Genomic DNA, 57,671 nt, shown 5'->3' on the forward strand with positions numbered 1-57,671 from the left:
TCCAAGCGATGTCATCGCCGACTGTCTCAACTTTCCAGCCCGGGATTGTAGGAATAAGCATTGCGAGGTTTGTTTTTCCACAAGCAGATGGGAATGCGCCAGTAACGTATTTAACTTCGCCCTGTGGGTTTGTAAGTTTTAGGATAAGCATGTGTTCAGCAAGCCAGCCTTCTTCGCGTGCGATTACAGTTGCAATACGGAGTGCGAAACATTTCTTTCCAAGAAGAGCGTTTCCACCGTATCCAGAACCGTAAGACCAGATAAGGCGTTCTTCTGGGAACTGGCTGATGTATTTGTGTTCAACATCTGCGCAAGGCCAAACACCGTTGTCTTTTTCGCCGTTGTTGAGCGGTTTTCCGACTGAGTGAAGACATGGAACAAAGTCTCCGTCTGTGCCGAAGTATTCCCAAACTTTCTCGCCGGCGCGTGTCATGATGTCCATATTAAGAACAACGTATTCAGAATCCGTAAGTTCGATTCCGTATTTTGCAATCGGTGAGCCAAGAGGTCCCATGCAGAACGGAATAACATACATTGTTCTTCCGTGCATACATCCTGTGTAAAGACCTTTCATTGTAGCCTTGAGCTCTTTAGGATCAATCCAGTGGTTTGTAGGACCTGCATCCTCTTCCTTTACAGAAGAAATGAATGTGCGTGACTCAACACGTGCGACATCACTAGGAAGCGAACGGAAAAGGAAGCTGTTTGGCTTTTTTGTAAGCGGAGTTGCAAGGCCTGCATCAACGCATTTTTTCATAAGGCGGTCATATTCGGCTGTAGAACCATCGCAAACAACAACATTGTCCGGCTCACACATCTTAACACATTCTTCAATCCATGCCTTGATTTTGGCATGCTTGATGTCATTAACTGTCATTCGATTACTCCTATGCTTAGAGTCAGAATTGAAATAGCTTGAAGCCTTCTGATTCCATATAGAATAAATATACTTTTTTTTCTGATGATTTTCAATAGACGATGTAAAAAGAAGTTCATATCAATCTTGCAAAATCTATAATTTTTTCTTATCAATTAAATTTAGGCAAAAGCAATATTTAAAAATAAAAAAGGCAGCGTAAAACTGCCTTGAATCTAAAAAAAAACAACTTTGACCCTCGCGGGGTTCGAACTCGCTACCTACAGCTTAGGAGGCTGTCGCTCTATCCATAGTGAGCTAGGGGGTCATGGTATTCCAAAGGAAAGAAAAACAATCCTTTGGAAACATAAATTTTATTTGTCTTTTGCTCTTTCTACAAATGAACCGTCTCTTGTGTCGATTACAATTTTATCATCCGTGTTGCAGAACAAAGGAACTCTTACTTCCATTCCTGTATCAAGAGTTGCAGGCTTCAAAGATTTTCCAGAAGTATCTCCCTTAATTCCTGGCTCGCAATATGTGATTACACGGACAACATTGATAGGAAGTTTTACGCCAACTGGTTTTCCTTCATAATATGTGATTGTAACATCGTAGTCATCATCCGGAGAAATGTATCCAGCGTTGTCTCCAAGGTCTTCCTTTGAAAGCATAACATCTTCGTAAGTTTCCTGATCCATAAAGTGAAAATCATCACCGTCGATATAAGAAAGCTTTACATTTTTTTCTACAAGGTCAACATCGTCAAATTTTTCACCAGCGTCAAGACCCAAATCCTGAGTTCCGCCTGTAACAATATTTTTTACACGAAGCTTTACTGTAATTCCCTGGCGTCCAGCTTTCTGGCCAAGCATTTTCTGAACAATAAAAGGAGAGCCTTCAAACATAAAAGCTGTTCCAACTTTAATTTCGTTTGTTGATAACATAATAAACTTCCTTGATTATAAACTTGCTACTCGATTATATATGAACTGAAATAAAATTGCAACATTTCAAAATGCAGGCAAAATAAATTTACTTCAGCGCGGAATTTTTGCTTCAAGAAAGCTCAAAAGATTTTCCGCAAGATTTCCGTTCTTTAAAATTTCATTGGAAAACTTTTTAAATTCCAGTTTCAATTTTTCTGAATTTTTCAACAAAGAAAGAATTTCATTTTTCATTTCCAAATTTATTTCTTCAATTTCAGACGGAAGTTTTTTTTCTTCAAGAATTTCCAAAGCTTCCGGACAGCAACTGGCTTTAAAATTTCGATTGTACAAAAAAGAAAATTTTTCAATCTGCGGAATTTTTATTCTTTTCAAAAACGCATTCAACTTTACAATGTGAAATTCATCTTCCTGCGGATAAATATTCCATACAAACGGATTTCCCAAAAGACAGCAACGGCTAAACGAATCCTCTCCGCGCACAAAGGAAAAATCCATAAGCGACAAAAAAGCATCCCAAACTTCCTGTTGCATAAACGGAAGCAAAATAAAATCAACGCTAAATTTTTCAAAGGAATTTTTTGCCGAATCAGATCCAGCTCCAGGCGCAATAAAAACAAGAACTTTTTTTAAAAGAGAAAATTCTTTTATCGCAGAAGCCAAAAAATCAAAATTCTTTGGATAGGAAAAAACAAAAATTTTAAATGAAGCAGAAAAATCTTCTGAAAGAATTTTTTTATCAAGATTTTGTTTTGCAAGATTCAAGGCATATTTTTTTTCAGAAAGACAGCACATAAAATTTTTATCCAGAATCAAGCCGCCAGTTTTTTTTGTAAAGCCAGGCATGAAATTTATTTTTTTAATTTTTGCAGAACGCGTGCCGCTTTTTAATAGATGAAAATCATCAGCCCAAGATTCAGCTGTCAAATATTCAATGTTCACAATCTGAACATTCAAATTAAACTGCGGAAAAAATAAAATTTCTTCAAGCCATTCCGGGCGTCCGCACTGAAAACATTCCAAAATAAATTCCGGCGGATTTCTTGAAAATTCTTTTTTGCAAAGTTCATTGTCGTTCCAGTCAAAAATTTTCCATCCGCAGAATTCCTGGAACGACTTTGCCGAATCTATGCCATTTGAAATTTTTGCAAAGGAATCAAGGTTACTTACAACAAGGCGAATTTCAAGATTTTTTTTCAACTCAGAAAGAGCGCGGCACAAACGAAAAACAACTCCGATGTCGCCAAAATTATCAACGACTCTGCACAAAACTGTAATTTCCATAGAAAAATATTCTATCAAATTTTTTTACTTTGCGGCATTTTTTTTATTTTTTCCATAATAAAGTTTTTAATTCTTAAATTTTTTATTTGGAGTAAATATGAGAATTTTTTGTTTTTCACCTTTTGGATACGAAGGAAATCTTGTTACAGTTGAAGTTGATTTACGCCGCGGAATTCCTGCTGTTGATATAGTCGGACTTGCAGACAATGCAGTAAAAGAATCGCGGGAAAGAATGAAAAGTGCAATTATAAATTCCGGACTTTTATTTCCGCCTGAACGAGTTCTTATAAGCCTTTCTCCTGCTGACTTGAAAAAAGAGGGAGCCGGTTTTGACCTTGCAATTGCTCTTGCAGTTTTGTCAGCAAAAGAAGAATCTGAAAATGAAAACTCAGCATTTCAAACAGAACCAATTCTTGTGATTGGCGAACTTGAATTAAATGGAAACATACGGCCAGTGAAAGCAATCCATGCGGCGGCGGCAACAGCTTATGCAAGCGGAATAAGATACTGCATTGTTCCTGCTGCAAATGCAGAAGAAGCAAAAGAAATCCGCACAATGAAAATTTTTGGCGCAGAAAATTTAACAGAAGCTTTTAACGCCTTAAAAAATCCTGAATCATTTTCTGATTACAAAAGTTCGCATATTGAAGAGAAAAATGGAAGCACAATAAAAGACGCTGTTGAAATAAATGGAATTCTTTTTCCGCCAGAAGAATTTGAGTTTAAAGAAATTTGTGGACAACACGAACTTGTAAGAGGCTTGCAAATTGCAGCGGCTGGAAAACACAATCTGCTTGCGTTCGGACCTCCGGGCTGTGGCAAAACACTTTCATTGCAAAGATTTCCTGCGCTAGTTCCGTTGCTTACAAAAGAAGAAAGTCAAAGTGTAACTCGGATTTATTCGATTGCAGGAATTCTTCAAGCCGGAACAAGAATAATAAAAAAAGCTCCGTTCAGGCAACCTCACCAGACATCTACAATAGAAGGAATGTGCGGAGGAGGAATTCATTGCAGCCCAGGCGAAATTTCACTTGCGCATAATGGAACTCTTTTTTTAGACGAAGCCGCGGAATTTAGAACATCAGTCCTTCAGATTTTAAGAGTCCCTCTTGAAACAGGAAGCATAACTTTAAGCAGAGCCGGACGCTCCACAATTTTCCCATCAAATTTTCAACTTTTAATGTCAATGAATCCGTGCCCATGCGGAAATTACGGTTCAAAAGAAAAACTTTGCCTATGCTCTGCCAGATCAGTTGAGCAATACTGGAAAAAAATTTCAGCGCCGCTTTTAGACAGAATCGACTTAAGCATTCAAGTTGAAAAAGTTTCAATAGAAAGCTCAAATTCAGCACAAGGCATTTCAACATCAGAACTACGCAAAGAAATCGCTTCTGCAATAAAAACTCAGCGCAAACGTGGAAAAAGAAATTCAAGGCTTTCTCCATCGGAAATAAAAGAGTTTTGCCAAATGGATTCAGATGCAAAAAAAATTTTAGATGAAGCAACTGAAGCTCATGAGTTTTCACCAAGATCTGTTTCGAGCTGCATAAAAATTGCAAGGACAATTTCAGATATGAAAGAAGAAAATATAATCGGGAAAAATTCAATGGAAGAAGCTGTAAAATTTAAAAAGCCAGCAGGTGCAATGAATCTTTTGACATAAAAAAAAAGACCGAAAAGAATTCGGCCTAAAAATACCGGCTCAGAGACTTGAACTCTGACACGCTCGCGCGCAAAAGATTTTGAGTCTTTCGTGTCTACCATTCCACCAAGCCGGCAAGTAATAGTTAATATATCAAAAAATAAAAATAAAATCAAGAGGAAGTTTTAAAACTAATCTAGGTTTTGCAACTCTCTCAGGCAGAAAAAAAATGGAGGTTTTATTTTTGGAATCATTCTTGTATAATCATTTGTATGAATCTATAAAAAACATTTCATTTCAATTCGCATTGCAAAACTCATTATTTTTTCAGGAACCATCTATGAATTACACATTATTCGACAGAACACCAGAAGATATTTTAAAATCAGTTTTTGGCTATGAATCATTTAGACCGATGCAAAGAAAAATAATTCAAAATGTTTTGGACGGACGCGACACACTTGCAATCATGCCAACTGGAGGCGGAAAATCTTTATGCTATGAAATTCCAGCCCTAATTCTTCCAGGAATCACAGTCGTTGTTTCGCCATTAATTGCTTTAATGCAAGATCAAGTAGCGCAACTTGAATCCTATGGAATTTCTGCTGTCTGTTTAAATTCGTCTCTTGAAAGAAACTATTACCAAAAATGCTGCGAAAAAATTTTGTCAGGAAAAATCAAGCTTCTTTATGTTTCGCCGGAAGGATTGAATTCAGGCAGAATGATAAGACTGCTTCAAGAATCAAAAAGTTCTGTTGACTGCATTGCAATTGACGAGGCTCACTGCATAAGCGAATGGGGACACGATTTCCGTCCGGACTACATGGAAATAACTCATATAAGAAATCAGTTTCCAAAATCAGTTTTTCTTGCGCTCACAGCGACTGCAACAAAACAAGTTCAAGTTGACATTATAAAAAATCTTCGGATGGAAAATCCTGAAATATTTATGGCAAGTTTCAACAGACCAAATCTTTTTCTTCAAGTAATAAAAAAAGACAAGCCAATAGAACAAGTTTTAAATTTCATAGAAAATCATCCAAATCAAAGCGGAATAATTTATTGCTTTTCAAGAAAACAAGTTGATTTAGTTGCACAAGAATTGCATATAAATGGAATAAAAGCATTGAGCTATCATGCAGGGCTTGACGATGCGCAAAGAGCAAAAAATCAGCAGGCTTTTATTTCAGACAAAGCCGACATTATGGTTGCCACGGTTGCTTTTGGAATGGGAATTAATAAACCTGACGTTCGTTTTGTAATTCACTTTGATATGCCAAAATCAGTAGAGCAATATTATCAGGAAATCGGACGGGCTGGACGAGATGGATTAAAATCCGAAGCTTTGCTTTTATACAGCGCAGGAGATATTCACAAAATCAGATATTTTTTCAAGGATAACTTTGATTCTGCTAAATCAGAAAATCTTTTGCAAGGAATGATAAACTACTGCGAAAATTCTGTTTGCAGACGGCAAGCTCTTTTATCTTACTTTGGGGAAAGCTATTCCGATTCAAGACAAGACTGTGTTTCTTTAGAAAATTGCTGTGATATATGCGCATCAAAAAAAATAAATTATAATCGACCTCGTGCAATTCTACATAAAAAAATTCAAAGTTTTCCAAAGCCTTCAAAAAAACCTATGGGTGAACTTTTTGTTTCTGACACTTTAGAAAACAATGAAAAAATTTTACCAGAAAAACTTCGTGTGTGGAGAAAAAAGGCAGCGGAAGAATTAAATGTTCCGCCTTATGTTATTTTTGGAGATAAAACACTTTTTGACATTGCACAAAAGAAACCTTCAAATATAAAAGAACTTACAAACTGCTACGGAATAGGAGAAATAAAAGCTGAAAAATTTGGATACTTCATCTTAAAAATAATAAAAGAAAATACTCAATAATTTTTAAGATTGCTCTAAAATTCGTTTTGCTTTTTTTGCATTTGCATTTTTCTTTTTTGCGCCAAACTGATAGCCTTTAGGTTTTTCTTTTTCTTCTGGCAAAACTTCCTCTTCTGCGTCTTTTGCAATTTCTTCAACGGCGGCTTTTACACTTGAGTATCTTCCTTTTGCCCAAATATCAAGACCAGTGCCTTGAGTTGCAACATCATCGCTTGCAATATATTCCGCGCAAATATCGGCGAATTCAGAACGATCATATTTTGCAAATTCTTTTCCCAATGCATAACGCAAATTTTTCTGAATATCGCTTTTCAGTGCTGAACGGGCAAGCTCTATAACTTCTTTTGTTCCCGCATGATTATACTCCAGCAATGCCGCAGAAACTTTTGCTTTTGCAGCATCACCAATTTTCTTGTCTTTTAAAACACTTATTAAATAATCATTTCCCTCAGAAGTATTTAAATCTGCAATCACAGAATAGCACTTTTCCTTTACTTGCTTCTGCTCATCTTTATCTTTGCATCTAAAAATCAAAAAAGGAACAGCATTGTTAATTCTATTTTTTCCGACTGCGGAAACTGCTTCGAGCCTAACTTTATACTGAGAATCACGCAACGCCTGCGTAATTAAATCTGAAGATTTTTTATCATTGAAATATGAAATTCCTTTTATAACATAAGTTCGAAGATTCGGGTCATTCGATTCAAATAGCTCCACAAGAATATCTTCCGACTCAGGCTTTTCCATTGCGCCAATCGCTTCTGCAGCGTACATTCTAACAAAAGTATTTTCGTTTTCGTCTTTTGCAATTTCTGAAATTTTCTGCCAAGTTTCAACAGCCTTAATTCTTCCAAGAACACGCATCAGGGCTTGTCGCTGAGAAACATTCAAATCATCGCGGTCAAGATAATCAGCAAGAAAAAGCGCCTCTTCTCTTCCGCCAGTCTCACCTAACGCAGAAAGTGCTCCAGTAAAATACGCGTCCTCTTCTTTGTCAACCAAATCAACAAGGCCTGGATTGGCATCTTTTATATCAGCTTCAGAAATATATTTAAAGCATTTTTCAACAATTGAATTTTTTTCATCGTAAGGATCGTTTATGATTTCGACCGCATAAGAAGCAAGACATGGATCTTTTAACTTTGTGAAATACTCAAGAATTTTTTCTTTTACAGCAACGCTTTTTGTTTCTTGAAATAAATCATAAATTCCATCAACAAAACGATTGTCTTGATTTTTTGTAAGTTCATCAATCAACTCTGTAATCTGACCTTCAAGTCCGTATTTTAAAATGTCATTGCAGTTTTTTTCATAATTTTTGGAACGGTCAATATAATTTTTTGAAGTGTCATGCTTTTTCGGGCGGGCATCTGCCGGGTGAATTTTTTCTCTTGTATATTTGAATTTTATACTTTCTGAAGGCTGACTCCCAGAAATTGCATCGTAATTTTCAGTTTCTCTCTCATCTGGAATTTTTGAAGCTGCATTTTCAGGCAGAGAAGCATCCGGAATTTCTGGAGCTGAATTTTGCAAAGTTTCTTCTGAAACAGTTTCATCTAGCGCAGAACTTTGAGTTTGAGAATTTTCAGATTCAGACAAAACATTTTCAATAACTTCTGGCGCAGAAGATTCTTGTGACCAAGCAAAAGCAAAAATCAATGAAACAGCAGCAATTAAAAATTTTCTCTTCATTTTTTCTCCGGACAAGTCGTTTTAATTATCGGCATCAAAGTTCATTTGAATGAAAATTATCCAAGAATTTTTTTTTGTATTCTTCAAATTTATCATTTTCTATTGCAGAGCGAATTTCTAAAATCATATTGTGCAAAAAATAAAGATTATGATAACTTGCCAACATAGAAGAAAGAATTTCCTGTTCGCGGAAAATATGCCGCAAATACGCACGCGAATAAGTTTTGCATACTTTGCAATTGCATTCAGAATCAAGCGCGGAAAAATCACGTTCAAATCTTTTTTGCTTAATTGAAAGCATTCCTTTGTGATGAAAATAAAGTCCATGCCGGGCAATTCGCGTAGGCTGAACACAGTCAAACATATCAATTCCATTTGAAACCGCATCAAGAATATATTCAGGAGTTCCAATTCCCATAACATACTTAGGCTTGCTTTTTGAAAGAAACTGAACTGTGTATTTTAATTTTTCAACAAAAACACCAGCAGGCTCTCCAACACTTAATCCGCCAATCGCAAGACCTGGAGTTCCAAGTGAATCCACAAATTCCGCACTTTCTTTTCTAAGGTCATCAAAAAAATTTCCCTGGACAATCGGAAATAAAATTCCTTTGTAGCCATTTTCAGAATGAATTTTCCATTCTTTTATCGCACGCATAGCCCAATCAGAAGACAAGCGGAAGGCACGTTCAGCCTCGCGACGTTCAACACCATATCCAGAGCAAACATCAAGCTGCATTTGAATATCGCTGTTAAGCTTTACTTGGGTCTGAACAACATTTTCTGGAGTAAAAAAATGCTTGCTTCCATCAATTGTGCTTCTAAAGGCAACTCCTTCATTTTCAATTTTCCTAAGATTTGAAAGAGACCACACTTGAAAGCCACCAGAATCTGTAAGAAAATTTCTGTTCCATTTTGTAAATCCGTGAAGTCCGCCGGCTTCAGAAACAATGTCAGCACCGGGACGAAGATAAAGATGATATGTGTTCGCAAGAATAATTTCAAAGCCGATTTCTTCTAAATCATCTTTGGTCAAAGCCTTTACAGTTCCCTTTGTTCCAACCGGCATAAAAACCGGAGTCTGAACATCTCCGTGCGCCAAGTGAACAACTCCAGTTCTAGCGCAAGAATTTTTATCTTCATGGTGAATTTCAAAAAAATTTTTTATCATAATGTTTTGCCTCATTTTTCAATTTTTAAGTTTTAGCATATTTCAATAAAACACAGCTTATAATTATAAAAAGCACAACTGGACTCCATGCTCCAAACAAAGGCGGAATAGCTTGAAACTTTGCCATAAGCATTGTAATCATCTGAAGAACATAAAACAGAACAACCGCCGTTATGCTCATTGCAAGGCTAACAAGCAAAACATTTTTACGAGTTTTTCCGCTAAGTCCAATCGCTAAAAAAACAACAATAAAAACAACAAAAGGAAACGAATATTTTTTGTAATAAACAGATTTTTCCTCTGCACTCGGAAGTCCTGCTTTCTCAAGATGCTCTATGTATTCTCTTGCTTCTTTCGTGTTCACCTGCTCAACAGAAATTGTATTATTTCTAAAAGTTTCTGGCGGTTCCAAAAGACGTTCCTCTAATCTTTTTTCCAAATCGCAAGCTAAAAAATTTCCATCTTGAAATTTATATTCCACTGCATTTTCAAGTTTCCAAGAATTATTTTTCCAAAAAGCTTTTTGAGCATAGATAACTGCATCAGGCTTCTTGGTTTCAGTTCTAAACAAAATATAAAGTTTTGAAAGAGATTCCGCTTTATTATTGAAAAAATCCGCCTTGTAGATTATATCTCCGCCTTCCGCCATAATTACAATTTTGCTGTTGTTTAAAGATTTTTCCTTTGACAAAACCGATTCCTGCAGCTGCGTTTTTTTGAAAAATGTCGGAACAACAATATTATCCTCAAAAACAAAAAGCGCAAAACTCATTGCAACAGCAACAGCAAGCAATGGAAGTGAAAATTTAAAAAGTGAAATTCCAGATGCAAAAACCGCAAGCAATTCATTCCGAGCATAAAAATCACTAAGCATATAGGCGGTCGCAAAAAGCATTGCAATCGGAACAGCATACCAGACTGCTTTTGGAATATAATAAATAAGAATCAAAGCAACATCGTGCGTGGAAACATTTTTTGAAATATAATTCCACAGATTCATAAACAAATCTGTTAGGCAAAGAACAAGAACAAAAAACATAACTGCGCCAATAAAAACTGGAAAGAAACGTTTGAGCATGTAAAAAACAAGTTTCATTTTTTCTTGAGCCTTATATAAAGAATGATTCCTAAAATTCCTATTACAAAATTAGGAGTCCACATCATCCAAAATCCGTTGTATCCTCCGCGAATTCCAAACATCTGTCCGATTATTGTTGCTGACCAGTAAAGAACTGAAAGTATTATTCCGAATATAAGTCCAAGCGTTTGCCCGTCTTTTTTTCCGAAGATTAATGCAAGAGGAAAAGCAAGCAATGCGAAAAAAAATGATCCAAAAGGAACAGAAAATTTTTTATTACATTCAAGTATAAAAGTGTTTAATCTTTTTTTTGTTGAAGAATTTTCCTGCTTCATTTTTTTTATTCTTTTTATCAAATCCCATGATGTCATTTCACGTGGCGAAGTTCCATTGCTAGAAGAAATAATAGAATCTTCAAAAATATTCAGTCTCAGTTTTTCAGCTGAAATCGACTCATAGTTTTTCACTTCTGATTTGTCAAGACTTAAGACAACAGGACTGTTCATATCAAGCTGCATAATTACGCCCGGGGCTGAAGATTTTTTCACGTCGGAATTTTCAGCCATTATAATCCGTTGAACACCGTTTTTTTCTGAGTCAAACAAAACAATATCAGAAACATTATTTTTATTTACATTTCCAATCACCAAAGTTGAATCATTCATTCTTTTTATAGATTTCGATTCAAGCTCGATCGCAGGATTTGAGACAATAATCTGCTTGAAAAGCCGGTTGTATTTTAAAGTTCCAATCGGAAGAAAATAGTCATTCATAATAAAACTAAAAACTGAAATCAAAAGTCCCATTGCCAAAACAGATTTTAAAATCAAACTGTAACGCTGGCCGCTTGCCCGAAAAATTAAAATTTCATTGTCGGTAACAAGTCTGCCAAGGCACATTAAAAATCCAACAAGAGTCGCAAATGGCGCAGACTGTGAAATCACATTTGGCAAGCAATACAAAATCAGTTTTAAAACAGAATTTACAGGAACTCGTTTTTTTAAAATAGTTTCAGCAAGCAAAAGAATTTGATTTACAAAAAACACGACAAAGAAAAAAACAAAGCAAATTAAAAAGTAAAGCAAAAGTTCCTTTGCAATGTAACGGACTAAAATATTTGACTTTACAAAATTCAGTTTGAAAATTTTCTTTGCGAAAAAAACTTGCATTCTTACACAATTAATTTTTCTTCCAATCGAAAATCCAACTGTGTAAATTTTTCTTTGCAATTCAAATCGCTTTAGTTTTTTAAATTTTCGTTTAAAAAAAAGAAAACAAAAAGCAATCTGTTTTCTAGCAAAAACAATCGTTGAGTCTATTTCATTGTAAACAAATTCAAAAACTTTTTTTGCCAACATCAATATTAGACACCAGTGCTTCCGAAGCCTCCAGCTCCACGCAAAGTTTCAGAAATGAAATCCACTGGAATAAAATTCGCTGTTGTAACTGGAGAAATTACAATCTGGGCAATTCTATCTCCGCTGTTCACTGTAAAATCATCTTGACCAAAATTAGCAAGAATAATTTTAAGCTCGCCGCGATAATCGCTGTCAATAGTTCCAGGAGAATTTAAAACAGTAATGCCATTTTTTAAAGCAAGTCCGCTTCTTGGACGAACCTGAATTTCATAGCCAGATGGAATTTCAAAAATCAATCCAGTAGGAATCAAAGCACGCTCGCCTTTTTTTAGAACAATCGGCGCATCCAGCAAAGCACAAACATCAGCACCAGCGGAACCTTCTGTTTTATAAGCTGGCATAACAGCATTTTTTTGTGCAACAATTTTCAAATCTATTTTTTCCAACATAATATTTCCTTTTTGTGTTTTGAAGAAAGCGTAGGTCCATAAACAAGCGAAGATTTTTTTTCTTCATTTAAAAGATTTTTTATGAAACTGATTATATCATTTTTTTCAGTCGAACGTATACTATTCAAAATTTCTTCAGTTTCGTAAAGCGGAAATCCCATTGAATAAAAATTCCAAAGCCGTTGCATTAAAAACGCAGTTCTAGTTTCCCCAAGAATTTCAGAACCGCACAAACGCTCTTTTGAAATTTCAATTTCTTCATCCGAAATCTGATTTTCAACAAAGCCTGAAATTTCTTCTGAAAGTTTTTTGTAGACTTCCGTTGCTTTTGTTTTTTCACAAACAGCATAAGCACACCAAAGTCCCGCATTTTCATAAGTTGTATAAAAACTTCCAACTGAATAGCAAAGTCCGGATTTTTCACGAAGCGAAGAAAAAAGGCGGCTGCTCATAGTTTCTCCGGCGGCGGAATTAAAAATCAAAAGTGAAATGTAATCTTTAAAAGAAAGATTTGAGGAAAGCGGATACAAAGAAAAAATTTGCGTCTGATTAAATTTAGCTTTTAGAATCCGATTCTCTGTATTCCAAACAACTTTCTCTGAAAAATGAAGATGCTTAAAAAATTCCTGAGAAGGTTTGTGCTGTGGAAGTTTCTGCAAAGTTTCAACAAGAATGTCTTCAAAAATTTTTCCGCAAACAATCACAACAAGCTCGCCCTCTGTAAAATATTTTTTATACCAGTCAACCATCTGCTCCCGCGTAATCGAGTCAACGTCATCAGAAGTTCCTGTTATTGCAAGGCTAAGTTTTTGGTTCGGCCAGACACAAGAGGCAACTTCATCCATTGCAGAATCATCAGGATCATCCAAGACAGCAAGAATTTCACTTTGGACAACGCCGCGCTCTTTTTCCATTTCTTCAGGCGGAAAAGTACAATTTGAGCTCAAATCGCAAAGAGTTTCCAAAGCAGTTTTATAGTTTTCAAAATTTTCAGAAGGAACAGTGCAGTAAACGCCTACATTTTCGCGCTCGGTAAAAGCATTGAAAATTCCGCCCATTCTGTCAAAGATAAGAGATATGTCCCGGTTTGATTTTGTTTTTGTTCCTTTAAAAATCATGTGCTCGGTAAAATGGCTGATTCCATGCTCACCTTCATTTTCAAAACGGCTTCCAACTGAAAAGTAAAAGCCAAACGTTGTAACTTTTGAATTTGCAACTGGCTGAGTAATAAGCGTTATGCTATTTAAAAGATTTTGTTTTTTTGCGAGCATGAAATGATTTTAGCAAATTTCAAAAAGTTTTGCATCAGATTGAAATTTTTCAAAGACAAAAAAAATCCGCCTGCAAATTTACAGACGGATTCAATCAAACTTAAATAAACTTATTTGTTTTCAATTGCATCAATATAGCTTAAATTCAAGCGCCCCATTTTGTCAACTTCAAGCAATTTTACAGGAATAACCTGTCCTTCCTTGAGAACATCGCTTACTTTTTCAACACGATTTCTTGAAAGTTTTGAAATATGGCAAAGGCCTTCTTTTCCCGGAAGAATTTCTATAAATGCGCCAAAGTCCATAATACGTTTTACAGTTCCCTGATAAATTGTACCTGGCTCTGGATCTTCACAGATTCCCTTTATAGCGGCTTTTGCAGCATCAGTAGAAACGCCAGACTTTCCGTAAATTGTAACAGTTCCATCATCTTCAGTATTGATTGTAACATTATACTGCTGACAAAGTGCTTTTACATTTTTTCCGCCTGGTCCAATCAAAGCTCCGATTTTATCAACAGCGATTTTCATTGTTTCAATTTTTGGAGCGTAAGGGCTGATTGGCTGAGGCTTGCTGATGCATTTTTCCATTATATCAAGAATGTGATTGCGTCCGCGTTTTGCCTGCTCAAGAGCGCGTCTCATAATATCCATTGAAACACCGGCAATTTTTATATCCATCTGGAATCCTGTAATTCCATCACGGGTTCCTGCAACTTTAAAGTCCATGTCGCCAAGATGGTCTTCTTCTCCCAAAATATCAGAGAGAATTGCATATTTCTTGTACTGAGGTCCGTCTGTGATAAGTCCCATCGCAATTCCGGCAACCATTTTCTTCATAGGAACACCAGCAGCAAGCAAAGACAAACATCCGCCGCAAGTTGAAGCCTGAGAAGAAGAACCGTTAGATTCCATGATTTCAGAAACAACGCGGATTGTATAAGGAAATTCACTTCTTGAAGGAATCATTGGAGCTAAAGAACGGCGCGCAAGATTTCCATGTCCAATCTCACGGCGGCCAGTTGTAAGCTTTCCAACTTCACCAACTGAATACGGAGGGAAATTATAATGAAGAATAAAGTTTTCACTTCTGTCGCCTTCAATGTCATCGTAAACCTGCTCGTCCATTGCAGTGCCCAAAGTTGTTACAGCCAAAGACTGAGTTTCGCCACGAGTAAACAAAGCAGAACCGTGAGGACGAGGAAGAACATTTACTTCACAAGTGATAGGACGAATATCTTCTGTGCCGCGTCCGTCAATGCGAAGTCCTTTTTCAAGAATGCTTGAGCGAAGCAAATCATACTGAATGTCATCAAACAAAGTATTAAAAAGTTTCGCCTGAATTTCATCTTCAAGCTGCTCTGAATATTTTTCAGCAATCTTAGCTTTTACAGCCTTTACAGCATTTCCGCGCGCCATTTTTCCTTTCTGGAAACAAGCTTCCTGCATAAGAGGAATAGCTTCGGCTTTGATTGCATCTGCGTTTTCAAGTTTAACATCAAGCGGTGAAAGCGGAAGTTTTTCTTTTCCGGCAAGTTTTACAAGTTCCTCCTGAAGCAAGCACATATCGGTAATAAATCCCTGCGCCTTTTCCAAAGCTCCAAGCATAACCTCCTCTGAAACTTCGTTTGCGCCGCCTTCAACCATTGTAAAACCGTCTTTAGTTCCGGCAACAACAATTTCAAGCTGAATTTTTTCCATCTGCTCATAGGTCGGATTCAAAATGTACTCGCCATTCAAATATCCAACGCGAACGCCTGCAACAGGTCCATGGAAAGGAATGTCAGAAATAGAAACTGCCGCGCTCGAAGCAAGAACTGCAAGAATGTCAGGAGGATTTACGCCGTCAATAGAAACGCAAGTCGGAACAATCTGAATTTCACGGCCAAAAGATGTTTCAAAAAGAGGACGCATAGGACGGTCAATAAGACGGCTTACAAGAATTTCCTTGTCCTTTGGACGGCCTTCACGCTTTACAAATCCGCCAGGAATTTTTCCAGCAGCATAAAATTTTTCATTGTACTCAACTGTAACAGGAACAAAATCCAGTCCTTCTTTTGCTTCACTTGAAGCGCAGACAGTTGCAATCACAGCAGTTCCACCAATCTGCGCATAAACACAGCCATTCGCCTGCTTTCCAATTTTCCCTGTTTCAAGAATAAGTTCCTGATCACCAATTTTTCTGGTTACTCTTTGTATCATAAAAGTTTCCTAAATGTAGCTTTTTATGAACTTCTGATTATCCACAGATTACATCGATTCCCATTTCATAGAAATCCATATAATCGGTGGACTGACTCTTATCAGAATATTCAAAGGGAAATTCGTTCGAATCCACCTTAAAAAAACAACGGCAGTAAATTCACTTTTGAATTCAGCTGCCGTCATCATCCATTTTTTTTTGCCAAATTACTTGCGGATTCCAAGCTCTTTTATAAGAGAGCGGTAGCCTTCAAGATTTGTGCGCTTAAGATATTTCAAAAGCTTGCGGCGAGCACCAACAACTTTTAAAAGACCACGCTGTGCGCAAGTGTCTTTTGGGAAAGTTTTGCAGTGTGCTGTAAGCTCTTTAATGCGCTCTGTCATCAAAGCAATCTGAACATTTGAATTTCCAGTATCGCTTGCGTTTGCTCCAAATTTTGAAACGATTGAAGCTGTTGTTTCTTTTGTAAGTGCCATTTCTTACTCCTAATAAAAATTTTATTATTTTCAGTCCTTCGATTTTTACAGGGAATAAAAGTGGCGCTTTGTATTCCAAGCAAAATCACAACGGAATGAACTGTTTACATTTTACTGATATAGAAAGAAAAGTCAATGTTAAGCCGAGCGGAAAACTTTTCTGATAATCAGCAAAATTTTATTTCGACTGTTTTTTCTGCAATTCCAGATGTCGCAAGCGCAATTTTAATATTTTCGTTTTCAATTTCAAGAGTTGTGTGAAAAATATTTCCGTCAGAATCAAGTGCTGCAACTTTGTAAATTCCATTCTTTGGCAAAACCTGATTTTTTTCATTGCGGAATTCAAAAATTGAATTTTCATTTCCAGCTGATTTTTCTTTCAATGAAATTCCGCGGACATCCAAAGCAAACGGGCGCAAAAGCATTTTCTGCGCGCATATAAAATTTCCTGCAAGAATTTCTTTTTTTATGCGGCTTGAACTGATTTTTTCATCTTCAAAAAAAACATAATCTTGTCTGCAAAGCTCGAAGTTTTTTTCTTGTGAAATTTTTTCAAGTTCTTCCATATCAAGCAAGCCTTTGTAACCGCATTTAAAATCGCTTCCTTCAACAAGAAATTTCATTCCGCAAACTGAAATCAAAGTTTCGATAAAATCAGCACCTTCAATTTTTGAAAAATCCTGCGTAAAATCAATCACAACCGCAAAGTCAAGTCCAAGTTCCTTGAAAAATTCCAGACGCTGCTCAAGAGTAAAAATCGAACCAGTTCCGTCATTTTTTATCTGCGAAGAAAAAGTTATAATTCCTGAAACAAAATTCTTTTGAGCAACGGCAGTTTTTATAAGCGCAACATGACCTGCATGAATAGCTTCAAAACTTCCAATTGTAAGAGCGCAGCCTTTTGATTTCCATTCAATTGGAAAATTCAAACTGCAAAATTCATTCCAAGAAAAAACTTTGAATTCTTTTTTTTCTGGCGGAACAACAAAACCGTAAGAAAGTTTTGCGTCTTTGTTCTTGCAGATTATTCCGGCAAAAGCCCCAGACGAATAAAAAACAGCAATTTCATTTTCAACATTTCCACAGTTTACAATGTCAAACATTTTTTGTGAAAGCGGACGTCCATTTAAATATGACTTTTCAAATTCAGGCTTTAAAATATCGCAACTGAAACCGCAAAGAGACGCCAGTTTCTGAGAAAAAAGCAAAAAGTGATTTCTAATGTCCTGAATTTTTTCAACTGAATCTTCACGGCGTTTTTTTATTTTTTGTTCAAACGGAAGATGAATTTTTTCTTTTTCCCTTTGAAAATAAAAAGCGTTTTGAATTCCGTTTTCTATTGAAAACTCTTTTAGCTCTCCAAAGCAAGCCGCATCTTTTAATTCAAACGGTCCGACTTTAGTCCGCCTCAAAGCGCATAAATGGGCACAAGTTCCAAGACTAGAGGCAATGTCTCTTGCAAGCGCGCGGATGTAAGTTCCTTTTGAGCAGACAATTTCAAGCAGCGCATAAGAACAAGAGTCATTTTCTGAAGGCTCTTTAAAATCAAGAAGTTCATTTTTGTAAACAAAAACTTGCCTGCTTTCAAGATGAATTTCGTTTCCGCCGCGAACAAGATCACTTGCGCGTTTTCCGTCAACATGAAGCGCAGAATAAACAGGCGGCACTTGAAGAACTGCTCCAGTAAATTTTTTCAGCGCAGATTCAATTTGTTCTTTAGAAGCAGCCGCGCCAGTTTTTATAACATCGCCAGTCGGATCAAGAGTGTCAGTTTCTTTTCCGAAGCAGACAACAGCCTGATAAGTTTTTGTAAATGAAGTTATATGAGGAACAAGATGCGTAAGATTTCCAGACAAAACAACGAGCAAGCCTTCAGCAAAAGAATCCAAAGTTCCCGTATGCCCGACTTTTTCAGTTTTCAAGGCATGCTTTATGCTCCAAAGAGAAGAAAAACTTGTAATTCCCGGAGTCTTTGCATAGAGCATAACCCCGGAAACTTTATTCTTGGTCTTCTCTGGCATCTTGCTCATTCTGGCTGATTTCAATTTGCCTAGATTCATTTTCCAGCGCGTTAAGTTTTTGAACCATTTTATAGCCTTCTTTCATGCTGAAATCTGCTACAAAAGTAAGTTTTGGAAATCTATAGATTGAAACTTTTTTTGCAATTGTAGACTGGATAAATCCAGCCGCGCTCTGCAAGCCTTTTACTCCGCGCTCAACAGAAGCATCATCCAAAAAAGACGAAACATAGACTTTCGCACATGACAAATCTTTTACAACTTCCACGCGGTTAATTGTAAGAAATTCATTCACACGCGGATCTTTTACTTCGTGGCGCATTATAAGATTGGCAATTTCTTCCCTAAGCTGGTTTCCCAGCCTGTTCATTCTATACTGTCCCATTACAAATCCTTTTATTCAGCAGAATCCTCACTAGCGGCATTTTTCTTTTCTGCTTCTGCTTGTTCATCTGCCAAAGTTTTTCCGAGCTTGCGTTTAACTTCGATTGTCTCAAAAGCTTCAAGCTGGTCTCCAATCTGAAGATCCTGCCAGTTTTCAATTCCGATACCGCATTCAAATCCATCTTTGACTTCCTTTGCATCGTCCTTGAATCTTTTAAGAGAAGCAATTTTTCCAGTGTAAATAACAACGCCGTCGCGGATAACATTTACGCTGCAAGTCTTTTTGATGACACCATCTGTAACGTAGCATCCGGCAATAACGCCAATCTTTGGAACTTTGAAAGTGTTGCGAACTTCCGCAGTTCCTGTTGTTTCGTCTTTTGTGTCAGGCTGAAGCATTCCTTCCATAGCCTGCTGAATTTCTTCAACACACTTGTAGATAATGTTGTACTTGCGAATTTCAACTTTTTCCTGTTCAGCCAAAACTTTTGCCTTTGGAGTCGGGCGGACATTGAATCCGATAATAATTGCATTTTCATCAGCGGCGGCCAAAGTAACATCGCTTTCATTGATTGCGCCTGCGCTTGAATGGATAACAACAAGCCTAAGTTCCTTTGTGCTGAGTTTTTCAAGAGAAGTTTTAAGGGCTTCCGCAGAACCTTGCAAATCAGCCTTGATGATAACCTTGAACTCTTTGACTTCGCTTGCTTCAATTGTTGAATACAAATTGTCGAGCGTAACTTTTTTGACAGCCTTTGCATCTTCAAAGCGTTTAAGTTCCTGACGTTTTGCGGCAAATGCGCGCGCATCTTTTTCAGTTTCTGTAACCTGAATAGGATCTCCGGCATTCGGCATAGCTTCAAGTCCAAGAACTTCCACTGGCATTGAAGGAGTCGCTTCTTGAATTTTTTGTCCGCGGTCATTGAAAATAGCACGAACACGTCCTGAATAAATTCCTGCAACCAAAGGATCACCGATGTGCAAAGTTCCGCGCTGAACAACAACAGATGCAACAACACCGCGTCCTTGGTCAGTACGGCTTTCAATAACTTTTCCTTCAGCGCGACAATCATACTGTGCCTTAAGTTCAAGAACTTCAGCCTGAATAAGAATTGCATCCAGCAAATCATCAATTCCCTGATGCTTCAATGCTGAAATATTTACATACTGAGTGTCGCCGCCCCAAGCTTCCGGAGTAAGTCCAAGCTCAGAAAGCTGTGTCATAACTTTTTCAGGATTTGCATCCGGCTTATCAATTTTGTTGACCGCAACAATAATTGGAACTTTTGCATCCTTTGCATGGTTTATAGCTTCCATTGTCTGAGGCATAACGCCATCGTCCGCCGCAACAACAAGAACAACAATATCTGTAATCTGTGCACCGCGCGCGCGCATCATTGTAAACGCTTCGTGTCCCGGTGTATCAAGGAAAGTAATTACGCCCTTCGGAGTTGAAACCTGATAGGCACCGATTTTCTGCGTAATTCCACCTGCTTCTCCAGCGGCAACATCAGCATTGCGGATTGCATCAAGAGTTTTCGTTTTTCCGTGGTCAACGTGTCCCATGACAGTAACAATCGGAGGACGAGTACGCTCACCTTCAGAGCTTCCCTTGTCGCTTTCAATAACAGTTTCATCGTAAAGACTTACAAGATGAACCTGACAATTGTATTCAGAAGCAAGAATTGTCGCCGTGTCAGAATCAATGGACTGATTGATTGTAACCATCATTCCCATTGACATAAGTTTGCCGATAATTTCGCTTGCCTTAAGATTCATTTTGCGGGCAAGATCTGAAACAGAAATTGTCTCCATGATTTCAATTTTCTCTGGAACAACACTTGCCGGAGTTGAATCATGTTTTTTGTTCTGATAAAGTTCTTCCTCGTCAAAGAAATCTTCTTTATCTTTTCTATTATAAACTTGTTTTTTACCCTTGAACTGTTTTTTAGCCGGAGCTTTGTTTCCTGCAATAGCTGAAGGATCTGCAAATCCGCCTGGACGAGGTCCGCCAAATCCTGGGCGCCCTGCTCCACCAGCAAACCCGCCTGGCCCGCGATTAAAGCCACCTGGACCACGGTTAAATCCACCAGGCTGTCCGTTGTTTCTGTTGAATCCGCCTGGCCCGCGATTGAAGCCTCCGCCAGTTCCATTTCTATTGAAACCGCCTGGACCACGGTTAAATCCGCCAGGTTGCCCGTTGTTTCTGTTGAATCCGCCATTTGGATTTCCGCGGAAAGAACCGTTGCGGTTTCCAAAATTTGATCCCTGCGGATTGCTACGGTTAAAATTATTTTGTCTTTCGCGGTTTTGGTAGCTTTCTCTAGCTTGACTTCCAGTGAATCCGCCATCTCTGCGGCCGCTTCCATTATTTGAATAACGGCTTCTTCCGCCGCTCAAATTTCCTGCCTTAACATTAGGGCGAACATTAGGAAATTCCAAAGTCTGAACCTGAGGCTTTGCAGTTTGGGCAACAGGAGCAACTGGCTTCTTATCTTCCGCTGAAATAGCCTTTTCCTGGGAAACAGGAACTTCAGTTTTTGCATCCTCAGATTTAACAGATGAATCAGGAGTCTTTTTAGACACTACGTGAATTCTTTTTTTCTGTTCTTGTTTTGCCGCCTCTGCAGAAGGAGCTTTTCTTTTTATAACAATCTTCCGCTTTGGACTGGCTTCCCCTGCAGGATGAGAGTCCTGTACATGCTTATTTAAAACTACGCCTGTCTTTTTCTCTGATTCATCTGCCATACTGTATCCTATTACCTCTTACTCTTCTTCAAATGAGAATTCAACACCGCATTTCGGACATCTTGTCATATCCGGTGTAATTTTTTCACCGCATTCAGGACAGAAATATTCTTCTTCTGAAGTTTCCTCTGCCGAATCTGCTGTCTGCTGCGGCTCTTCCTCATCTTCAAATTCAACGTTTTCATTTATAATTGAATAGACTTCATCTAGCTGTTCTTTTGTTACACCGTCAAGTCCATTCAACGCTCCGCTTTCATAAGACGAAACGAAAACTTCTATATCATCATATCCGGCTTCCTTAAGAATTTCAGCAACACGCTGGTCAACACCAGGAAGCTGCGCAACTGTAAGAATTTCCTCATACGATTCGTTTTCTGAACCGCCAAAGAGTTCTTCCGCCGCTCTTCTTGTGTCATTTTCAACAAGATCTTCATCTGTAACCATAGCTTCGGTTTTTACATCGATTGACCAGTTGCAAAGACGGTTTGCGAGGCGAACGTTCAAACCTTGTTTTCCAATCGCAATAGAAAAGTTCTCGTCAGAAACAACAGCAAGCGCCTCTCTTTTTTCAGCATCTTTAATTACAACATGCTTTACTTCGGCAGGCGAAAGCGCATTTTTTATAAACACATGAGGATCTTCATCATAGCGCAAAACATCGATTTTTTCGCCTTCAAGTTCACGGATTACATTCTGAATACGAACACCTTTCAAGCCAACGCAAGCGCCAACAGGATCCACATCGATTTTGTTTGAAGCCACAGCAATTTTTGTTCTGTAGCCAGGCTCGCGCGAAATGCTTTTTACAGCAATCGTATTATCCTGAATTTCAGGAACTTCAAGTTCAAGAATGCTTTTTACAAAATTTTCATCTGTACGGCTAAGCACAACCTGAATTCCAGAAGGAACTTTTTTTACATCCTTTACCAAAGCCCTGATTCTGTCGTTCTTTTCATAAACTTCACGAGGACTCTGATATTTTACAGGAAGCACGCCTTCAACTTTTCCAAGCTCAACATAAATATTTCCTTTATGCTCGCGCTGGTAATATCCAATTATAATCTGTCCGATTTTTTCCTTGTATTCATCAAGAAGCTTTTTACTAGAATTTTCATTCAAATCCTTGTGAGCTTCCTGTTTTCCAACGGAAACTGCGCCGCGCTCAAAATCGCGTTTTGGATCAAGCGGAATATCAAGAGTATCATGAATCACAGCTTCTGGAGCAAGTTTCTGCGCTTCTTCAAGTTCAATTTCAATAACAGGATCATAAACGCCGTCAACAACAGTTTTGCGCGCATAGACATTCACATCCGACATATCATCTGCAAATTTTACAATGCAGTTGTCATAGCCTTTTCCAAATGATTTTTGATACGCCGCAAGAATCATTCTCTCTATAGTCTGCCTGATTGAAGATTCATCAATTCCTTTTTCTGCAGAAAGTGCACGGATTGCATCTGCCATTTCTGACATAACAAAGCCCCCTTATAAATGTAAAAATTTTGCTTTAGCAATATCAGCATAGGCAACAGACTTTTCGCCGCCGCCTTCTATTTCCAATGTAACTTGATTTTTATCTGAAGATTTTATTTTTCCGCAAACCCAGTCATTTATATTTTTATCCCAGACGCGGACTTCTCTTCCTGTAAAAATTTCAAACTCAGCCGCATTTCTTAAAGTGCGTTCAATTCCCGGCGAACACATTTCCATAGAAATATCGTCTTCATTTTTCCCAAGGATTTTAACCATTTCTGAAAACAATGCGCGGTGCGCTTTTGCGCAATCTGAAACACCAATGTCTTTTTGGGAATCCGCCGAAGATATTACAGCAGAAATATTAACCTTGCCATTCTGCGGAACAACATGAAGCTCCACGAGCTTAAAACCTTCCGCAGACATCACAGCGGAACATTCATTAAAATACGGAATATTCTCGAAAGAACTATACTCCAAGTCAAACCTCTAAAAAAACACGCTTAATAAAAAGCATTTCAGACTAAAAAAAAAGAGCCTTTTTTGTGGCTCAATTTTTCAAGGATAATCAAAATGTACAAGGATAGTATCATTTTAAAACAACATTGTCAATAAACAAAAACGCATTCTACAAAAACTTCTCAAATATATTATTTTTCATTTGAAGATAAATATGATAAAATAATCCGATGAATGAAATTGAAATCAAAGCGCACGTTTACAAAAAAGATGAGCTTATAAAAAAATTAAATTCTTTCGCTGAATTCAAGCAGGAAGTTTTTCGCGACGACACTTACTATGAAAGTCCGCTGAATCCAAAAGTCAAAATTAGAATCAGAAAAGAAAAACGCGGAAAAAAAATTCGAAGCATCCTCACTTACAAGCGGAAAGAAATAAAGAGCGCATCCGAGAATTCCAGCACAGAATTAAATGAAGAACTTGAAACTGAAATTTTATCTTCCGAACCGCTGGAGCAATTTTTCTGCGACGCAGGATTAAAAGCCGCACTAAAAAAACACAAGGAAGTCATGGACTGGGAACTGGAACTTCCTGTTTCAATTGAAAATACAAATCTTAAGGCGACTCTTGAACTTTGCAATGTTCCGCCGCTCGGCTACTTTCTTGAAATTGAAATTCTTTCACCATCAAAAAAAGATGAAGATGTAAAAAAAGTTCAGCAAATTTTATTTGAACTTCTTGAAAAATGCGGAATCGAAAAATCCTGCATAGAAGAAAAATATTATTCAGAACTTCTTTTGCAAATTAAAAAAAACGATTAAATTATAAAGAACAAATAAAATATTGATAATAGAGGGAATTTATGTTTGAGCGTATTTCTTACAAAAAACAGGCATGCGAGCAACTGAAAGGAAAAATGAAAACTCCAATAATTGCGTTTGCGATAACAGCGGCAATTACAGCAATAGCGGCAGGAATTCCGCAGGAAAACCTAGATGGAACAACCGGGCTTATTTTATTTTTGCTAATCAGTTTTATAAACAGCGTTTTCTTTTTTGCATTTTTAAGAATTTTCATTCAGATTTACAATACAAAAGCAAAAGCTGAATTTTCAGATTTTGTAAACAGTTTTTCACATTTCGTAAAAGCGTTTCTTGGATTCCTTTGGTTTTATTTATGGGTCGGACTTTGGAGCCTGCTTTTCTTAATTCCGGGAATTGTAAAAGCATTTTCATACTCGCAGATGTTTTTTGTTCTGGCGGAAAATCCAAAAATTTCAGTTTCAAAAGCCATGAACATAAGCAAGGTTCTTACCAGAAACCACAAAGGCGATTTGTTTCTTATGTCGCTAAGTTTTTTGGGCTGGGAATTTCTTTCATTGCTTACAATTTTCATTCTTCAAATTTGGGTCAAGCCTTATGAAGTAATGTCATTTACAAACGCATATTATGCGCTGAAAGAAGAAGCATTCAGAACAGGCTCGCTTACACCGGCGGACTTTGAAGCGTAAAAACAAAAAAGGGGGAAATAATGAAAATAAAATTTTCGGCAAAAAATTATTCAAAAAAAGGACTTGCGGTTTTTGCCTGCACAATTATTCTTGCAATTGCAATTTCTATATTTACCACGGCAAACTCTGCTTTGAATAATACAAAAAGTACAATTTCCGCAGTTTCAAATTCAGAAGCAAAAATAAAAGACAAGCTGCTCGGAAAAAAAGAAAACAAATTTCCGAAGAACGAATACATTGCAAAACTTTTTATAAAAGGCGTAATTTCCGAAGCAAACGATTCGTATAATCAGGAATGGATTTTATCCACAATAAAAGATTTGCAGGAAGACATGAATAACCGCGGAATTGTTCTTATAATAAATTCTCCGGGCGGCGGAGTCTATCAGGCAGACGAAGTTTTCCTTGCGCTGGAAAAATACAAAAAAGAAACAGAACGTCCAGTCTATGCGTACTTCACTTCTCTTGCAGCAAGCGGCGGATATTACGTTGGGTGTGCCGCTGACTACATAATGGCAAACAGAAATTCTCTCACAGGAAGTATCGGCGTTATTGCAGGCCAGTTCACGGACTTAACCGGACTAATGGAAAAATGGGGAATCAAGTCCACAACAATCCACGCAGGTCGCAACAAGCTCATGGGAAATTTCAACGAGCCAATGACGCAGGAGCAGCAGGAAATAATGCAGTCAATCGCTGATGAATGTTACGAGCAGTTCACGGATATTGTCGCAGAAAGCCGCGGACTTTCAAAAGAAGAAGTTTATAAACTTGCCGACGGAAGAATCTACACAGCAGCGCAGGCAAAAGAAGCGTCCCTCATAAATTCAATAGGAACTTTGGACGAGCTTATTGAAACTATGCAGCGAAAGGAATTCGACTTTGCAGAATATGAAACTGCAGATTTTTCGTACAAAAAAGAAGACAGCATTTACAATCTTATTATGGGAAGCGCAAAAGAATTCAAAAAAGCCTCATTGGGAATTCCTGACGCTGTAATGGAAGTTTTAGAACCGCAAATTGAATTTCCAGCATATTACTACAAATAGGAATCTTCTGAAATAACAATCCCGATTTGCTTTAACGTAAAGCCTTTCTGAATAAGAGAGGCTTTTATTTTATCCAGATCTTTTTTAAACAGCCGGCATTTTTTGTAGGCACGGCGACAAATTTCAAGCTCATCTTTTTCTGAAAAAAATTCATCAAGGGCTTTTTTTGAAGATGACCGGTCAACACCTCTGGAAGCAAGTTCAGCCACAAGCCGGATTCTTCCTTCAGCATGATCAATTGAACGGCTTCTTAGCCAAGCACCGGCAAAACGCTCATCGCTTAAATTTCCGCACTGCTCAAGATAATCCAAAGCTTTTTCTACAGCCGTTTTTTCAATTCCCTTTTTTAAAAGCTTGCGTTCAAGTCCAGCACGGCAATGCTCAGCGCGCGCAAGATATGTCATTGCAGCAAATTCTGCGCCATAAACAACCGCCGCATTCAGCAAATCCGAAGCTTCTTCATCAGAAAATTCCGCTCCAGCAAAAAGATTTTCTTCGGATAAAAGAGAAAGGTAACATGAACGCAAAAAAAATGCAGACCCAACAGAAGGTGTAATTTCGTACACTCCTGTAAAAGTCTGCTGTATTTGGCGAATAACCAATTTTAGCGTTTGCTGAACTGGAATCTGCGGCGAGCACCACGCTGACCGTATTTCTTACGCTCAACCATACGAGAATCGCGTGTAAGATAGCCGTTTGCCTTAAGAGAAGGACGTGCATCTGGATCTACCTGAGTCAAAGCACGAGAAACTCCATGCAAGCAAGCCGCTGCCTGACCATTAAGACCGCCTCCGCAAACATTGATAAGAATATCATACTTGTTTACATTTGATGTAACCAAAAGCGGCTGAATTACAAGACGAGCCTGTGATTCTGTTGCAAAATAGTCTTTTATATCTTTTCCGTTAACAACAATTTTTCCTGAACCTTCGCGCATAAAAACACGAGCAGTTGCAGTTTTTCTTCTTCCTGTACCGATAGCTAAATTCTTAATCACGATATGCTCCTATTTTAAACTTCAAGAGGTTTTGGATTCTGAGCTGCATGAGGATGCTCTGGACCTTCGTAAATCTTGAGGTTTCCGATAATTTTGCGTCCAAGGCGATTATGAGGAAGCATTCCCCAAATTGTTCTCTTCAAAGGCTCTGTAGGATGTTTTTCAATAAGAGTGTTGAATGAATAAGAGCGCAAACCACGTACATAACCTGTATAATGGCGATAAAGCATATTGTCAGCTTTTTTGCCTGTAACCTGAATTTTTTCAGCATTAACAATTACAACAAAATCACCACACATAGAGTTCGGTGTATAAGAAGCTTTGTGCTTTCCACGAAGAACAGAAGCAGCTTTTGCAGCTACACGTCCCAAAGTTTTTCCAGATGCATCGATGACATACCAGTCATTTTTTACATCTTCATTTTTAGCAAAATAAGTTTTCATGTATATACCTTTCTAAATAAAACATTACGTTTTCCACTTTGCATCTAGCTTCAAACGTTTGTAGGCAATGAGCAGTTGCCAACAATATATACGGGGTAAAAAAAGATACCATGTTTTCAGGTTTTTAGTCAATTAAATTCAAGAAATTCAACTGAAAATATTTGCGCTGAACAAGAAATTTATTTCTTTTCTATTGATTTAGCGGCATTTTCTTCTTTTTTTGCTTCTTTTTTGTCCTTTATATCAGCAAAACCTATAAAAACAGAAATGAGTCCGCAGAAAGCCGCAAAACACGGAGCAAATCCTTTCAGGAATGAAACAATGTCAGAAGTCCAGTTCAAGCCAAGACAAGAAAACACGCAAAATCCAATCAAAACAATTCCAATCAACAATGAAACCATAAAATACTCCATAATTATTTAAGCCGCTCTTGCAAAAACAAAAACGGCATTTATACAAAAATACTAATCTAGTAGTTTTCAGCTTTTACTTCAAAATAACTTTGCGGATGAGCGCAAACTGGGCAAATGTCAGGCGCTTTTTTTCCTACGCAGATATGTCCGCAGTTTGAGCATTGCCAAATAACGTCTCCGTCCTTGCTGAAAACACACTCATTTGTAACGTTATCCAAAAGCTTGCGGTAACGCTCTTCATGTGTTTTTTCTACTGCGGCGACACCTTCAAATTTCTGGGCAATATCAATAAATCCTTCTTCACGCGCTGTCTTGGCAAAAGAAGAATACATATCTGTCCACTCGTAATTTTCACCTTCCGCAGCATCCTTTAAATTTTCTGCAGTGCTTTTTATTCCGCCGTTAAGATACTTGTACCAAAGCTTGGCATGCTCCTTTTCATTTTCAGCAGTTTCCTCGAAAATTTTTGCAATCTGTACAAATCCGTCTTTGCGGGCCTTGCTTGCAAAAAATGTATACTTGTTGCGGGCCTGAGATTCACCTGCAAAAGCCGTCTTAAGATTTTCTTCAGTTTTTGAACCTTTTAATTCCATGATTTGCCTCCATTACAAACACAGCCACAAAAATAAAAATTTCCTATTTACACAAAGTATAATCAATTCTTTTAATAATTACCATTAAAACAGAAAATTTTCAGGATTTTCACATAATTCTGGACAAAACCATAAAAATCACAGTGCTTGAAAAAATGCTCACCATGGAATTTTTAAATGCAAGATGAATGACAACTGTTGCCACGGAAGCGACTAAATGCGGAATTCCAAAAGGAGAACTCAAAAAGCTTGTGTCCTTAAAGCAATAAACGACCAAAACCGCCATGATTAAAGACGGCGTATATTTTTCAATAAAACGGATTATCGCAGGCGGATTTTTTCTGCTGAAGGCAATAAACGGAAGCAAGCGAGTTCCATAAATAACTGCCCCAGAAACAAAAATAGCTGCCAAAGCCATAAGAAGGCTATAAGATTCTTTCATGCCAATTCCTCCGATTTAGAATTTGAAAGAATTTTTTCTTTTGCAAAAAATGACGGACCTCTTACCAAAAGCATCGCTCCAAGAGCCACGCAAATTGAAACCCATATTATATTTGACGAGCCAAAAACGCCAGTTTTATAAAGCACAACGGAAATTACAGCGGCAATTCCGCCAAACAAGACTGGCACACAATCCTTTGAAGATTTAAGCTGCTCAATCAAGAGAACTATAAAAAGCGAAGTCAGAGCAAAATCAACTCCAGTTAAAAATTTTCCAAGCCCGTAGCGGTCCATAACAGTATAAGCCACAGCGCCAATAAGACTTCCCAAGCACCAGTAGCTTTGATCCAGCGCGGAAACAATCGCATAAAATGAAATTTTATTTACTCGAGGCGGAACTTCAATTCCCTGGACAAGCGCAAAAGTTTCGTCTGTAATCGCAAAAACAAGATACGGCTTTTTTCCGCCGGCATTTTTGTATTTTGAAATAAGAGAAAGTCCATAGAAAATATGCCGGATGCTAAGCAAAAACTGAACAAGAATTATTTCAGCAAAAGAAGCTCCCGAAGCAAGCTGACCGACTATAAAATATTGCCCGGAACCAGTATACATAATAAGCCCCGAAAGAACGGCAAGCCACCAAGGATAGCCCGCATTCGCAAGCAGCATTCCAAATCCAATTCCAATCGCGATATATCCAAAAAACACAGGCGCAGTTATTTTAAGTGCCTGGGCAAAAACATAGCGGTTCATAATGAGCAAGTATAATAGCAATAAAGATAAATAGGTTCAACAGCATAAAATTTCAACTTTCTACAATAAATTCCGCAAAAATGCGCAAAAAGTTTTTTTATAAATTTCCACTTATTTTTTCAAAAATTATTGACTTTTTTACGTATTAAATACAAATTAAGCCTTAGACTTTAAAGTCTATAAGAGCCTTGTTTTGCCAGGCAAAGGCCTTTTTATCACTCAGGAAGGAGTTGTACCCTAGTGAACGGAAGTACAGTTTCTATTAATAGCGTGTCCAAGCATTTTGGCTCGTTCCATGCGCTTGATGACATCAGCATTACAATTAAGCAGGGGGAGTTTTTTTCTCTGCTTGGACCGTCCGGCTGTGGAAAGACAACACTTCTCCGCATTATCGCAGGATTTGAATTTCCTGATGAAGGCGCAGTTCTTTTTGACGACAAGAATGTTGTGCCTCTTCCGCCTAACAAACGCCAAAGCAATACAGTTTTCCAAAGCTACGCGCTTTTTCCGCATCTTTCAGTTTATGAAAATGTTGCGTTTCCGCTTCGCTTAAAAAAAACTGACAAAAAAACAATCGACGAAAAAGTAAAGGAATACCTGCATCTTGTTCAGCTTGACCAGCACATGTATAAAAAACCGAATCAGCTTTCAGGCGGACAAAGACAGCGTGTGGCAATTGCAAGAGCGCTCATAAACGAACCGAAAGTTTTGCTTCTTGACGAGCCTCTTTCAGCACTTGATGCAAAGCTGCGCGCAAATCTTTTGGTTGACCTTGACGCATTGCACGACAAAATCGGAATCACGTTCATTTACGTTACTCACGACCAAAGCGAAGCACTTGCCGTAAGCGACAGAATCGCTGTAATGAATCAAGGAAAAGTTCTTCAGGTCGGAACTCCATTTGAAATTTACGAAAGCCCTGCGACACAATTTGTAGCGCAGTTCATAGGAGAAACAAACCTTTTTGAAAGCACAGTTGTTTCCTGTGAGCCTCACAAGAATTCCAAGGGAGAAGATGAATTCAATGTAACTCTGAATACTCCAGTTCTTGGACTTCAGGCAAAGCTCAAGGGCGAAACTCAGGCGATGCGCGAAGAAGACAAAAATATTCTTGTTACAGATTACGATCACACAGATCCAGGTCAGAAAGTCTGCTTTACAATTCGTCCGGAAAAAATCCGCATAACTCTTGAAGAGCCGAATGTAGGCGGAAGAAAAGACATCAATGTTTTCAAAGGAATTGTAGAAGAACCGGTTTACACAGGATTTCAGTCTAAATTCTACGTGCGCCTTGAAAACGGAGCAATCATAAAAGTATTCAAGCAGCACACAAACTATCTTGATGACGGTCCGGAAATCGCATGGAAAGATGAAGTTTTTGTTTCATGGTCAGCAGATGACGGCTACATTGTTGAGGACATAAACACATGAAAAGCAAGCAAGAAAAGAAAGAACACAAAAGCTTTCAGCTCAGGCTAGCTTCAAAGGCTTACGGTGCAAAATATAAAAAGGCGAATCCCGGTCCTGCATACGCTTGGCCAATGGGAGCTTGGTTTTCACTTTTCTTTATTGTGCCGCTAGTTATAATTATATGCTACTCATTTTTAAAGCGCGATGTTTACGGCGGAGTTACAAGGGAATTTTCGCTTAAAGCCTACGAGCAGATGCTAAGCCCGGCTTACGGTCTTATATTTTTGCGCACACTTTGGATTACAATAATCGCCACAGCAGTTACAATTATCATTTCACTTCCGTGCGGATATGCAATGGCAAGAAGCAAGCACCAAACACTTCTTTTGATTCTTGTTATTGTTCCGTTTTTAACAAACAGCCTTATAAGAATTTTTGCCTGGATTACAATTCTTGGAGACAACGGGCTTTTTAACCAGTTGCTTTCAAATTTGCATTTGATTCTTTGCAAGATAACGGGTTCTACAAAAGAATTTGTTCCGCATAAATTTATGTTTACACGCGAAGCAGTTATTCTTGTAAGCATTTATATGTATTTGCCTTACGCGATTCTTCCAGTTTTTACAGCGGTGGACAGATTTGATTTTACACTGCTTGAAGCTGCCCGGGATCTTGGCGCGACAAAAATGCAGTCAATGTTTAAAGTTTTAATTCCGGGAATTAAAAGCGGAATCTTGAGCGCGGTAATTTTTACATTTATTCCAATTTTTGGAACATACACAGTTCCGCAGCTTGTAGGCGGAAAAGACAGCTATATGCTTGGAAACATAATTGTTGACCAAGTTCAGAAAGTGCGCAACTGGCCGCTAGCTTCAGCATTCAGCCTTGTAATTACAGTTATAAGCATGGCGGGAGTTCTGCTAATGCTTTCAACAGGAAAAAAAGAAGCAGACTTGAACAAAAAATTGAACAAAGAAGACACAACATCAAGCATTGCCGAAAGCATTTCCAAAGCCAGCCTTGAAGGAAGCAAATGAAAAATCCGATTTTATTGTTAAACAAAAAATACAAGTCGATTCCCAAAAGCGAGTCAAACAGGCACGCAAAACGCCAGTGGAAAAAGCGCAATCCAAAATTCAGCTTGTCGAACACGATATTGTGCCTTTCAATTTTATTTTTGTTTTTGCCGCTGTTTGTAATTGTGTTTTTTTCATTCAACGAATCAAAAGACACAACATTTACAAATTTTTCGTTCATTTGGTACCAGAAACTCATATTCAGCTCAAAACCTTTGTGGCACGCGCTTTTAAACAGTTTTATTGTAGCCATAACATCTGCAATTACAGCAACTGTTCTTGGAACTTTGGCAGCAATTGGAATCAGCTGGTACAAATTCTTCGGAAAATCCTACATTCAGTCAATCAGCTTTTTGCCGATGGTTCTGCCGGAAGTAATCATGGGAATTTCGCTTTTGATTTTTTTCAGCGGAATAAAACTTTCTCTCGGTCTTTTTACAATTTTTATTGCGCATACAACATTCTGCCTTCCATTTGTTTATCTTATGGTAAGCGCAAGAATTGACGAATTTGACTATTCAATTATAGAAGCAAGCCACGACCTGGGCGCAAACGAATTTCAGACGCTTACAAAAGTAATTGTTCCTGCAATCATGCCTGGAATTATTTCCGGCTTTATGATGAGCATAACAATGTCGTTTGAAGATTACGTTATAACGGCTCTTGTTTCAGGACCAGGAAGCACAACACTTCCACTTTACGTTTATTCGCTTATAAGATTCGGCGTAAGTCCTGTAATCAATTCGCTTTCTTTTGTGCTGATTTTGATAATCTGCGCAATTGCAATCCTGCTTAGAAGCCGACTTAAAACATTTGCGGCATCAAGATAATTCATTCTACAAAAAAGCAAAACTGGCTTAATACCGGTCTTGCAAAGGAGTTTTTATGAAAAAAAGAGTTTGCTCAATTATTTCAGCTTTTATCGCCTGCGCTTCTGTTTCATTTTTTTCATGCAAGAAAGAAAATGAAGTCTACCTTTACAACTGGACTTACTACACGCCGGATGAAGTTTTGCGCGACTTTGAAAAAGAGTTCAACTGCACAGTAAAAGTAGACAGCTACGCTTCAAATGAAGAAATGTACGCAAAGCTAAGAGCAGGAGCAAAAGGATACGACATAGTTGTTCCGTCACAGGACTACTGTTCAATCATGATTAAGCAGGGAATGTTCCGTGAGCTTGACCAGAGCAAGATGACAAACAAAAGCCACATAAATCCGCTTGTGTTTGAAAAGGCAGATTACGATCCTCAGATGAAATATTGCGTTCCATATTATCTTGGAGCCGCTGGAATCGCCGTGAACAAGACAAAAGTTTCCGCGGAATATGAAAGAACCTGGAATATTTTTTCAGACAAGCAGTTTGCAGGACACGCCACAATGATGGACGATATGCGCGAAGTTATCGGAGACGCTCTTACAACACTTGGCTACAGCATAAACACAGTTGACAAAAACGAGCTGAAAGAAGCTTCGGACTACATAATAAAAAACTGGAAGCCAAACCTCGTAAAGTTCGACGCTGAAGGATTCGGAAAGTCATTTGCTTCCGGCGACTTCTGGCTTTGCCAAGGATATGCAGAAGTTGTTTTCGGCGAAGTTCCAGAAGATAAATGGGAAGAAACAATCGATTTCTTTATTCCAGCTGAAGGCGGACCTTCTTACCTTGACAGCATGTGCATTCTAAAAGATGCTCCTCACTACGACCTAGCCAATGAATTTGTAAACTATATTCATCGCCCGGAAGTCTACGCTAAATTCCTTGACGCATTCCACTTCCCTTGCTTTGTGAACAAAAACGCTGCCCAGTACATGACAACAAAAGCAATGTACGAGGCAGACCAAATGTCAAACTGTGTTCTAAAAGAAGATCTTGGAGAAGACTTGGACAAATACAATGAGCTTTGGCAGGAAATAAGATTTTCTGAATAGCAAGTTCATAAAGTATTTATGGTGCTGCGCAAATTCGTGCAGTGCCTTTTTTTTATGCAAACAAGACAAACTTTCGTTCCATTGCGCAAATAAAGCAAATTGCGTACAGATTCTTTTTTTGCTATAATCAGCATCTATGAAAATCATTGCAAAAAAAACAAACCTCAACGGACATATTCAAGTTCCAGGCTCTAAGTCACATACAATCAGAGCGCTTTTGCTTGCATCCCTTGCAGAAGGAACTTCATATATACGCAATCCACTTCCAAGCGCAGACTGTCTTAGCGCAAGCCGTGCAGTTCCTCTTATGGGCGCAAAAATCAAACTGGAAGAAGGGTCGATAAAAATCGGACAGACTTGGACAGTCCAAGGAGCAGGAAGCGAAATTCATTTGCCAAGCAACATCGTTGACGTAGGAAATTCCGGCTCGTTGCTTTACTTTATGTCGCCAATTGCAGCTACATTTGAAGGCTGGAGCGTATTCACTGGAGACGAAAGCATAAGAAAACGTCCCGTAAGCCACGTTGTAGACGCATTAAGACAACTTGGAGCTCAGGCATTCACTGCGGAAGAAAAAAGCGGAACCTGTCCAATGCTCATAAAAGGCCCTATAAATGCAAACAACACAGTAAAAACAGGAGGCGAGCTTAGCCAGTATGTTTCCGGAATGATGATGGCAGCTTGCAGGCTGAACGGAACTCTTAAAATCGAACTTTCAAATCCAAAAGAAACTCCTTATCTTTACATGACCCAAAAGTGGCTTGAAAGCTGCGGAGTAAAAGTCAGAATGTCAGAGGACTTTAAGCATATAGAAGTTGACGGTCCTGTAAAAATAAAGGCATTCGACAAAGTAATTCCAAGCGACTGGGAAGCTGTGGCATTTCCGCTGATTGCAACCTTGATTACAGACAGCGAGCTTGTAATTGACAACGTAGACTTAAGCGGAACTCAAGGAGATGAAGCAATAGTCGAAGTTCTAAAATCCCTCGGAGCAGACATTGTGCTTGACAAGGAAAACTGCTCACTCAAAGTGCGCGGCGGAAAAAAAGCCACAAACGGAATTGGAAGACTTTCCACGGAACTTTTAAAAGACAAAGAGCTTCACGTAAATCTTTCTGGATTTCCTGATGCAGTTTGCGCTCTTGCCGCAGTTTCGTGCTTTGTGGAAGGAACTGTATTTATTGAAGACATTGGAGTTTGCCGCAGAAAGGAAACAGACCGCATAAAAGTTTTAAAAAGCGAACTTGAAAAACTCGGTGCGCAAGTAGAAGAAGGCGAAGACTTTTTGGTTATCCACGGACATTCGCCAGTTCTTGCTGACGGCAAAGCAAACCCTGCCTTTATCTTGCACGGCGCAGAAGTTGAAAGCTACCTTGACCACAGAGTTGCAATGAGCCTTGCCTGTCTAGGGCTTGGATTAAAAGAAGGCCAAGAAGTAAAAGTAAAAGACTCGGAATGCTGTTCTGTAAGCTTTCCTGAATTCTTTGAAGCCATGAACAAAATAGGAGCCGGATTCACAAAAGCCTAAAAAAACACGCCGAGTTTTTAAAAATTCTCGGCGTAAAATTTAAAAAGTACGGCGTGTTTTTAATAAATTCTCGCCGAGAATTTTAGAAATATCGCAGATACAAATCTGATATTAAAATGCAAAAATAGATTATCGGGTTACTGCACAATAATGACAGTAAAAACAAAACTGCTTTGAAACTGTTTTACTTGTTCTTTTCACGACCTTCAACAAGCTGAAGCCTCCAGTCGTACTCTTTCTGCTCGTCTTCAATTTCTTGCTTGCGAAATGACTTTGACACTTCTTCAATAACCGAAGCAATATTTATAACGGCATCCACAATGCAAGGCTCAAAATGGCTTCCGCTTGATTCCTTAAAAATTTCAATTGTGCGCTCAATAGAAAACGGCTGTTTATAAGGTCTCCAGCTTAAAAGAGCGTCAAGAACATCAGCGGCAGCCATTATGCGAGCGCAAAGTGGAATTTCATTTCCTGAAAGTCCGTTCGGATAACCGCTTCCGTCGTATTTTTCATGGTGGCAGTAAGCCATCTGTTCCGCAATCATATTGAACCAGCCTCTGTTTATCATAGGCAAAAGCTGCACAAGTCTCTTTCCTTCAGCAGGATGAGCTTTCATCATTTGAAATTCTTCATAAGTGTATTTTCCAGGCTTGTTAAGAATGCTGTCCGGAATATGAACTTTGCCAATGTCGTGCAAGTTTGCCGCAGCGGAATAAACGGAAATTGCCTGCTCCGTAAGAATTTCCTTGTAATGTCCTTCCTTTACAAGTTCCCTTGAAATAAGCTCGACGTATTTAACAGTATGGCGAACGTGGTGGCCTGTAAAAAGCTCGTGGCTTTCAAGCATTCTTGGAATAAATTCCATAATCTTCATTTGAGTATCTTTCAGCTGAAAAGCCTTTGTAAGCGCGCGGCTAAGAGTGGAATGGCTTCTTTTAGAAAGAGCAACCGCTATAATGTAGGAAAAAACAAATTCAATTGTAAAACCTGCGCTCTGCGAAAAAAAGTAAAAGCTTTCAGTTGTGTTAAAGCTGACACACATAATTTTTGCGCGGAAATAAATTGAAACAATCATAAAAACATAGCAGACAAGCGCAATGCATCTTGTAAGCACGGCATTGTAATAAAGACAGCTAAGAAAAACTACAAGCGCATAAGAAATATTTATTCCGATATGTCCGTTTGTTCCCATGTATACCAGAATCGCCGCCATAACGCAAAGCCCGAAAACCATGGGAATTCTGTGCCAGCGGAAAACATAGACAAAAATGCTCTGAATAATAGAAAATAAAGCTATGACGATTCCAAGTGTAACTGAATATGAATAGGGAATTTCAAAAATGCCAATCTTGCTGATAACAATAAAAAGCGGCGCAAGAATATTTCCAAGCAGCAAAATGCCGGTTGTAAGCCTGTTGACATTTTCAATATTTTCAGCAAAAAACTCTTCATCTTCAACCGGCACAGAAAACTCCCTTCACTCTCCCAGCAAGAAAAAAATCCGACTTATTAAAAATACTTTGTAAATTATAAAAATATTCCTAGCAAAAATCAACATATCAAATCGGCACGGCTCAGACAAAACAAAAGAATACACATTGAACGCTGATTGCTTTTATGATATTATTATAAAATTACAATAAAAGGGGTCTTACTTTGATTTACTATCTTGGCGGCTTGCTAAAAAACTTTTGGGGACCGGCTAGGCTTTTTCAGTCATATACAGTTCTTATTGCGCTTGCGCTTTACACAGGATTTTTTCTTTCCAAAGTATTAATTCCAAAATTCTACAAGTATCTTCCAAGCGACAGAGGAAGAGAATTCACACTGACAAAAGAAGCCGCAAAAGGAAAGCCTACAGGTTCCGGAGCCGTTTTCATAACAATCTTTGTAATACTTTGCTTTATAATTGTTCCGCTAGATTATCTTCAATCTGGAATTCTTGCGCTTACTTGGCTTATGATGCTTACAGGATTTTTGGACGACAGAAGCTTAAAAGGCTGGGGAGAATACAGAAAGGCTCTTTTGGATTTTGTGATTGCGGTTGCAGCGGCATTTCTTTTAATGCATTACCTTTCTCAGACTTCTCCAGACGGAAGGCTTAGATTCTGGTTTCCATTCTTTTCAACTACGATTCACATTCCGTGCTGGCTTTATGTTGCCATAACCGTAATAATGCTTTGGATGTCTGTAAACACAACAAACTGCACAGACGGAGTAGACGGATTAAGTTCAACTTTAGTTCTGATTGCTCTTTTGACTATGGGCGCGCTTTTTTATATTGTGCTTGGACACGTTGATATTTCAACATATCTTCTTGTTCCGCATTTAAAAGACGGAGCTTCCTGGGCAATAATAACATTCTGTCTTGCCGGAGTTCTTATGGGCTACTTGTGGCACAATGCGTTTCCAAGTTCAGTCCTTATGGGAGACGCAGGCTCACGCGCGCTGGGATTTTTTATTGGCGTTTGCGTAATGGTAAGCGGAAACCCATTCTTATTCCTTGCAACTTCTTCAATTATTTTTGTAAACGGCGGCGTGGGACTTTTAAAAGTCGCGCTTAAAAGATTCTTCCATATTTCAATTTTTGAAACAGTAAGATTTCCTTTGCACGACCACATGAGAAAAAACAAAGGCTGGTCTCCAACGCAAGTGCTTGTCAAGTTTATGATAATTCAGCTTTTAATCACTGTCGCAATGCTCGGAATATTCTTTAAAATCAGATAAGGAGAATTTTTAGTTCTTACAAAATCAAAGCAGCGCATTTTTAAAATCACATACAACACACAAACTAAAGCGAGGAAAATTATGGGAAAGAAGAACGTTGGAATTATCCAGCATCTTTATTTGGTAGGAATGTTAATTTGTGCCATTGGATTTTTGTGTCCGCAGTTCAAAGCTCTTGGACAGACAGCAAACGGATTCAGTCTTATTTCAAAAGATTCTTCTATAATAAGCACGGGAATTCTTTTGATTTTTATCGGTGCTGTGGCAGGTGCAGTTCTTTATTTTGTCAAAGTAAAAAATGCAAAGTTCTTTAAGCTGATTGCACTCGCAGCAAGCATTCTGGGAGGAATAATTCTTGTAGTGCAGATGAACAACAGCGCGCTTGCACGTCTTGTTGGAAAAGAATTTCTAAAGCACGCAGCATTTGGATTTTACATGATAATTGCCGGCTGGATTATTGCAATCACAGGATTTATAAAAACAAAATAGCCTGTCATAAACATCTTCGGGGTAATGCCCGAAGATGTTTTCAGCTGATTATTTTTTTGAAACGCTTGCAAAGTCCGCGGAACTTTTTTATATTTTTTATATAAACATTGCATGCAAAATATACAAATCAGGGAAGGAAAATATTAAGTGTATAATGTATAAGGTGCTAGCTTTCAAAACTTATCTAACTTTTGAAAGCTAGTCTAAGCAATATACACGGAATAAAAATATACGGAGGATATATCATGGAAGACATCGCAAGAGCCTGTTTCGTTATAGACGGAAATTATACAAGAAAAGGCTTTTCACACTTGGCGCAAGATGGAATTGACGGAAATTACTACTCAATAAATTTTGCAGCTCTCACAGAATACACTTCTTCACTTATTGAAGCGGAAACTGGAAAAAGATGCGTTTTCTCGGACAAAAAAGTGTTCATGGGAACGAATGCGGAATTTGACCGTGAAAACCAGAAATTCTACAGGGCATTGGACGAAGCTGGATTTCAGCGCAACACATTCAACTTACGCTCGCAGGAAAACTCAAACGGAAGGCTTCCCACATTAAAAGAAGATGCTGTAGACACAACAATTGTATTCAACACAGCAAAAGAATTCTACACAAAAAGCCGCGATGAACGGTTTGACACGCTTGTTCTTTATGCAGGAGACGGAGATCTTTCAGTTCTTGTTTCAGGCCTGAAAGCGGAAGGCGTGCGAGTTTTCGTTATCTATTACGATTTTAAAACGCCAATTTCAATTACAAGAGCTTCGCAGAATTTGCTTGAAACCGCAGACAAAGCAATCAGCATTTCAAGTCTTCTTGATGAACGTGTTTCCCAGCAGATAAAATCAATCTTTACAAAAATAGATGCGCCAGAACAAGGATTTCAAGTTCACTACAAGCCTGGAGTTAGGAGCACATTTGAAATGGCAACACAACCTTTTGTCTTGCCTGAAAAACTTATTATAGATGGAATTTCCAACTGCCGAAAAGACGATGACGGATGGGTACTTGTTGCTCAGCTTGGAAAATCAATTGAATACAAAATGGGCACAAAGCTTCCGTTTGGAACAAAACTCCGAGCGGAACTTGCAAGATACCCAAAAACTTTTGAAACAAAAGAAGTGCCGGCATTCAGCGTAAGAGTAAAACCAACGGCATTGCAACATAAAAGCTGATTAAAAATCACAATTGAGGCTAGTTATGAAGAAACAATTTCTTTTTGTTTTATTTACAATTTTTATTTCCGCATTTTTATTTTGCCAGTCTTCTGCTCCCAAAAAAACAAAGCCAGCGAATTCTGTTTCCACCAGCAGAAAAAACAGCAACGCTTCGGGCAAAAAAAGAAATCAGCAAAAAGCACAAACCAATGCCAAGAACAAGCAAAATTCTAGCAAAACTGCAAACTCCAAATCAAAAAGCAAAAATTCTTTATGGAACATTAAATCGCTTGACACTGCAAGAAACGTTGATTACTTGGACGATTTTGAAAAAAACGTAATTCTGGAAATGAACAAGGCAAGAACAAATCCAAAGCAATACGCTGATTTATATATTGTTCCAAGGCTAGAGAATTTCGATGGATATAACTATGTTGAAAAAAAAATGTCGGCGGCAGGTCCATACAACAGAACAACCCGCACAACAGAAGGTCCTGCGGCTGTAAAAGAATGCATAAACTATATGTACAATCAAAGTCCACGCGCTCCGCTTCTTCCATCTAAAGCACTCACGTGCGCTGCAAGAGACCATGCGGAAACCCAAGTAGTAACTGACCAGCTTGGACACAAAGGAGTTGACGGCTCGACGCCATTTGAAAGAATAGGAAAATATGGCATATTCATGGCGACAGCTGAGAACATATTTTATTGCGTAGACACCGCAAGAAATACAGTTGTAAAATTTTTAATTGACGACGGAGTAGATTCACGCGGACACAGAAAAAATATTATGAACAGAAAGTACAATTTAGCCGGCGTAGGATATGCTGAATGCAAAGAAAATAGAAGAGATGAATGTGTAATCGACTTTGCACAAAGTTATACAGAGAATGAATAAGAGAAGTTGCAGGTTGACTTGGAAAATTTTCCCTCTTAAATTTTAAAAGCCAAAAACTCTTTCTTTGACTTTTGAAAACTTTTTTGTGATAAATCCAAGAATAAAGCCGACTAGAATCGCCGCAATCACAGTTCCAATGCCAACACTGCCAAAGTTGTGCAAAGCAAAAAGACAAGTTGCCACAGAAACAAGCACCATCAGGCAGTCGAATGCAATTTTCACTTTTGCAAATTCAATTTTTGTGACTCTTGAAATTACGCCCATGCAGCCCTCTCCTGCTAGCGGAACAATATTCGCCGGAACATAAAAGAAAATTCCAATTGCAACAAAAACACAACTTAGCAAAGACAATGCAAGGCGCAAAATAAAAAATTCTGGAGTTGGAAAAAAATCAGCAAGAAAATTGCAAAGCGTTGTAAATTTTCCGAAAACAATGCCAACAGGAATTTGCAGAAGGACGAGAAGAGAAAAGTTTTTCCGCAAAATCAAAAGTTGAATAAGAACCAAGGCACAATGAAAAATTATCGTTGCGTTTCCCATTTCAATTCCAAAAACGCGCGTCATTGTATACGGAATCGAGCTGACAGGAGAAACTCCAAGATTTGATTTTACAGAAAGAGCGATACCGATTGTCATAACAAAAAGTCCGGCAAAATACACTGAAAGGCGGAGTATTAATTTTTTCATTTGCCTGCCTTTATGAATTTGCTTTGTAGGTTTCTGCAATAATTCTGATTCCGTCTTCAAGCTCATCATCGGGGCGTGCATAATTTATTCTTATGCACTTTGAATAATGCGGATGGTCTTTAAATGCGCCTACATTTCCGAAGAAAAAATATTCGCCAGGAACAACTACAACGCCCTGCTCCTTAAGTTTTTTGTAAAGTTCCTTTGTTGTGATTTTTAGTTTTCGCATTAAAATCCACAAGAAAATCGAACCTTCACCTTTATGCACTGCATAATCAGTTCCTGCAAAATATTTATGCACAAGGCTTTGGGCAAATTTATTTTTCTTTTCGTAATACGGACGCACAAAATTTGAAGCGGCTTCAATCAGTTTTCCGCTTTCAATAAGATTAGAAGCAATCGCCTGGCCAAGACTTCCTGAAGCAAGCGCAATTATCGAATTCAAATTTGAAAGAGCAGTAACAATTTCTTTTCTGGCAATTATAATTCCAGTGCGTAAACTTGGAAGACCTATTTTGGAAAGGCTCATGCTAAGAATTACATTTTCATTCCAGAAAGGTTTTGCATCATTGAAAATTATATGCGGCCACGGAAGACCATAAGCGTTGTCAATAATCAGTGGAATAGAATGATCCTTTGCAAGCGCAGACATCCGCATAACTTCCTCATCGGTAAGAACATTGCCTGTAGGATTTGTGGGACGGCTTACGCAAAGGGCTGCAATGCTATTGTCCTTGTTAAGACGCTCCTCAAGTTTTTCAAAGTCAACAAAATATTTAAAAGTGTTGTCACTGTATTCTTCAAAGCGTGAAGGAATACTTTCAAAAGTTTCGCTTTCAATTCCCTGATCCGCATAACCTACATATTCAGGCACAAGTGGAAATAAAATTTTCTTTTTAGTTTTTTTTCCATCTGACGAAGTGAATGTTCCAGAAAGAAGATTAAAAAGATAAAAGCACGCGCTTTGGCTTCCGTTGCACACAGCAATATTTTCTGGCTTTACATTCCATCCGAAATTTTTTGAAAAAAAAGTTGCGACAGAATTTATAAATGTATTTTTTCCCTGCGGTCCATCGTATTTTCCAATCAAATCTTCAAACGCACGGCCATCTTTCATTATGCGTTCCATTTCGGCGCGGTACATTTTTTCAAGTTCTGGAATCTGCGCAGGATTTCCTCCTCCAAGCGCACAAAGTTTTTTTCCTTCAGGAAGAGGCGCACCCAAGTCTTCCATCAATTGTAAAATTCCAGACTCTCCTGTAAGTTTTTTTCCAAAATCTGAAAACATTTTTTATCCTCGTTTTTTTTATGAAAGTTGATTTGCTTCCTGCGCCGAAAGTTCTTGCATTTTCTTTGCAGCTGCTGCTCTCTTTTTTTTCTTGCTGAGTTTTAATGAAATAGTTCCGTCAACGCAATCCACGGAAACTGTTTCGCCTTCCGCATTTTCATTTTGCAAAAGAAGATTTGCAAGAGGATCTTCAATTTCTTTTTGAAGCAAACGGCGCATAGGGCGTGCTCCCATTGAAGGTTCATATCCGTGCTCAACAAGATATTCCCTAGCTTTTGGCTTAAGCGTAAGTGAAATTAATTTTTCAGCAAGACGGTCTTCAAGTTCTTTAATTTGAATTTCGAGTATGGACGCAATTTGTTTTTTTGAAAGCGCATCGAAAACTATCACATCGTCAATTCGGTTAAGAAGTTCAGGCGACATTATTTTTTTGAGTTCTTCCATTGCGCTGGATTTTATTTCGCTGTACGGAACAATTCCTTCTTTTGCAGCAGAAAACCCCATTTTGCTTTCCGCAGTAATTTCTCTTGCGCCCGCATTGCTGGTCATAATGATAACTGTATTTTTGAAGCTTACGGTATGACCAAGGTTATCCTTTAATTCACCCTCTTCAAGAAGCTGAAGTAAAAGATTATAAATGTCGTGGTGAGCCTTTTCAATTTCATCAAGGAGCACAACTGAATATGGACGCTGGCGAACTTGTTCCGTAAGCAGACCTCCTTCTTCATAGCCAATGTATCCAGGAGGCGCACCAACAAGACGAGATGCATTTTGTTTTTCCATGTAGTCGCTCATATCTACACGAATCAAGGCTTCTTCCGTTCCAAAAAGAAATTTCGCAAGCGACTTTGCAAACTGAGTTTTTCCAACGCCAGTAGGACCAAGAAAAATAAAAGAACCTACAGGACGTTTATGTGAAGAAATACCGGCTTTGCTTCTTCGGACTGCGCTACAAATTGAAGCAACAGCCTCATCCTGACCTATAACTTCTTCATGCAAAATTTTTTCCATATTTAAAAGACGTCCGGACTTTCCTTCATCCAACTTTGAAACATCAATTCCAGAAATTTCACTTATAATCTTGCAGACATCATCCGCACAAACACGGCGTTTTTTTGCAGCGTCAGAAGATTTCCATTTGCGGTTTAAATCATCTATTCTTGAACGCAGTAAATTTATGTGATCCCTGATATATGCGGCTTTTTCATATTCCTGCGAAGCAACAAGCTCTCTCTTCTGCTCATTATATCTTGCGTATTCTGATTCAAGCTTATCCAATTCTTCAGGGCGGACATCCTCCTGCAATTTTTTTGCTGCTCCAGCTTCGTCAAGAATATCAATTGCTTTGTCCGGCAAGAAACGTTCAGAAATATATCGTTTGCTGTATTTTACAATAAGTGGAATCACATCATCTTCATAAACAACATGGTGAAATTCTTCATAATATTTTTTTAGTCCAAAAAGAATTTTTTGAGTTTCATCTTCAGAAGGCTCTTCAACTTTTACAGTCTGAAATCTTCTTACAAGCGCAGAATCTTTTTCAAAATATTTTCGATATTCCTTTGTCGTAGTCGCTCCAATCATCTGAAGCTCACCGCGGCTTAGAGCAGGCTTTATCATGTTGCTTGCATCCATTGAGCCTTCCGGTCCGCCAGCACCAATTATAGTATGAAGCTCGTCAACAAAAAGAATAATATTTTTTGATTCCTTGATTTCTTTCATTACACGTTTGAGCCGCTCTTCAAATTCGCCGCGATACTTTGTGCCGGCAATCATTGCAGCCAAGTCAAGCTGAAGAAGCCTTTTTCCAAGAAGGTCAGCAGGAACTTTACCGTTCGCAATGCGCTGCGCAAGGGATTCTGCAATTGCAGTTTTTCCAACGCCCGGTTCTCCAACAAGGACAGGATTATTTTTTGTGCGACGACTTAAAATCTGAATTGTGCGTAAAACTTCTTTTTCACGTCCAACAACAGGATCTAAATTTCCGTCCTTTGCATCTTGGGTTAAGTCCCTTGAAAACTGCGCAAGAATTCCTGACAGTTTTTGTTTTCTTTGCGCGCTTCCATCCGCCATAAAAGGAACAGGTGTTTCTTGTGAAAAATTTCCGCCTGAAAAATCTTTTGAATCTTTTACAGCAGAAGAAGGTATTTTACGCTGAATATCGGCAATCGCTTTTTTGACCTGATCAATGGAAATTCCTGCGCGCTTTAAATATGCCCACAAAAGGGAACGTTCCTCTGTAGCTGCGGCAAACAAAAGATGTTCTGTTCCAACATAGTTGCACTGCATTGTCTTTGCATCGAATGCAGCCTGATTCAAAAACCTTTCTGTACGATCAGAATTTGGAATTGTCTTTAGTTCCGTATCTGGAAAACGAGAAGGCAAACTTTGTTCAATCGCAAGTTGAAGAGTAAGAACATTTATTCTAAGCTGCTGAAGCACAACATATCCAAGACCTTCCGCAGATTTTAAAAGCGCAAGTATAATATGCTCCGGCTCAATCTGCCGACTTCCTAAAAAATAAGCTTCATCTTGAGCAAGTGCGACCAAAATGCGCTGTGCTCTAGGAGAAAAATTTTCGTACATATAGGAACCTCACTTTTCAATATTTTCAAAAGCTTCCTGTAAAATCAAAGCTCTAAGCCGTTCAATTTTACGCGGACGGTTGTCCTGAATATCTTTTTCAAATTTAAATTTTCCATTGTCAAGAACATATTCAAGATGTCCTTCCTGAACTCTGTAAAGCAAAGCATGTAATTCCGACTCTTCAATTCCAGAAAAAACTTCCATGTCTTTACCGAACTTTACTCCGCTTACAATGTCGATAGCTTCTCTAAGTGAAACAAAAAAACTGCTCTTTGCCAAAGCCAGCGATCGGAGCGCATAGTTTGAAATTTCCGTTATGTGCTGAGCCTTGCAAATTTTCCGTGCCGCTCTTTCTTCCTTTAAAATATTTTGAACAGCGCATTGAACCGAAGCAATCTGATCGAGCTCACTTCCGCCCGCCGAACTTTTGGGAACAACAATGTAATAGCTGCCCAAAGAAGTTCCTTTTGTTCCAAAACCGCTCAAGGCATTTCCACCGCCAGAACCATAGCAAGCAAGCAAATTAAATCCATCAGCTGAAATATTTTTTACAATTGAATTTATTGAGCCAAGCAATGAGCAAGCAGGCAAATAAAGTTTTACAACAACAGAAAGTCCGCTTCCTGAATTTAAAACTGAATAAGTCAAATATCCAAACTCGTAGCTTGCGGCAAACTGAATTCTTTTTTGAAGTTCATTGTCAATTTCATAAACTGAATTCGATGCAACTTCAATTCCAAGTCCTGGAACAAATGAAGAAATTTTCAAATGATCATCAGTGTTTACAGTGCAAGAAATTTTTCCATCATTGCGAAGAACAAGTCCAGTTTTTTTTCCTTTTGAATCAAAAAGAATTCCACGCTCATGCATTATCTTGTTTCCAATGCCATCAAGCTTGCAAACAGAAACCGCCTGAAAATCTTTCGCATTCTTCAAAAAATTAAACGCATCAAAAACAATAGACTGAATGCGCTCGCTTTCAGAATCATTCAATTTATCTGGAAAAGGAAAATTTGCAAGATTTCTTGAAAGAGTCGCTCTGGTTGCAACAACAATATCTTGCTCAGGTCCTGCGCAGGCATACCATGCTCCAGAAACATCTTCTTTTGCTTTTTTCATCATCAGCCGATTTCTCCACTAGAATTTTCCGCCGAGCCTGAAACTGCATTCTTTTCAAGAGCCTTTAAATAATCTCTGTACATCGCAGCTTTTTCATAATCTTCTTTTTGAATTGCAATATTCAGTTTGTTCTGAAGAATAACTCTGTCATTTAAAACAGAACGAACAGAAGAAAGACGAGCTGGCATTGAACCTTTAAATATTTCTTTTACTCCGTTAGTTTCAAGAAAATGCCTTACATCATTTTTAAAAATCGCATAGCATTCCGGACAGCCAGTTTTTCCATTCCTAGTTATTTCTTTTAATGAAGTTCCGCAGACAGGACAAAGTTTATTTTCATGCTCTGAAATTTTTTTTGAAACGTTGGCAAGTTCTCTGAAAAGATTTCCGATTGAAGATTCTATGCTTTTTGGATCTGTAGAAATTCCACGCTCCATTGCACATTCGAGGCATATATTTATTTTTCGACGTGAACCGTCAGTTGAGGTTTGTTCCATAAAAATTACAGCTTCACGTTCATGGCAAAAATCACAAATCATACCTTTCCTCATTTTTCAAATAGTGAGTGTACCATAAATTACATTTTACGCAAAGTATCAATAGGTTTCTCTTTTCCGGCTTTAACCGAAGGAATCAAGGAAACTAAAGCGGAAAGAAAAAGCGTGCATAAAACAACCGCAACAATTTCTTTTACAGGAATTTCTATCGGAATATTCTGAAGATAATACGCCGGGTCAAGCAAATGAAACTTTGCAATTTCATGGGAATCACCAAAAGAAAATGCAAGCGAAAGTTTTTCAAAAAAATTCACACAGGATTCAATTGCGCCGATTATTTCGTTTATATTCACGGAAATTAAAAGTCCAACAGGAACACCAATCAAAATTCCTACAAGACCAATTGAAGCTCCAGTTAAAACAAACGAAAGAGCAATTCCGTTTGGAGACGCGCCAACGCATTTTAGAAGCGCAATTTCTTTTTTGCGTTCCATTACAATTATCAAAACAGAAGAACTTACACTTATGCTTGCGACAATCACAATCATAACCATAATTACAACAAGCAAGGCTTTTGTTGAGGCAAAGTTTTCAAGTTCAGTTGCATTGACTTCTTTCCATGTTTCGACTCTGGAATCAGAAAAACCTTCATCCTTAAATGTAAAAGTTTGGATTTTTTCTGCAATGGAAGAAAGTTCATCGGAAAAAGAATTTTCAGTTTCGATTCCTACAACAAATTCGCAAGATGATTTTGCAAGAGAATTAAAAGCCGCTTCAATTGGAATAAAAACCCATAGCGCATCAAGTTCCTGATAGCCGCTTGAAATAATTCCGCCGACTTTAAACTGCGCAACTTTTGGAACAAATCTTTTTCCAGCTGTATTCATGCTTATGATTTTTATATTATCTCCAACATGAACCCCAAGCTGCTCTGAAATTTTTTCCCCGATAACAGCAGTTCTAAAATCAGGCAAATCAGTGCTTCCTTCAACAACTTTAAAAAGCGAAGAAAAACTTTTATCAGTCAAAAAGGTATCTTGCAAGACTCCTCTTACAAATGCACCAGATCTATAACTTTTTCCAGCAGCAAGAGCCATTCCTCTAACTTCCGGAAAAACTTTTTCTACGCCTTTTATGTCTGTAAACTTTTCAGCCGCCAAAGTAAAATCTTTGCAGGAATTCAAATACATAGAATTTTTATAAACTGAAACTGAAATATCACGTGAAAAAAGTTTTATCATCCGGCTTGTCATTCCCTGAACCATTCCGTTTGTAACAACAAGAAGAACAACCATCGGAACCAAGCTTATTCCAATGCAAGCAATGGCACCAGTAAGACTGCGTTTTCCAATTCCCGAATCAGAACCTTGAGACTTTGAAAAAAATATTTTTTTTGCATACATCAAGCATGAACTAAAAGTCATATTTCAAGCTCCTGAAGTTGTCCGTTTTCTATGGAAAATTTTCTCTGACCTTTTGAAGCAAGATTCATATCATGTGTAACAAGAATCAATGTTTTTCCATATTTTTCTGAAAGTGAAAAAAGAATATTTCCAACAGCCTCGGCATTTGCAGGATCAAGATTTCCTGTAGGCTCATCAGCCAAAATCAGTTCGGGATTATTCACAAGACTTCTTGCAACAGAAACTCTTTGCCGTTCTCCACCAGAAAGTTCAGAAGGCAAATGCGACATTCTTTCTTTTAAACCAACGGCACACAAAAGTTCTTCGGCTTTTTCCATCGCATCTTTTTTAGAAACGCCAGCCATAAATGCCGGAAGAAAAACATTTTCCAATGCAGTAAAATCTTTTAAAAGATAATGAAACTGAAATATCATTCCAAGAAATTCACGTCTGAATTTTACGAGCTGCTTTTCTGACATTGAGTTTACAATCATTCCGCCAACACAAACAGTTCCTCCAGTAGCTTTGTCCAAGCCGCCAATTATATTCAGCAAAGTCGACTTTCCGCTTCCGCTTTTTCCGACAATCACACAAGTTTGGCCTTGCTTTAATTCCATGTTCAGTTTTTTCAAAATTGCAAGTTCCTCGCTTGAAGTCTTATAAGTTTTTTCCAAATCTTTTATTGATAAAATAATATTCTGATTACTCATCGCGCAAAACCTCCGTTACAGTCATTCGCAAAACATTCCGGCTAGCAAGCCAAGTTGCCGCAACCGCTGAAAAAATTCCAAACAGAAAAATAAAAATAACTTCATGCAAAAAAATTCTTGTAGGAATTCTTGCATAAATTGCAAACATTGGATTTTCTGACACAAAGTTTTCAGCTCCAGAATTAAAAATCATTGTAAAAAAATATTCGATTCCAAACTGAATCTTAGCAAGCAAATTAAAAACTGTCTTCATATTCAGCGAAATAAAAACACCAAGAAAAAGCCCTGTTACAGCTCCCAAAGTTCCTGTGAATATTCCTTGAACAACAAAAATACTCTGTACATTTTTTTCAGAAGCCCCAAGCGCAGAAAGAACTGCAATTTCATTTTTTCGCTCCAAAACAAGTTTCTTCATTGAATTAAAAATATTTATCGCAGCAACAACAAAAATCAAAAGCACAATAACAAACAGCGTATTTTTTTCCATGCGAAGAACGCCAAAGTAGCTTCGGTTGTATTCGCGCCACCCCACTGCTTTGGACTGCGGAAAAGAATTTTTGAATTCTTTTATAAACGAAGAATCTTTTGAAGCCGAAGTTAATTTTATTCCATATTTTTCTTCTGCGGAATTCCCGAGAATCTTTTTTCCAGAATCAAAATTTATAAATGAAAACGAGGAATTTATTTCCGCATAGCCGCAATGAAAAATTCCTTTTACAACAAATTGCCGGTTTGTAGAAAGCAAGCTTGTATCACTTGATCCACTAAGCGCCGCAATATTTACTCTGCTCCCAATTCTAAGATTCAAGTTGTACGCCAAAGTGCTGCCCACAACAATTGAATCTGCACTAGACAAATTAAATTTTCCTGCAACAATTTTCAGTTTGTCTTTAAATCCAAAATCAGATTCCATAATATTTTCTGGAACTGCCCGGACAATTGAAGCACATTGCTTTTCTGAATTTCCAACCATAAGTCCTTGCGCTTCATAAAAAGGAATTGCACAAACAACTTTTTTATTTTCACTGCACCAATTTTCAAACAAATCGCCCTGAACTTTAGATACCTGAACATGGTATGACGAAATTTCCATTATGGAGTCTATAAATCCCATTTGGAAACCATTCATAACACTCATTATAACAATTAATGCCATTACACCAAGCGCAATTCCCAGTGCCGCCAAATACGAAGCAGCCGCAGTGCGACCTTTTCTATTTATTCTGCTTATGCGACGGGCAACAAAGCATACCCACTTAAAATCTGATTTCAATTTAATCCTCATTAAATTTTTTTCAATTTATTTTTTCACCATTCACAAATTTTGTTTCCATAAATTTTCCGTCCGGAAAATATACAGTCTCAACAAAATCATCATCATTTGAATATTTTATAGAAAATCTTAAATTTCCATTTTCATAAAATTCAAAATCCGCATTTTCACTTTTGCCTGTATAATTATAAACATTTTTTTTTCTGTAAATTTCCTTGCCTTCTTTTTTTTCATCATAGAAAATTTCTTCATCAAATAAAAGTCGATTCTGGTTGTCATAAGAAAAGAAATTTTTTTTCATTAAAGTTTTTATTTCTGGCAAAGGCATTTCTTCTGTTGACTCTGAATTTTGAATATAACAATATTCCACAACATAAATCGGAAGAAAATCTTTGTTGTATTGAATCTCATAGTTTTTTTTATTTTTAAAATCTTCTTTATTTGAAAAAATATATTCACCTGAATATTCCCAGTTTTCCTTTGAAACAATTTTTGAATCTGCAACAGTGTTTTTATTTTCCCAGACAATTTTTTCAACAGGCTTATAATCCGAATTATATTTTACCCGAGAAAACTGATCTTCGTTTGCAGACGTGCAGGAAAAATTTTCAAGTTCCTTTGAAACACTTAAAAGTTCATTGTCAAATTTAAAAAACACAAGTCTTCCAAGAGAATTTCTTATGTAAAATTCAGAATGATTTTTTTTTGACTTCTCATAAAATCCAAAATCGATTTCGTCTGAATTTAAAAATTTCCCTAGCTCAGTTTGTAATTCTTCTGTTTTTTCAAGAGAAATATTTCCCTTCATTGCATAAGAAATCAAAAACTGATTTTCATTTATAACAGGAAACAAAAGATATAAAAAAAACAAAGCTTCAAAAAAAGACATCACTCTGTTCCAACAAATTCATCCACATATTTTTTAGGATCAAAAGATTCTATATTTTCATATTTTTCTCCAGTGCAAACAAACAGCACCGGAATATTTAAATCTTTTCCAATTGAAACAAGCGCGCCGCCTTTTGCAGTCGAATCATATTTTGTAAGAACAACAGCATCAATTCCAACTGCATCATTAAAAACTTCCGCCTGCCTTACAGCGTTTTGTCCTGTTGTCGCATCAATTACAAGAATTTTTTTGTAGCATCCTTCATCAGCTTTAGAGGCGCAAATCCTGTCAATTTTTTTCAGTTCATTCACAAGATTTTCTTTATTATGAAGACGCCCAGCAGTATCGGCAATTACAAGTCCGCCATTGTTCGCCTTGCAAGCATCCGCCGCATCAAAAACAACTGCGCTTGGATCACTTCCCATTTGATGCTTTACAACACGAATTTTAAGTTTTTCACCATGCATAGAAAGCTGATCAACTGCCGCTGCGCGAAAAGTGTCAGCCGCAGCCATAATTACATTGACGTTTTTTTCAGAATACATTTTTGTCATTTTTGCAACGGTTGTAGTTTTTCCAACACCATTCACGCCAAGAACCATAAAAATATTTACTTTTTCATTTGAAGGTTCAATTGAAACTGGATTTAAAAATTTAATCAGAATATTTTTTAGTTCGGCAGTAATTTCTTCAGGAGAAAATTTCTTTTCTTTCTTACAAAAGGACGCAAGGCTGTCAACAATTTCAACTGCATTTTTTGCACCCAAATCACCTTCAATCAAAGCGTCAGTCAAATCCTCAAAAAAGTCTTCGGAAAAATTTTTCTTTCCGCCAAAAAGATTTTTTAATTTTTCTGAAAATGAAATCTTCGCCATATTTTTAACTCCTAAAAATTTTACTCTTCTTGAATTTCAGTCCAAGCCGAATCCGAAATTTCAGATGAAGGAATTTCTTTTGCATTTGAAGGAAGTAAAGAATTTGCAGCGATAAGATAACGTGCAAGTTCAAAACCAAAAAATCCAAGACACGCAAAAGTTATTCCGCTGGAAATAGTTCCGTAGCGTCTCCATTTTAAAACTTCGTCATAATCTTTTAAAGAACCTTGATTGTAAGCATTTGTAACTGAATTATTTTTTCCAACTGAATACAAAGTGAACGGAACAGAAAGAACCAAAGCCGTATAAGCTCTGTAGGCTGCAATTCTCCGCTTGTCAATATACTCTGAATGATTTACAGCTTTTCCTTTTACAGAAAGACGAGCTTGATTTTTTTGCAAAATTTCCGGCACATAAAAAAAGAACAAAGCATTTTCATCTTGCGTAGATTTAAATTGTCCAATGACAGGAGTTCCATCAAAAGAAATTTTCGCAAAAGAATTCTCATCTGAAATTTCAGAAAGCAAATCGCTTCCAGAATATAAAAATCCTTTTTCCAAATTTTTTTTCAATTCAATTGAGCTAGAAACTTCTGACTTAAGTTTCATATTTCCCTGAAGTTTAAAAATTTTAGAGCCTTCAAAATTATAATTTATAGAACGTGGAATGTATCCAGATGCCTCAATTGTTATAGAATGATTTCCAGATGGAACAAAAATTTTTTCTGGCGCATTTTTGTAAACATTTCCATCAACAGAAACAATTGCATCTTTAAAAGCTTCAGGCGGCTGAATTTCAAAACGAATTTCAACAGGGAAACTGTTTACAATAATTGGAACAAAATAATTCGCCGCATTTTCTGCAACGGAAATATAGTTCTTTAACGAACCAATTTCTGTAACCTGCCCAAGAATTTTTTTTCCTGGAAAATTATAAAGCGCACATGAAATTGAAAAGTATTCGCCATAAACAATAATACTTCCGCTTATAAGTCCGTTTATTTTTGCAGCTACGACTTCATTTTCAAACTTACGGCTTTCAATTCCGGAATCAAGAGCTTCCTTTGAAGGAGAAAAAAGTTCATAAGCGTTTTCTTTATAAAAAGAAACATTTTCATTTTGTGTCTCCGGAAGAAGCGGAGATTTTTTTTTCACAAAAAGATTTTTTAACGGATTAAACGGAAGCGGACTAAAACTGGATTCTATTTTTTCTTCTTGAGAAGAATTTGTATTTTTAAATTCATCATAAAGCTGATGAGTTTTTTCCAAGTTCTCGTCAATTTGATTTTTTATTTCATCAATTTTTTCTTCTTGGACTAAAATTTTTTTTTGAATTCTTCTCTTGCTTTCAGACGAAAGAAAAATTGCATCTCGCGTTTTTATTTCCTTTGAAAGCTGAAGAAACAACGACTGGCGTTCAACAAGCAAATTATTCAAGGACCTGTCCAGCATTTCCTGCGGCGTTGTATTGCGCGAAAGCCCTTCAGAAATTTTTTCCATTATAAGCTGCGGAATTATAGAAGACAAATCTTGCTCTGCGGAATTCAAAGATTTCCCGCTGACAAAATCAAATTTTTGTGCAGCAAGAATCCAAGACTCACAAAAAATATTCTCTGTCAAAAATAACAAAAGAGAAAAAATAAAAAAAAATCTTTTATATTTCCGAAAGAGAAAATTCATCTCTACAAATCATCTCCATCGTCATCTGATGAAGAAGGAAGATCTTTCCATTTTGCTGAAAGGAATTCATCCAAGAATCCGTCGATGTCGCCATCCATTACACCCTGAATATTTCCCACTGAATATTTTGTGCGATGATCTTTTACCATTGTGTAAGGCTGAAAAACATAAGAGCGAATTTGGCTTCCAAAAGAAATGTCTTTTTTTTCACCCGCGAATTTCGAATTTTCCTTTTCGCGTTCTTCCTTATAATATTCGTAAAGCCTTGACTTTAAAATGCTCATTGCAGATGCGCGGTTCATAAGCTGGCTGCGTTCACTGTCGCAAGCAACAACGATTCCGGTTGGGATATGAGTAAAGCGGACTGCGGATTCAGTTTTGTTTACGTGCTGACCGCCTTTTCCGCCAGAACGATAAGTGTCCACGCGCAAGTCTTTCGGATCAATATTAACTTCTATGCTGTCATCAAGAACTGGAAAAACATAAACAGAAGCAAACGAAGTGTGCCGCCTTGCATTTGCATCAAACGGACTTATGCGAACCAATCGGTGAACTCCAGCTTCGCCCTTTGTATATCCATAAACATAAGGTCCTGAAATTTTCATGTTGATTGACTTAAGTCCGCCTTCCGCTTCTTCCTGAGAAAGAACTTCAACTTTATATCCATGACGTTCCGCCCATCTTTGGTACATACGGCTAAGCATAAATGTCCAGTCGCAAGCTTCAGTTCCGCCAGCACCAGCATGAACAGAAAGAAAGCAGTCGTTCTTGTCAACTTCATCGCTAAGAAGATTTAAAATGCTCTGATGCTCATAATCAGCTTTTGCTTTTTCGTACTGCTCTTTTAATTCTGCCTCAATGCTCTTGTCATTTTCTTCAAGCCCAAGTTCATACAAAGCTTCAAGGTCGTCAACCCGCTGAACCAAATCTTGCCACGGCTCAATTCTTCCTTTTAAAAGCTTTATGTCATTCATTATTTTTGTAGCCTTGGCATTGTCGTCCCAAAATCCGGGGGTAGTTGTAAGAGCCTCTTTTTCAGCTATTTTTTTATTGATGTCATCAACGTCAAAGACGCCCCCAAACAGCTGAAACATCTGCCTTCAGCTGTGCAATAGGCTCCTGAAAATCCTCAATCATAATTATCCTCAATTTTTTTAATTTTTAGGCCGCGCAGTTCCGTTAAAGCAGCATTTGCGCCATTTTTTCTGTTTCATTTCTGTAATAACAAAAAGTCCGTTCAAAGGAAACTGATAAATTCTGATTTTATCATAGTAATCAGTAACTCTGTCCAAATCTTTTTTCAAGGCGGAAAGCTCAGTTTCATTCAGTTTTAAACTTTCCCAGCAAGAACGCTGAATTTTCTGAAATCCATATCTGGAAAGAATATCCACCATCATCTTGCCGCTATCAAGTCCGCCTGGCTCTATAATTACAGAAATAAACATATATATAATAGAATAAATCAAACGCCAGACATTGTCAAACCGCGTCAAATGCAAGATACACTTGAAAATCAGCGGAATTTAGTCCAAAATACAAAATATGGAAATTTCAAATTCATTTAGAAAATTTTTTTCATCGGCACTTTTAGTTTTTTCATTCTCAATTTTATTTGCGCAAAACAAACGCCCAGTTGTTACAGGAATCAACGCAATTCAGGCTGAAAACGGAAAAATTTCAATAAGCTGGATTCTGCCAAAAAATGACACAGACTCAATTTCTTCTTTTATAATCTACAGAAACAAAAAGCCTTTTACAAGTTACGATCAAATTGAATTCAGCCAGCCTTTGGCAACTGTAGAAAAAATTACAGATTCCTACACGGACTCGCCAAGAGATACAAGTGAATATTTTTACGCCGTAATCACAATGATTTCAGAAAACGAAAAAAAACAAGGCAATAGCGAAATCTATTATGATGAGCAGCTAGACGGAAAAAAATCACTTAAAACTGAAACTCCAGTCCGGCTTGTGCTTCCTGGAGTAAATGCAACAACTGAAGGAATCAAAGCTTCCGCCGCAATTTATCTTGGCCAGCCTTCAATCAAAAAAACTCCACAGGCAAAAAAAGAATACGAAGACAAAATGCGCGAACTTCCTTTGCCGCTTGTAGACGTCCTTGGGGAAACTTCAAAGCCTGAGGAAACTAAAATCAGCGAAAGTTCACGCAAAAAAATTCAGCCGCTTTTAAAATCAAAAAAAGAACAGACAAAAGTTTTGCAGGTTTATATTTTTGATGAAGACTTGATAAGTCCAGCCGGTGGAGATGAATATCTTTTGTTTGAAATTCTTCGCACTTCATTTATAAAGAAAAAATATTCAGATTCAATTGACGCTCTGAAAAAATTCCTTGCGCAAAATAGAAACAAGCAAGTTACAGACAGAGCAAATTTTTATCTTGGCGAATCTTATTATTACACTGGAAATTTTCCGGCCGCGCTCACATATTTTCTTTCACTTGAAGAAACATATCCAGAACTAAGTCGAAAATGGACGGAAAGCACACTAGATAATTTTTCCGCTGAAATTGAATAAAAATTACCGGACGGCTTCTGTCCTCTTTTGTCATAGATTCCGTTCATAAAAAAAAGATTGGTTTCGGCTCGCAAAATTATTCCGTTTGAAGAAATCACGCCAGTTCAAGGAACGTTATTTTAACGCAGGCGAAAATCATCTACACTCAGCAAAAAAAAGATTCCCACATCAAGTACGGGAATAACAGAGGAACAGAACAATCTTTTCTCCGCCATGACTTGCACTGCAAGGCAAACGAATGAAGCCGCTCTGATTTTTCAGTTTTCCTTATTTCACAATGTATTCCATCTCAACGTCCGCTTTTTCAGAATGCCAGACATCTTTTCTGTACGGAATTTCAACGAATCCGAACTTTTTGTAAAGATGAATTGCAGGCTTCAAGCCGGAAATCGTAATCAGGCAAAGTTTTTTCGCGCCGTGAGAAAGTGCATAATCCATGCAGGCTTTTAAAACAGCAGAGCCGGCTCCAGTTCCTGTGTATTGACCGGCCGCCGCCAGCTTGCAGACTTCCCAGACGTCGTCTCCGAGCGGCTCAATCATGCACGTCGCAAGAACTTTTCCGTCCTCAACAGCAAAATAGACCATCGAGCCTTTTTCGATAAGCTCCTCAACATGATCCATCGCATACTGGTCGTAGGATTCAATGTAATAAAGTTTTTCAAGCCATTCCGTGTTCAGCCGCACAAAATCGCTTTTATATTTTGGGTCGTATTCAACAATCTGCATTTTCTGCTCCGTAAAAATAGAATTTGTTAATTTATGACTTACAAAGCGCAGATTGTCAACAGGAATTATCCCCCCCCAAGTTTATTATATTCTTCGTCGCTTACAGGCTCCAGCCATGCGTTGGATGTTTCCTCGCCTGCCGGCTCAAACGTTATGTGGCTGAACCAGCTGTCTTTTTTTGCGCCGTGCCAGTGCTTCACGTTCGCAGGAATCACGATGACGCTTCCTTCTTCCATTGAAACCGCCTCTTTTCCCCATTCCTGATACCAGCCGCTTCCAGCCGTGCAGATTAGAACCTGACCGCCGCCCTTTGCCACGTGGTGAACGTGCCAGTTGTTTCGGCAGCCCGGCTCAAACGTAACGTTGAAAATCGGAATCTCGCCCTTTTTCGCATCCGTAAGCGACTTTAAGAACGACTGACCGATAAAATACTTAGCAAAAGCCTCGTTCGATTCTCCGACTCCAAATTTGTCGATTTTAGAAAATTCTTCTTTTGTCATAGATTCTCCATCCCACTCCACAAAAAAATTAGTTACACTTTGTAACTAATAAAGAATATAATAAACCTTATTTC

Annotated in this window: 54 protein-coding genes and 2 tRNA genes; 15 read left to right on the forward strand and 41 right to left on the reverse strand. The window is 37.9% G+C overall.

The window, feature by feature from the left end; all coding sequences use genetic code 11:
- The 4 genes from B4C08_RS05505 to earP form a co-directional block, all read right to left on the reverse strand.
- Positions 1-877: phosphoenolpyruvate carboxykinase domain-containing protein (locus B4C08_RS05505; RefSeq protein ID WP_296663816.1), on the reverse strand; the 877-nt coding region annotated here is incomplete at its 3' end.
- Between the two features lie 232 nt (positions 878-1,109).
- A tRNA-Arg gene (locus B4C08_RS05510) sits at positions 1,110-1,184 on the reverse strand.
- A gap of 46 nt (positions 1,185-1,230) precedes the next feature.
- Complete coding sequence (efp, locus tag B4C08_RS05515; RefSeq protein ID WP_273465922.1) at positions 1,231-1,803, reverse strand: elongation factor P; 573 nt, start codon at positions 1,801-1,803, stop codon at positions 1,231-1,233.
- Between the two features lie 93 nt (positions 1,804-1,896).
- Positions 1,897-3,087: an elongation factor P maturation arginine rhamnosyltransferase EarP gene (gene earP / locus B4C08_RS05520; protein WP_296663818.1), complete on the reverse strand. Its 1,191-nt coding sequence runs from the start codon at positions 3,085-3,087 to the stop codon at positions 1,897-1,899.
- Positions 3,088-3,184: 97 nt separating this feature from the next.
- Here earP and B4C08_RS05525 point away from each other — a divergent pair, with 97 nt between their 5' ends.
- Positions 3,185-4,750, forward strand: a complete 1,566-nt coding sequence (locus tag B4C08_RS05525; protein WP_296663820.1) for a YifB family Mg chelatase-like AAA ATPase — start codon at positions 3,185-3,187, stop codon at positions 4,748-4,750.
- Between the two features lie 32 nt (positions 4,751-4,782).
- Here B4C08_RS05525 and B4C08_RS05530 read toward each other — a convergent pair.
- A tRNA-Leu gene (locus tag B4C08_RS05530) sits at positions 4,783-4,865 on the reverse strand.
- A 204-nt stretch (positions 4,866-5,069) separates the two neighbouring features.
- Here B4C08_RS05530 and B4C08_RS05535 point away from each other — a divergent pair.
- The gene (locus B4C08_RS05535; protein WP_296663821.1) at positions 5,070-6,632 is read left to right on the forward strand and encodes a RecQ family ATP-dependent DNA helicase; all 1,563 of its coding nucleotides are present in this window, start codon (positions 5,070-5,072) and stop codon (positions 6,630-6,632) included.
- A gap of 3 nt (positions 6,633-6,635) precedes the next feature.
- Here B4C08_RS05535 and B4C08_RS05540 read toward each other — a convergent pair whose 3' ends face one another.
- The 13 genes from B4C08_RS05540 to B4C08_RS05600 form a co-directional block, all read right to left on the reverse strand.
- A complete protein-coding gene (locus B4C08_RS05540) occupies positions 6,636-8,324 on the reverse strand; it encodes a HEAT repeat domain-containing protein (RefSeq protein ID WP_296663823.1) in 1,689 nt (562 codons plus the stop codon).
- A gap of 34 nt (positions 8,325-8,358) precedes the next feature.
- On the reverse strand, positions 8,359-9,495 hold the full coding sequence (gene tgt, locus B4C08_RS05545; RefSeq protein ID WP_296663825.1) for a tRNA guanosine(34) transglycosylase Tgt: 1,137 nt from the start codon (positions 9,493-9,495) through the stop codon (positions 8,359-8,361).
- Between the two features lie 25 nt (positions 9,496-9,520).
- The gene (locus B4C08_RS05550; protein ID WP_296663826.1) at positions 9,521-10,591 is read right to left on the reverse strand and encodes an LptF/LptG family permease; all 1,071 of its coding nucleotides are present in this window, start codon (positions 10,589-10,591) and stop codon (positions 9,521-9,523) included.
- Positions 10,588-11,742, reverse strand: coding sequence for an LptF/LptG family permease (locus B4C08_RS05555; RefSeq protein ID WP_296663828.1), 1,155 nt, complete (start codon positions 11,740-11,742; stop codon positions 10,588-10,590). The genes B4C08_RS05550 and B4C08_RS05555 overlap by 4 nt, the downstream gene beginning before the upstream one ends.
- A 194-nt stretch (positions 11,743-11,936) precedes the next feature.
- Positions 11,937-12,380, reverse strand: a complete 444-nt coding sequence (gene dut, locus B4C08_RS05560; RefSeq protein WP_296663830.1) for a dUTP diphosphatase — start codon at positions 12,378-12,380, stop codon at positions 11,937-11,939.
- Positions 12,365-13,651, reverse strand: a complete 1,287-nt coding sequence (locus tag B4C08_RS05565; protein WP_296663832.1) for a M16 family metallopeptidase — start codon at positions 13,649-13,651, stop codon at positions 12,365-12,367. Before B4C08_RS05565 ends, dut begins: the two co-directional genes overlap by 16 nt.
- Positions 13,652-13,761: 110 nt before the next feature.
- Positions 13,762-15,852, reverse strand: a complete 2,091-nt coding sequence (gene pnp / locus B4C08_RS05570; RefSeq protein ID WP_295795592.1) for a polyribonucleotide nucleotidyltransferase — start codon at positions 15,850-15,852, stop codon at positions 13,762-13,764.
- 207 nt (positions 15,853-16,059) lie between these two features.
- A complete protein-coding gene (gene rpsO, locus B4C08_RS05575) occupies positions 16,060-16,329 on the reverse strand; it encodes a 30S ribosomal protein S15 (RefSeq protein WP_013702212.1) in 270 nt (89 codons plus the stop codon).
- Between the two features lie 167 nt (positions 16,330-16,496).
- Positions 16,497-18,350, reverse strand: coding sequence for a tRNA pseudouridine(55) synthase TruB (truB, locus tag B4C08_RS05580; RefSeq protein WP_296663834.1), 1,854 nt, complete (start codon positions 18,348-18,350; stop codon positions 16,497-16,499).
- Positions 18,328-18,732: a 30S ribosome-binding factor RbfA gene (rbfA, locus tag B4C08_RS05585; RefSeq protein ID WP_296663836.1), complete on the reverse strand. Its 405-nt coding sequence runs from the start codon at positions 18,730-18,732 to the stop codon at positions 18,328-18,330. Before rbfA ends, truB begins: the two co-directional genes overlap by 23 nt.
- A gap of 11 nt (positions 18,733-18,743) precedes the next feature.
- Complete coding sequence (gene infB, locus B4C08_RS05590; RefSeq protein ID WP_296663837.1) at positions 18,744-21,479, reverse strand: translation initiation factor IF-2; 2,736 nt, start codon at positions 21,477-21,479, stop codon at positions 18,744-18,746.
- 18 nt (positions 21,480-21,497) lie between these two features.
- Positions 21,498-22,952, reverse strand: coding sequence for a transcription termination factor NusA (gene nusA / locus B4C08_RS05595; protein WP_295795599.1), 1,455 nt, complete (start codon positions 22,950-22,952; stop codon positions 21,498-21,500).
- A 12-nt stretch (positions 22,953-22,964) separates the two neighbouring features.
- Positions 22,965-23,432, reverse strand: coding sequence for a ribosome maturation factor (locus B4C08_RS05600; RefSeq protein WP_296663838.1), 468 nt, complete (start codon positions 23,430-23,432; stop codon positions 22,965-22,967).
- A 209-nt stretch (positions 23,433-23,641) separates the two neighbouring features.
- Here B4C08_RS05600 and cyaB point away from each other — a divergent pair, with 209 nt between their 5' ends.
- The 3 genes from cyaB to sppA are packed head-to-tail and all read left to right on the forward strand — an operon-like array spanning position 23,642 to position 25,970.
- On the forward strand, positions 23,642-24,232 hold the full coding sequence (gene cyaB, locus B4C08_RS05605) for a class IV adenylate cyclase (protein WP_296663840.1): 591 nt from the start codon (positions 23,642-23,644) through the stop codon (positions 24,230-24,232).
- Positions 24,233-24,273: 41 nt separating this feature from the next.
- Positions 24,274-24,921: a DUF975 family protein gene (locus B4C08_RS05610; RefSeq protein WP_296663843.1), complete on the forward strand. Its 648-nt coding sequence runs from the start codon at positions 24,274-24,276 to the stop codon at positions 24,919-24,921.
- Between the two features lie 20 nt (positions 24,922-24,941).
- Positions 24,942-25,970, forward strand: coding sequence for a signal peptide peptidase SppA (gene sppA / locus B4C08_RS05615; protein WP_296663846.1), 1,029 nt, complete (start codon positions 24,942-24,944; stop codon positions 25,968-25,970).
- Here sppA and B4C08_RS05620 read toward each other — a convergent pair.
- From B4C08_RS05620 to B4C08_RS05650, 7 genes are all read right to left on the reverse strand, one after another.
- Positions 25,961-26,536 (reverse strand): regulatory protein RecX, encoded by a 576-nt coding sequence (locus B4C08_RS05620; protein ID WP_296663848.1) that lies wholly within the window; start codon positions 26,534-26,536, stop codon positions 25,961-25,963. The genes sppA and B4C08_RS05620 overlap by 10 nt on opposite strands.
- 38 nt (positions 26,537-26,574) lie before the next feature.
- Complete coding sequence (gene rpsI, locus B4C08_RS05625; protein WP_295795612.1) at positions 26,575-26,967, reverse strand: 30S ribosomal protein S9; 393 nt, start codon at positions 26,965-26,967, stop codon at positions 26,575-26,577.
- Positions 26,968-26,981: 14 nt separating this feature from the next.
- On the reverse strand, positions 26,982-27,410 hold the full coding sequence (rplM, locus tag B4C08_RS05630) for a 50S ribosomal protein L13 (RefSeq protein ID WP_013702223.1): 429 nt from the start codon (positions 27,408-27,410) through the stop codon (positions 26,982-26,984).
- Between the two features lie 179 nt (positions 27,411-27,589).
- Positions 27,590-27,811: a hypothetical protein gene (locus tag B4C08_RS05635; protein ID WP_294013488.1), complete on the reverse strand. Its 222-nt coding sequence runs from the start codon at positions 27,809-27,811 to the stop codon at positions 27,590-27,592.
- A gap of 68 nt (positions 27,812-27,879) precedes the next feature.
- Complete coding sequence (gene rbr, locus B4C08_RS05640; protein ID WP_296663850.1) at positions 27,880-28,416, reverse strand: rubrerythrin; 537 nt, start codon at positions 28,414-28,416, stop codon at positions 27,880-27,882.
- Between the two features lie 109 nt (positions 28,417-28,525).
- Entirely contained in the window at positions 28,526-28,858 is a 333-nt protein-coding gene (locus B4C08_RS05645) for a branched-chain amino acid transporter permease (protein WP_296663852.1), read from the reverse strand.
- Complete coding sequence (locus B4C08_RS05650; RefSeq protein ID WP_296663854.1) at positions 28,855-29,610, reverse strand: AzlC family ABC transporter permease; 756 nt, start codon at positions 29,608-29,610, stop codon at positions 28,855-28,857. The genes B4C08_RS05645 and B4C08_RS05650 overlap by 4 nt, the downstream gene beginning before the upstream one ends.
- A gap of 240 nt (positions 29,611-29,850) precedes the next feature.
- Between B4C08_RS05650 and B4C08_RS05655 the strand changes: the two genes are divergently transcribed.
- The 5 genes from B4C08_RS05655 to aroA all read left to right on the forward strand — a co-directional run bounded on the left by B4C08_RS05655 (position 29,851) and on the right by aroA (position 35,553).
- Positions 29,851-31,041, forward strand: coding sequence for an ABC transporter ATP-binding protein (locus B4C08_RS05655; protein WP_013702228.1), 1,191 nt, complete (start codon positions 29,851-29,853; stop codon positions 31,039-31,041).
- Positions 31,038-32,057: an ABC transporter permease gene (locus B4C08_RS05660; RefSeq protein WP_296663855.1), complete on the forward strand. Its 1,020-nt coding sequence runs from the start codon at positions 31,038-31,040 to the stop codon at positions 32,055-32,057. The genes B4C08_RS05655 and B4C08_RS05660 overlap by 4 nt, the downstream gene beginning before the upstream one ends.
- Positions 32,054-32,926 carry an ABC transporter permease gene (locus B4C08_RS05665; protein ID WP_296014510.1) on the forward strand — a complete coding sequence of 291 codons (873 nt, stop codon included), beginning with the start codon at positions 32,054-32,056 and terminating at the stop codon, positions 32,924-32,926. The genes B4C08_RS05660 and B4C08_RS05665 overlap by 4 nt, the downstream gene beginning before the upstream one ends.
- 55 nt (positions 32,927-32,981) lie before the next feature.
- Positions 32,982-34,025: an extracellular solute-binding protein gene (locus B4C08_RS05670; RefSeq protein ID WP_296663857.1), complete on the forward strand. Its 1,044-nt coding sequence runs from the start codon at positions 32,982-32,984 to the stop codon at positions 34,023-34,025.
- 136 nt (positions 34,026-34,161) lie between these two features.
- Positions 34,162-35,553, forward strand: coding sequence for a 3-phosphoshikimate 1-carboxyvinyltransferase (gene aroA, locus B4C08_RS05675; RefSeq protein WP_296663859.1), 1,392 nt, complete (start codon positions 34,162-34,164; stop codon positions 35,551-35,553).
- A 184-nt stretch (positions 35,554-35,737) separates the two neighbouring features.
- Here aroA and B4C08_RS05680 read toward each other — a convergent pair whose 3' ends face one another.
- Positions 35,738-37,018 (reverse strand): HD-GYP domain-containing protein, encoded by a 1,281-nt coding sequence (locus B4C08_RS05680; RefSeq protein ID WP_296663860.1) that lies wholly within the window; start codon positions 37,016-37,018, stop codon positions 35,738-35,740.
- 191 nt (positions 37,019-37,209) lie between these two features.
- Here B4C08_RS05680 and B4C08_RS05685 point away from each other — a divergent pair, with 191 nt between their 5' ends.
- The 4 genes from B4C08_RS05685 to B4C08_RS05700 all read left to right on the forward strand — a co-directional run bounded on the left by B4C08_RS05685 (position 37,210) and on the right by B4C08_RS05700 (position 40,830).
- On the forward strand, positions 37,210-38,280 hold the full coding sequence (locus tag B4C08_RS05685; RefSeq protein ID WP_295795636.1) for a phospho-N-acetylmuramoyl-pentapeptide-transferase: 1,071 nt from the start codon (positions 37,210-37,212) through the stop codon (positions 38,278-38,280).
- Positions 38,281-38,361: 81 nt separating this feature from the next.
- Entirely contained in the window at positions 38,362-38,769 is a 408-nt protein-coding gene (locus tag B4C08_RS05690) for a hypothetical protein (protein ID WP_296663862.1), read from the forward strand.
- Positions 38,770-39,014: 245 nt separating this feature from the next.
- Positions 39,015-39,950, forward strand: a complete 936-nt coding sequence (locus tag B4C08_RS05695; protein ID WP_296663864.1) for an NYN domain-containing protein — start codon at positions 39,015-39,017, stop codon at positions 39,948-39,950.
- Between the two features lie 25 nt (positions 39,951-39,975).
- Positions 39,976-40,830 carry a CAP domain-containing protein gene (locus tag B4C08_RS05700; protein ID WP_296663865.1) on the forward strand — a complete coding sequence of 285 codons (855 nt, stop codon included), beginning with the start codon at positions 39,976-39,978 and terminating at the stop codon, positions 40,828-40,830.
- Between the two features lie 42 nt (positions 40,831-40,872).
- On the opposite strand, the gene B4C08_RS05705 is transcribed toward B4C08_RS05700, so the two are convergent.
- The 13 genes from B4C08_RS05705 to cas2 all read right to left on the reverse strand — a co-directional run bounded on the left by B4C08_RS05705 (position 40,873) and on the right by cas2 (position 55,281).
- Positions 40,873-41,517, reverse strand: coding sequence for a YczE/YyaS/YitT family protein (locus B4C08_RS05705; RefSeq protein WP_296663867.1), 645 nt, complete (start codon positions 41,515-41,517; stop codon positions 40,873-40,875).
- A 10-nt stretch (positions 41,518-41,527) separates the two neighbouring features.
- Positions 41,528-42,805, reverse strand: coding sequence for a valine--pyruvate transaminase (locus B4C08_RS05710; protein ID WP_296663869.1), 1,278 nt, complete (start codon positions 42,803-42,805; stop codon positions 41,528-41,530).
- Between the two features lie 18 nt (positions 42,806-42,823).
- Positions 42,824-45,391: an ATP-dependent Clp protease ATP-binding subunit gene (locus B4C08_RS05715; protein WP_296663870.1), complete on the reverse strand. Its 2,568-nt coding sequence runs from the start codon at positions 45,389-45,391 to the stop codon at positions 42,824-42,826.
- A gap of 9 nt (positions 45,392-45,400) precedes the next feature.
- Positions 45,401-46,510 carry a hypothetical protein gene (locus tag B4C08_RS05720; RefSeq protein WP_296663872.1) on the reverse strand — a complete coding sequence of 370 codons (1,110 nt, stop codon included), beginning with the start codon at positions 46,508-46,510 and terminating at the stop codon, positions 45,401-45,403.
- A 2-nt stretch (positions 46,511-46,512) separates the two neighbouring features.
- Positions 46,513-47,049 (reverse strand): UvrB/UvrC motif-containing protein, encoded by a 537-nt coding sequence (locus tag B4C08_RS05725; protein WP_296663874.1) that lies wholly within the window; start codon positions 47,047-47,049, stop codon positions 46,513-46,515.
- A gap of 38 nt (positions 47,050-47,087) precedes the next feature.
- The gene (locus B4C08_RS05730) at positions 47,088-48,431 is read right to left on the reverse strand and encodes an ABC transporter permease (RefSeq protein ID WP_296663875.1); all 1,344 of its coding nucleotides are present in this window, start codon (positions 48,429-48,431) and stop codon (positions 47,088-47,090) included.
- Entirely contained in the window at positions 48,428-49,120 is a 693-nt protein-coding gene (locus B4C08_RS05735; RefSeq protein ID WP_296663876.1) for an ABC transporter ATP-binding protein, read from the reverse strand. Before B4C08_RS05735 ends, B4C08_RS05730 begins: the two co-directional genes overlap by 4 nt.
- The gene (locus tag B4C08_RS05740; protein WP_296663878.1) at positions 49,113-50,393 is read right to left on the reverse strand and encodes an ABC transporter permease; all 1,281 of its coding nucleotides are present in this window, start codon (positions 50,391-50,393) and stop codon (positions 49,113-49,115) included. Before B4C08_RS05740 ends, B4C08_RS05735 begins: the two co-directional genes overlap by 8 nt.
- A gap of 22 nt (positions 50,394-50,415) precedes the next feature.
- Entirely contained in the window at positions 50,416-51,282 is an 867-nt protein-coding gene (locus tag B4C08_RS05745; RefSeq protein ID WP_296663880.1) for a hypothetical protein, read from the reverse strand.
- Complete coding sequence (gene ftsY, locus B4C08_RS05750; protein ID WP_296663882.1) at positions 51,282-52,157, reverse strand: signal recognition particle-docking protein FtsY; 876 nt, start codon at positions 52,155-52,157, stop codon at positions 51,282-51,284. The genes B4C08_RS05745 and ftsY overlap by 1 nt, the downstream gene beginning before the upstream one ends.
- 20 nt (positions 52,158-52,177) lie before the next feature.
- Positions 52,178-53,776, reverse strand: coding sequence for a PEGA domain-containing protein (locus B4C08_RS05755; protein ID WP_296663884.1), 1,599 nt, complete (start codon positions 53,774-53,776; stop codon positions 52,178-52,180).
- 62 nt (positions 53,777-53,838) lie between these two features.
- Positions 53,839-54,973, reverse strand: a protein-coding gene (gene prfB, locus B4C08_RS05760) for a peptide chain release factor 2 (protein WP_296663885.1) whose coding sequence is annotated in 2 segments (ribosomal slippage) — positions 53,839-54,903 and positions 54,905-54,973 — 1,134 coding nt in all. Because the reading frame shifts where the segments join, the coding sequence is not laid out codon by codon here.
- Between the two features lie 17 nt (positions 54,974-54,990).
- Positions 54,991-55,281 (reverse strand): CRISPR-associated endonuclease Cas2, encoded by a 291-nt coding sequence (gene cas2 / locus B4C08_RS05765; protein WP_295797163.1) that lies wholly within the window; start codon positions 55,279-55,281, stop codon positions 54,991-54,993.
- A 97-nt stretch (positions 55,282-55,378) separates the two neighbouring features.
- Here cas2 and B4C08_RS05770 point away from each other — a divergent pair, with 97 nt between their 5' ends.
- Entirely contained in the window at positions 55,379-56,371 is a 993-nt protein-coding gene (locus tag B4C08_RS05770) for a hypothetical protein (RefSeq protein WP_296663888.1), read from the forward strand.
- Positions 56,372-56,638: 267 nt separating this feature from the next.
- Here the strand turns inward: B4C08_RS05770 and B4C08_RS05775 are convergent, their stop codons facing one another.
- Together B4C08_RS05775 and B4C08_RS05780 are read right to left on the reverse strand one after the other, a co-directional pair.
- Positions 56,639-57,097, reverse strand: a complete 459-nt coding sequence (locus B4C08_RS05775; RefSeq protein ID WP_296663889.1) for a GNAT family N-acetyltransferase — start codon at positions 57,095-57,097, stop codon at positions 56,639-56,641.
- A gap of 65 nt (positions 57,098-57,162) precedes the next feature.
- Positions 57,163-57,597 carry a cupin domain-containing protein gene (locus B4C08_RS05780; protein ID WP_296663891.1) on the reverse strand — a complete coding sequence of 145 codons (435 nt, stop codon included), beginning with the start codon at positions 57,595-57,597 and terminating at the stop codon, positions 57,163-57,165.
- Positions 57,598-57,671: the final 74 nt, after the last annotated feature.

Source organism: Treponema sp. UBA753, from assembly GCF_002297325.1.
Taxonomy (GTDB): Bacteria; Spirochaetota; Spirochaetia; order Treponematales; family Treponemataceae; genus Treponema_D.

Excerpts from the sequence above, each read along its gene's own strand:
- B4C08_RS05565 (WP_296663832.1), bottom strand. The coding sequence starts at position 13,651 with ATGCTCGCAAAAAAACAAAATCTTTTAAATAGCATAACGCTTATTACT.
- B4C08_RS05525 (WP_296663820.1), top strand. The coding sequence starts at position 3,185 with ATGAGAATTTTTTGTTTTTCACCTTTTGGATACGAAGGAAATCTTGTT.
- B4C08_RS05735 (WP_296663876.1), bottom strand. The coding sequence starts at position 49,120 with ATGAGTAATCAGAATATTATTTTATCAATAAAAGATTTGGAAAAAACT.
- B4C08_RS05610 (WP_296663843.1), top strand. The coding sequence starts at position 24,274 with ATGTTTGAGCGTATTTCTTACAAAAAACAGGCATGCGAGCAACTGAAA.
- B4C08_RS05730 (WP_296663875.1), bottom strand. The coding sequence starts at position 48,431 with ATGACTTTTAGTTCATGCTTGATGTATGCAAAAAAAATATTTTTTTCA.
- aroA (WP_296663859.1), top strand. The coding sequence starts at position 34,162 with ATGAAAATCATTGCAAAAAAAACAAACCTCAACGGACATATTCAAGTT.
- B4C08_RS05695 (WP_296663864.1), top strand. The coding sequence starts at position 39,015 with ATGGAAGACATCGCAAGAGCCTGTTTCGTTATAGACGGAAATTATACA.
- earP (WP_296663818.1), bottom strand. The coding sequence starts at position 3,087 with ATGGAAATTACAGTTTTGTGCAGAGTCGTTGATAATTTTGGCGACATC.
- B4C08_RS05770 (WP_296663888.1), top strand. The coding sequence starts at position 55,379 with ATGGAAATTTCAAATTCATTTAGAAAATTTTTTTCATCGGCACTTTTA.
- B4C08_RS05715 (WP_296663870.1), bottom strand. The coding sequence starts at position 45,391 with ATGTACGAAAATTTTTCTCCTAGAGCACAGCGCATTTTGGTCGCACTT.
- tgt (WP_296663825.1), bottom strand. The coding sequence starts at position 9,495 with ATGATAAAAAATTTTTTTGAAATTCACCATGAAGATAAAAATTCTTGC.
- B4C08_RS05705 (WP_296663867.1), bottom strand. The coding sequence starts at position 41,517 with ATGAAAAAATTAATACTCCGCCTTTCAGTGTATTTTGCCGGACTTTTT.
- B4C08_RS05555 (WP_296663828.1), bottom strand. The coding sequence starts at position 11,742 with ATGCAAGTTTTTTTCGCAAAGAAAATTTTCAAACTGAATTTTGTAAAG.
- truB (WP_296663834.1), bottom strand. The coding sequence starts at position 18,350 with ATGCCAGAGAAGACCAAGAATAAAGTTTCCGGGGTTATGCTCTATGCA.
- cyaB (WP_296663840.1), top strand. The coding sequence starts at position 23,642 with ATGAATGAAATTGAAATCAAAGCGCACGTTTACAAAAAAGATGAGCTT.
- infB (WP_296663837.1), bottom strand. The coding sequence starts at position 21,479 with ATGGCAGATGAATCAGAGAAAAAGACAGGCGTAGTTTTAAATAAGCAT.
- B4C08_RS05635 (WP_294013488.1), bottom strand. The coding sequence starts at position 27,811 with ATGGTTTCATTGTTGATTGGAATTGTTTTGATTGGATTTTGCGTGTTT.
- rbfA (WP_296663836.1), bottom strand. The coding sequence starts at position 18,732 with ATGGGACAGTATAGAATGAACAGGCTGGGAAACCAGCTTAGGGAAGAA.
- rplM (WP_013702223.1), bottom strand. The coding sequence starts at position 27,410 with ATGAAAACTTATTTTGCTAAAAATGAAGATGTAAAAAATGACTGGTAT.
- B4C08_RS05700 (WP_296663865.1), top strand. The coding sequence starts at position 39,976 with ATGAAGAAACAATTTCTTTTTGTTTTATTTACAATTTTTATTTCCGCA.
- B4C08_RS05690 (WP_296663862.1), top strand. The coding sequence starts at position 38,362 with ATGGGAAAGAAGAACGTTGGAATTATCCAGCATCTTTATTTGGTAGGA.
- B4C08_RS05650 (WP_296663854.1), bottom strand. The coding sequence starts at position 29,610 with ATGAACCGCTATGTTTTTGCCCAGGCACTTAAAATAACTGCGCCTGTG.
- B4C08_RS05720 (WP_296663872.1), bottom strand. The coding sequence starts at position 46,510 with ATGAAAAAAGCAAAAGAAGATGTTTCTGGAGCATGGTATGCCTGCGCA.
- B4C08_RS05550 (WP_296663826.1), bottom strand. The coding sequence starts at position 10,591 with ATGAAACTTGTTTTTTACATGCTCAAACGTTTCTTTCCAGTTTTTATT.
- B4C08_RS05540 (WP_296663823.1), bottom strand. The coding sequence starts at position 8,324 with ATGAAGAGAAAATTTTTAATTGCTGCTGTTTCATTGATTTTTGCTTTT.
- ftsY (WP_296663882.1), bottom strand. The coding sequence starts at position 52,157 with ATGGCGAAGATTTCATTTTCAGAAAAATTAAAAAATCTTTTTGGCGGA.
- B4C08_RS05710 (WP_296663869.1), bottom strand. The coding sequence starts at position 42,805 with ATGTTTTCAGATTTTGGAAAAAAACTTACAGGAGAGTCTGGAATTTTA.
- rbr (WP_296663850.1), bottom strand. The coding sequence starts at position 28,416 with ATGGAATTAAAAGGTTCAAAAACTGAAGAAAATCTTAAGACGGCTTTT.
- efp (WP_273465922.1), bottom strand. The coding sequence starts at position 1,803 with ATGTTATCAACAAACGAAATTAAAGTTGGAACAGCTTTTATGTTTGAA.
- B4C08_RS05780 (WP_296663891.1), bottom strand. The coding sequence starts at position 57,597 with ATGACAAAAGAAGAATTTTCTAAAATCGACAAATTTGGAGTCGGAGAA.
- dut (WP_296663830.1), bottom strand. The coding sequence starts at position 12,380 with ATGTTGGAAAAAATAGATTTGAAAATTGTTGCACAAAAAAATGCTGTT.
- B4C08_RS05775 (WP_296663889.1), bottom strand. The coding sequence starts at position 57,097 with ATGCAGATTGTTGAATACGACCCAAAATATAAAAGCGATTTTGTGCGG.
- B4C08_RS05665 (WP_296014510.1), top strand. The coding sequence starts at position 32,054 with ATGAAAAATCCGATTTTATTGTTAAACAAAAAATACAAGTCGATTCCC.
- B4C08_RS05745 (WP_296663880.1), bottom strand. The coding sequence starts at position 51,282 with ATGTCTTTTTTTGAAGCTTTGTTTTTTTTATATCTTTTGTTTCCTGTT.
- B4C08_RS05535 (WP_296663821.1), top strand. The coding sequence starts at position 5,070 with ATGAATTACACATTATTCGACAGAACACCAGAAGATATTTTAAAATCA.
- pnp (WP_295795592.1), bottom strand. The coding sequence starts at position 15,852 with ATGATACAAAGAGTAACCAGAAAAATTGGTGATCAGGAACTTATTCTT.
- cas2 (WP_295797163.1), bottom strand. The coding sequence starts at position 55,281 with ATGTTTATTTCTGTAATTATAGAGCCAGGCGGACTTGATAGCGGCAAG.
- B4C08_RS05725 (WP_296663874.1), bottom strand. The coding sequence starts at position 47,049 with ATGATTTGTGATTTTTGCCATGAACGTGAAGCTGTAATTTTTATGGAA.
- nusA (WP_295795599.1), bottom strand. The coding sequence starts at position 22,952 with ATGTCAGAAATGGCAGATGCAATCCGTGCACTTTCTGCAGAAAAAGGA.
- B4C08_RS05670 (WP_296663857.1), top strand. The coding sequence starts at position 32,982 with ATGAAAAAAAGAGTTTGCTCAATTATTTCAGCTTTTATCGCCTGCGCT.
- rpsO (WP_013702212.1), bottom strand. The coding sequence starts at position 16,329 with ATGGCACTTACAAAAGAAACAACAGCTTCAATCGTTTCAAAATTTGGA.
- B4C08_RS05660 (WP_296663855.1), top strand. The coding sequence starts at position 31,038 with ATGAAAAGCAAGCAAGAAAAGAAAGAACACAAAAGCTTTCAGCTCAGG.
- B4C08_RS05645 (WP_296663852.1), bottom strand. The coding sequence starts at position 28,858 with ATGAAAGAATCTTATAGCCTTCTTATGGCTTTGGCAGCTATTTTTGTT.
- sppA (WP_296663846.1), top strand. The coding sequence starts at position 24,942 with ATGAAAATAAAATTTTCGGCAAAAAATTATTCAAAAAAAGGACTTGCG.